Origin of the sequence: Euryhalocaulis sp., from assembly GCF_013911995.1 — a bacterium.
Taxonomy (GTDB): Bacteria; Pseudomonadota; Alphaproteobacteria; order Caulobacterales; family Maricaulaceae; genus Euryhalocaulis; species Euryhalocaulis caribicus.
The window spans coordinates 57,672-115,342 of sequence record NZ_JACESD010000002.1 but is presented as its reverse complement, the minus strand read 5'-3'; the positions used below and the strand labels follow the sequence as shown (position 1 = coordinate 115,342).

The 57,671-nt window shown below is 62.7% G+C and carries 53 protein-coding genes and 1 pseudogene (2 of these 54 cut by a window edge); 8 read left to right on the top strand and 46 right to left on the bottom strand.

Annotated features, from left to right (window positions below):
• From H2040_RS01145 to tpiA, 11 genes are all read right to left on the bottom strand, one after another.
• Positions 1-910, bottom strand: the 5' portion of a protein-coding gene (locus H2040_RS01145; protein WP_287153587.1) for a pyruvate dehydrogenase complex E1 component subunit beta. Its footprint begins 563 nt before the window's first position; only the first 910 of its 1,473 coding nucleotides appear in the window; its start codon is at positions 908-910; its stop codon lies beyond the left edge, outside the window.
• Between the two features lie 29 nt (positions 911-939).
• Entirely contained in the window at positions 940-1,326 is a 387-nt protein-coding gene (locus H2040_RS01140; protein WP_287153585.1) for a hypothetical protein, read from the bottom strand.
• A complete protein-coding gene (pdhA, locus tag H2040_RS01135) occupies positions 1,326-2,369 on the bottom strand; it encodes a pyruvate dehydrogenase (acetyl-transferring) E1 component subunit alpha (RefSeq protein ID WP_287153583.1) in 1,044 nt (347 codons plus the stop codon). The genes H2040_RS01140 and pdhA overlap by 1 nt, the downstream gene beginning before the upstream one ends.
• Before the next feature lie 109 nt (positions 2,370-2,478).
• A complete protein-coding gene (locus tag H2040_RS01130; RefSeq protein WP_287153581.1) occupies positions 2,479-2,796 on the bottom strand; it encodes an FtsB family cell division protein in 318 nt (105 codons plus the stop codon).
• A 119-nt stretch (positions 2,797-2,915) separates the two neighbouring features.
• A complete protein-coding gene (eno, locus tag H2040_RS01125) occupies positions 2,916-4,190 on the bottom strand; it encodes a phosphopyruvate hydratase (protein ID WP_022697792.1) in 1,275 nt (424 codons plus the stop codon).
• A 19-nt stretch (positions 4,191-4,209) separates the two neighbouring features.
• Positions 4,210-4,389, bottom strand: a complete 180-nt coding sequence (gene rpmF / locus H2040_RS01120) for a 50S ribosomal protein L32 (protein ID WP_027068375.1) — start codon at positions 4,387-4,389, stop codon at positions 4,210-4,212.
• A 166-nt stretch (positions 4,390-4,555) separates the two neighbouring features.
• A complete protein-coding gene (locus H2040_RS01115; RefSeq protein ID WP_287153576.1) occupies positions 4,556-5,191 on the bottom strand; it encodes a head GIN domain-containing protein in 636 nt (211 codons plus the stop codon).
• Between the two features lie 100 nt (positions 5,192-5,291).
• Complete coding sequence (gene pyrG / locus H2040_RS01110) at positions 5,292-6,923, bottom strand: CTP synthase (protein ID WP_287153574.1); 1,632 nt, start codon at positions 6,921-6,923, stop codon at positions 5,292-5,294.
• A 66-nt stretch (positions 6,924-6,989) separates the two neighbouring features.
• A complete protein-coding gene (gene secG, locus H2040_RS01105; RefSeq protein WP_022697788.1) occupies positions 6,990-7,343 on the bottom strand; it encodes a preprotein translocase subunit SecG in 354 nt (117 codons plus the stop codon).
• A 37-nt stretch (positions 7,344-7,380) separates the two neighbouring features.
• The gene (locus H2040_RS01100; RefSeq protein WP_287153571.1) at positions 7,381-8,331 is read right to left on the bottom strand and encodes a response regulator transcription factor; all 951 of its coding nucleotides are present in this window, start codon (positions 8,329-8,331) and stop codon (positions 7,381-7,383) included.
• A gap of 64 nt (positions 8,332-8,395) precedes the next feature.
• Positions 8,396-9,148, bottom strand: coding sequence for a triose-phosphate isomerase (gene tpiA / locus H2040_RS01095; RefSeq protein WP_287153569.1), 753 nt, complete (start codon positions 9,146-9,148; stop codon positions 8,396-8,398).
• Between the two features lie 127 nt (positions 9,149-9,275).
• Between tpiA and H2040_RS01090 the strand changes: the two genes are divergently transcribed.
• The 6 genes from H2040_RS01090 (at position 9,276) to lexA (ending at position 15,785) form a co-directional block, all read left to right on the top strand.
• Positions 9,276-11,156: a peptidylprolyl isomerase gene (locus H2040_RS01090; protein WP_287153567.1), complete on the top strand. Its 1,881-nt coding sequence runs from the start codon at positions 9,276-9,278 to the stop codon at positions 11,154-11,156.
• The gene (gene trpE / locus H2040_RS01085) at positions 11,153-12,640 is read left to right on the top strand and encodes an anthranilate synthase component I (RefSeq protein ID WP_287153565.1); all 1,488 of its coding nucleotides are present in this window, start codon (positions 11,153-11,155) and stop codon (positions 12,638-12,640) included. Before H2040_RS01090 ends, trpE begins: the two co-directional genes overlap by 4 nt.
• Before the next feature lie 4 nt (positions 12,641-12,644).
• Positions 12,645-13,229, top strand: coding sequence for an anthranilate synthase component II (locus tag H2040_RS01080; protein ID WP_287153563.1), 585 nt, complete (start codon positions 12,645-12,647; stop codon positions 13,227-13,229).
• Complete coding sequence (gene trpD / locus H2040_RS01075; protein ID WP_287153561.1) at positions 13,226-14,239, top strand: anthranilate phosphoribosyltransferase; 1,014 nt, start codon at positions 13,226-13,228, stop codon at positions 14,237-14,239. Before H2040_RS01080 ends, trpD begins: the two co-directional genes overlap by 4 nt.
• Positions 14,236-15,021: an indole-3-glycerol phosphate synthase TrpC gene (trpC, locus tag H2040_RS01070; protein ID WP_287153559.1), complete on the top strand. Its 786-nt coding sequence runs from the start codon at positions 14,236-14,238 to the stop codon at positions 15,019-15,021. Before trpD ends, trpC begins: the two co-directional genes overlap by 4 nt.
• A 77-nt stretch (positions 15,022-15,098) precedes the next feature.
• Complete coding sequence (gene lexA / locus H2040_RS01065; RefSeq protein ID WP_287153557.1) at positions 15,099-15,785, top strand: transcriptional repressor LexA; 687 nt, start codon at positions 15,099-15,101, stop codon at positions 15,783-15,785.
• On the opposite strand, the gene H2040_RS01060 is transcribed toward lexA, so the two are convergent.
• Complete coding sequence (locus H2040_RS01060; protein WP_287153555.1) at positions 15,782-17,713, bottom strand: ComEC/Rec2 family competence protein; 1,932 nt, start codon at positions 17,711-17,713, stop codon at positions 15,782-15,784. The two genes, lexA and H2040_RS01060, sit on opposite strands and share 4 nt — an antisense overlap.
• 205 nt (positions 17,714-17,918) lie before the next feature.
• Between H2040_RS01060 and gltX the strand changes: the two genes are divergently transcribed.
• Together gltX and gltA are read left to right on the top strand one after the other, a co-directional pair.
• Complete coding sequence (gene gltX / locus H2040_RS01055) at positions 17,919-19,310, top strand: glutamate--tRNA ligase (RefSeq protein ID WP_287153553.1); 1,392 nt, start codon at positions 17,919-17,921, stop codon at positions 19,308-19,310.
• A 50-nt stretch (positions 19,311-19,360) separates the two neighbouring features.
• Positions 19,361-20,665 carry a citrate synthase gene (gltA, locus tag H2040_RS01050; RefSeq protein WP_022697777.1) on the top strand — a complete coding sequence of 435 codons (1,305 nt, stop codon included), beginning with the start codon at positions 19,361-19,363 and terminating at the stop codon, positions 20,663-20,665.
• On the opposite strand, the gene lpxB is transcribed toward gltA, so the two are convergent.
• The 34 genes and pseudogenes from lpxB to nuoE all read right to left on the bottom strand — a co-directional run.
• On the bottom strand, positions 20,662-21,822 hold the full coding sequence (gene lpxB / locus H2040_RS01045) for a lipid-A-disaccharide synthase (RefSeq protein WP_287153550.1): 1,161 nt from the start codon (positions 21,820-21,822) through the stop codon (positions 20,662-20,664). The two genes, gltA and lpxB, sit on opposite strands and share 4 nt — an antisense overlap.
• Complete coding sequence (locus H2040_RS01040) at positions 21,812-22,639, bottom strand: LpxI family protein (RefSeq protein ID WP_287153548.1); 828 nt, start codon at positions 22,637-22,639, stop codon at positions 21,812-21,814. Before H2040_RS01040 ends, lpxB begins: the two co-directional genes overlap by 11 nt.
• Before the next feature lie 4 nt (positions 22,640-22,643).
• Positions 22,644-23,441, bottom strand: coding sequence for an acyl-ACP--UDP-N-acetylglucosamine O-acyltransferase (lpxA, locus tag H2040_RS01035; RefSeq protein ID WP_287153546.1), 798 nt, complete (start codon positions 23,439-23,441; stop codon positions 22,644-22,646).
• Positions 23,438-23,857 (bottom strand): 3-hydroxyacyl-ACP dehydratase FabZ, encoded by a 420-nt coding sequence (fabZ, locus tag H2040_RS01030; protein WP_353844765.1) that lies wholly within the window; start codon positions 23,855-23,857, stop codon positions 23,438-23,440. Before fabZ ends, lpxA begins: the two co-directional genes overlap by 4 nt.
• 23 nt (positions 23,858-23,880) lie before the next feature.
• Positions 23,881-24,909: a UDP-3-O-(3-hydroxymyristoyl)glucosamine N-acyltransferase gene (gene lpxD / locus H2040_RS01025; RefSeq protein ID WP_287153542.1), complete on the bottom strand. Its 1,029-nt coding sequence runs from the start codon at positions 24,907-24,909 to the stop codon at positions 23,881-23,883.
• A gap of 24 nt (positions 24,910-24,933) precedes the next feature.
• The gene (locus tag H2040_RS01020) at positions 24,934-25,518 is read right to left on the bottom strand and encodes an OmpH/Skp family outer membrane protein (RefSeq protein WP_022697771.1); all 585 of its coding nucleotides are present in this window, start codon (positions 25,516-25,518) and stop codon (positions 24,934-24,936) included.
• A gap of 12 nt (positions 25,519-25,530) precedes the next feature.
• Entirely contained in the window at positions 25,531-27,957 is a 2,427-nt protein-coding gene (gene bamA, locus H2040_RS01015; protein ID WP_287153539.1) for an outer membrane protein assembly factor BamA, read from the bottom strand.
• Between the two features lie 32 nt (positions 27,958-27,989).
• Positions 27,990-29,180 carry a M50 family metallopeptidase gene (locus H2040_RS01010; protein ID WP_287153536.1) on the bottom strand — a complete coding sequence of 397 codons (1,191 nt, stop codon included), beginning with the start codon at positions 29,178-29,180 and terminating at the stop codon, positions 27,990-27,992.
• Positions 29,181-29,195: 15 nt separating this feature from the next.
• On the bottom strand, positions 29,196-30,365 hold the full coding sequence (gene dxr / locus H2040_RS01005) for a 1-deoxy-D-xylulose-5-phosphate reductoisomerase (protein WP_287153534.1): 1,170 nt from the start codon (positions 30,363-30,365) through the stop codon (positions 29,196-29,198).
• A complete protein-coding gene (locus H2040_RS01000) occupies positions 30,362-31,165 on the bottom strand; it encodes a phosphatidate cytidylyltransferase (RefSeq protein WP_051122728.1) in 804 nt (267 codons plus the stop codon). Before H2040_RS01000 ends, dxr begins: the two co-directional genes overlap by 4 nt.
• A 37-nt stretch (positions 31,166-31,202) precedes the next feature.
• Positions 31,203-31,940 (bottom strand): undecaprenyl pyrophosphate synthase, encoded by a 738-nt coding sequence (gene uppS, locus H2040_RS00995; protein ID WP_022697766.1) that lies wholly within the window; start codon positions 31,938-31,940, stop codon positions 31,203-31,205.
• Between the two features lie 24 nt (positions 31,941-31,964).
• Entirely contained in the window at positions 31,965-32,525 is a 561-nt protein-coding gene (gene frr, locus H2040_RS00990) for a ribosome recycling factor (RefSeq protein WP_022697765.1), read from the bottom strand.
• Entirely contained in the window at positions 32,522-33,313 is a 792-nt protein-coding gene (gene pyrH, locus H2040_RS00985) for a UMP kinase (protein ID WP_287153528.1), read from the bottom strand. The genes frr and pyrH overlap by 4 nt, the downstream gene beginning before the upstream one ends.
• A gap of 45 nt (positions 33,314-33,358) precedes the next feature.
• Positions 33,359-34,294 carry a translation elongation factor Ts gene (gene tsf / locus H2040_RS00980; RefSeq protein WP_287153526.1) on the bottom strand — a complete coding sequence of 312 codons (936 nt, stop codon included), beginning with the start codon at positions 34,292-34,294 and terminating at the stop codon, positions 33,359-33,361.
• Between the two features lie 43 nt (positions 34,295-34,337).
• Entirely contained in the window at positions 34,338-35,246 is a 909-nt protein-coding gene (rpsB, locus tag H2040_RS00975; protein ID WP_022697762.1) for a 30S ribosomal protein S2, read from the bottom strand.
• A 177-nt stretch (positions 35,247-35,423) separates the two neighbouring features.
• Positions 35,424-38,861, bottom strand: a complete 3,438-nt coding sequence (gene dnaE, locus H2040_RS00970) for a DNA polymerase III subunit alpha (RefSeq protein WP_287153524.1) — start codon at positions 38,859-38,861, stop codon at positions 35,424-35,426.
• Positions 38,862-39,069: 208 nt separating this feature from the next.
• The gene (locus H2040_RS00965; protein ID WP_287153522.1) at positions 39,070-39,759 is read right to left on the bottom strand and encodes an ABC transporter ATP-binding protein; all 690 of its coding nucleotides are present in this window, start codon (positions 39,757-39,759) and stop codon (positions 39,070-39,072) included.
• Positions 39,752-41,044, bottom strand: a complete 1,293-nt coding sequence (locus H2040_RS00960; RefSeq protein ID WP_287153520.1) for a lipoprotein-releasing ABC transporter permease subunit — start codon at positions 41,042-41,044, stop codon at positions 39,752-39,754. Before H2040_RS00960 ends, H2040_RS00965 begins: the two co-directional genes overlap by 8 nt.
• A complete protein-coding gene (gene proS, locus H2040_RS00955; protein ID WP_287153518.1) occupies positions 41,041-42,372 on the bottom strand; it encodes a proline--tRNA ligase in 1,332 nt (443 codons plus the stop codon). Before proS ends, H2040_RS00960 begins: the two co-directional genes overlap by 4 nt.
• 82 nt (positions 42,373-42,454) lie before the next feature.
• Positions 42,455-42,727: a DUF1467 family protein gene (locus tag H2040_RS00950; protein ID WP_022697756.1), complete on the bottom strand. Its 273-nt coding sequence runs from the start codon at positions 42,725-42,727 to the stop codon at positions 42,455-42,457.
• Positions 42,727-43,146, bottom strand: a complete 420-nt coding sequence (gene mce, locus H2040_RS00945) for a methylmalonyl-CoA epimerase (RefSeq protein ID WP_287153515.1) — start codon at positions 43,144-43,146, stop codon at positions 42,727-42,729. Before mce ends, H2040_RS00950 begins: the two co-directional genes overlap by 1 nt.
• An 18-nt stretch (positions 43,147-43,164) precedes the next feature.
• The gene (locus H2040_RS00940; protein WP_287153513.1) at positions 43,165-44,838 is read right to left on the bottom strand and encodes a ribonuclease J; all 1,674 of its coding nucleotides are present in this window, start codon (positions 44,836-44,838) and stop codon (positions 43,165-43,167) included.
• Positions 44,838-45,614: a type III pantothenate kinase gene (locus H2040_RS00935; protein WP_022697753.1), complete on the bottom strand. Its 777-nt coding sequence runs from the start codon at positions 45,612-45,614 to the stop codon at positions 44,838-44,840. Before H2040_RS00935 ends, H2040_RS00940 begins: the two co-directional genes overlap by 1 nt.
• A gap of 11 nt (positions 45,615-45,625) precedes the next feature.
• Positions 45,626-46,375, bottom strand: coding sequence for a biotin--[acetyl-CoA-carboxylase] ligase (locus H2040_RS00930; RefSeq protein WP_287153510.1), 750 nt, complete (start codon positions 46,373-46,375; stop codon positions 45,626-45,628).
• Positions 46,372-47,817 carry an NADH-quinone oxidoreductase subunit NuoN gene (gene nuoN, locus H2040_RS00925; protein ID WP_022697751.1) on the bottom strand — a complete coding sequence of 482 codons (1,446 nt, stop codon included), beginning with the start codon at positions 47,815-47,817 and terminating at the stop codon, positions 46,372-46,374. The genes H2040_RS00930 and nuoN overlap by 4 nt, the downstream gene beginning before the upstream one ends.
• Positions 47,814-49,346 carry an NADH-quinone oxidoreductase subunit M gene (locus H2040_RS00920; protein ID WP_022697750.1) on the bottom strand — a complete coding sequence of 511 codons (1,533 nt, stop codon included), beginning with the start codon at positions 49,344-49,346 and terminating at the stop codon, positions 47,814-47,816. The genes nuoN and H2040_RS00920 overlap by 4 nt, the downstream gene beginning before the upstream one ends.
• Positions 49,347-49,356: 10 nt before the next feature.
• The gene (nuoL, locus tag H2040_RS00915; protein ID WP_287153507.1) at positions 49,357-51,498 is read right to left on the bottom strand and encodes an NADH-quinone oxidoreductase subunit L; all 2,142 of its coding nucleotides are present in this window, start codon (positions 51,496-51,498) and stop codon (positions 49,357-49,359) included.
• Positions 51,499-51,505: 7 nt separating this feature from the next.
• Positions 51,506-51,811 (bottom strand): NADH-quinone oxidoreductase subunit NuoK, encoded by a 306-nt coding sequence (gene nuoK, locus H2040_RS00910; protein WP_022697748.1) that lies wholly within the window; start codon positions 51,809-51,811, stop codon positions 51,506-51,508.
• Positions 51,812-52,423, bottom strand: coding sequence for an NADH-quinone oxidoreductase subunit J (locus H2040_RS00905; RefSeq protein ID WP_287153504.1), 612 nt, complete (start codon positions 52,421-52,423; stop codon positions 51,812-51,814).
• A 66-nt stretch (positions 52,424-52,489) separates the two neighbouring features.
• Positions 52,490-52,978 (bottom strand): NADH-quinone oxidoreductase subunit NuoI, encoded by a 489-nt coding sequence (gene nuoI / locus H2040_RS00900; RefSeq protein WP_022697746.1) that lies wholly within the window; start codon positions 52,976-52,978, stop codon positions 52,490-52,492.
• A 30-nt stretch (positions 52,979-53,008) separates the two neighbouring features.
• On the bottom strand, positions 53,009-54,070 hold the full coding sequence (gene nuoH, locus H2040_RS00895; RefSeq protein WP_287153500.1) for an NADH-quinone oxidoreductase subunit NuoH: 1,062 nt from the start codon (positions 54,068-54,070) through the stop codon (positions 53,009-53,011).
• The gene (nuoG, locus tag H2040_RS00890; RefSeq protein WP_287153499.1) at positions 54,070-56,181 is read right to left on the bottom strand and encodes an NADH-quinone oxidoreductase subunit NuoG; all 2,112 of its coding nucleotides are present in this window, start codon (positions 56,179-56,181) and stop codon (positions 54,070-54,072) included. Before nuoG ends, nuoH begins: the two co-directional genes overlap by 1 nt.
• 8 nt (positions 56,182-56,189) lie before the next feature.
• Positions 56,190-57,497: an NADH-quinone oxidoreductase subunit NuoF gene (nuoF, locus tag H2040_RS00885; protein WP_287153493.1), complete on the bottom strand. Its 1,308-nt coding sequence runs from the start codon at positions 57,495-57,497 to the stop codon at positions 56,190-56,192.
• A 145-nt stretch (positions 57,498-57,642) separates the two neighbouring features.
• Positions 57,643-57,671, bottom strand: a pseudogene (gene nuoE, locus H2040_RS00880) (NADH-quinone oxidoreductase subunit NuoE) (its annotated part continues 652 nt past the right edge of the window); the annotation flags it as partial.

Below are 57,671 nucleotides of genomic sequence, written 5' to 3'. Positions count from 1 at the left end.
CGGGCACCATGCCGTACCAGGCGGAATAATCCTGGCTGTGCTGGGCGCCGACGCGGGAGGCGGCGCTGTTGGGGCCGCGGAACACGATGGGGCACCCCATCTGGCCGCCCGACATATAGAGCGTCTTGGCCGCCGAATTGATGATGTGGTCGATGGCCTGCATGGCGAAGTTCCAGGTCATGAACTCCACGACCGGACGCAGGCCGCCAAAGGCCGCGCCGACGCCCAGCCCGGCAAAGCCGTGTTCGGTGATCGGCGTATCCACCACCCGCTTGGCGCCAAATTCCTGCAGCAGCTCGCGCGTAACCTTGTAGGCGCCCTGATATTCGGCGACTTCCTCGCCCATCACGAACACGGTTTCGTCGCGGCGCATCTCCTCGGCCATGGCGTCGCGAAGCGCGTCCCGTACGGCGACCGGTTTCCATTCTGTGCCATCGGGCGGCGTGGGGTCGGATGCATCGGGCTGACCGCGGAACGCGGGCACGCCCAGCGCGCGGGATTCGTCTTTTTCGCCTTCGGGCTTGGGCGGGGTCTTGGATTTGGCCGGCTGAGCCTCTGCCGACTCTTCAGCGTCATCCCGACCATCATCGGCGTCGTCCGAGTCGCTGTCAGACGACGCATCAGACGCGCCGCCAGCCTGGTAACCTTCCAGCGCGCTCTCTTCCTCGCCCTCTTCCAGAAGAACGGCGATCGGCGCATTCACCTGAACGCTTTCGGAGCCTTCGTCGACCAGCAGCTTGCCGACCGTGCCCTCATCGACGGCTTCAACCTCCATCGTGGCCTTGTCGGTCTCGATCTCGGCGATGATGTCGCCGGAAGACACGGAGTCGCCTTCCTTGACCAGCCATTTGGAGAGAGTCCCCTCCTCCATGGTAGGCGAAAGCGCCGGCATCGTAACGGTAATGGGCATAGTCTTACGGTCTCAACTCTTTGAGGTCTCTAGCGAACGCCGCTTTCTTCAAGAAAACGCTCGCGCCGCTCATCCAGTTCGAATTTGGCGGCGTCTATTTCTTCCTGCATGGCGGTGACTTCCGCAGTGGTGGCCGCGTGGATGGCGCCGGCCAGACGGTCATAATCGGCCTGCGCCTCCGTCTGGATGCAGCCCAGATGCGCCATTACGGCCTCCAGATAAGAGGCGTGGCGGTCTACCGCTTCGTTATATTCGTCCACGGTCCGGATACGGCCCTGTTTCGGCGCTTTTGGCGCTTCACAGCCTGTCAGCACATATTCAGGGTTCTCACCCACCGGGCGCTGATCCAGATCGCCCGCAGCCGCGGGGGCGGCCAGCGCCGCCGTCAGGCCGAGTATCAGCACGGCGCGGCGCATCACGCCTCCACCAGCACGTCCGTCCACAACTCGGACGGGTCGGGTTCGGGGCTGTCCTTGGCGAACTCGGCGGCTTCGTTGATCTGCGCCTTGATCTCCTTGTCGATCTCTTTCAGCCCGTCCTCATCGGCCCATCCCGCGTCCAGCAGCCAAGCTTTGACCTTGTCGATGGGGTCGGATTTTTCGCGGATGTCCTGGACTTCCTCCCGCGTGCGGTACTTCGCCGGGTCGGACATGGAGTGGCCGCGATAGCGGTATGTCTGGATTTCCAGAATATAGGGGCCTTTGCCGGAACGGGCGTGTTCGACCGCCTTCTTGCCGGCGTCGCGCACTTTCAGCACGTCCATGCCGTCAACCTGCTCGCCCGGAATGTCGAAGGCGGCGCCGCGCTCATACAGGCCTTCCGAGTGCGCGGCGGCGCGCTGTACGGAAGTGCCCATGGCGTAGCGGTTATTCTCGATGATGAAGACGGTCGGCAGCTTCCAGAGCGAGGCCATGTTGAAGGCCTCATAGACCTGACCCTGGTTCGCCGCGCCCTCGCCGAAATAGGTCAGGCAGACGCCGTTGTCCTCGGCATATTGATGCGCGAACGCCAGGCCCGCTCCCAGCGGCGCCGGCGCGCCGACAATGCCGTGCCCGCCGAAGAAATTCTTTTCCCGGCTGAACATGTGCATCGAGCCGCCCTTGCCCTTGGAATAGCCGTCGATGCGCCCGGTCAGCTCGGCCATCACGCCTTTCGGGTCCATGCCGGTGGCCAGCATATGGCCGTGGCAGCGATAGGCGGTTACCACGCGGTCATCGGGTTTCAGATTGGCCTGCATGCCGACCACGACCGCTTCCTGCCCGATATAGAGGTGACAGAAGCCGCCGATCAGCCCCATGCCATAAAGCTGGCCGGCCTTTTCCTCGAACCGGCGGATCAGCAGCATCTCTTTGTAAAGATGCAGCAATTCATCCTGCTTCGCGTCGATCTTCGGCTTTGAAGACCGGCTGGAAGCCGATTTGCTGCGGGACGGGGATTTTGTGGTCTTGCGTTCAGCCATGGTCTCTCGCCTGACAGGTGAAGGCGGCGCGTATGACGCGCCCGGCGAGAGGATGTAGTCAGTAAATGACGCTGACGTAAAGCGGGCTGACAGAAGCTGTGCAGTGAATTCAATTCACATGCGAAGCATCTGCCTCCAGCCGGACGACATAGTCATCCGGGTTTGCGAAATTCAGGATTTCGCGGGCGCGCTCGTCAACCAGATCCAGATCCAGCGAGCTTTCACGCAGCCGCGCGGCGCGGTCTTCAAGCTCGCGGCGTTCGGCGCGCGCGACTTTCAGTTCGCTTTCAAGTTCGGAAATATGGGTCTTGTAGCCGGCCCAGGCCAGAACGCCCTGATCGCCGGACAGGCCATGATAGCCAAAATAGACTACCAGTCCGGCGAGGAAAAAAGTCGGTATGGCGCGCCTTATGGCTTTCACGGTCACTCACCCCTGATCCGCGATTATGATCCGCGAACTCGATGGCATGAAAATGACAGCGGAGCCTTAGCGAAAGGCAAAGAAACAGGGTTAGCGGCTGGTAAACGCAGCCGGAGAAATCCGCCCTAATTGGCGAGGAAGTTCCGGCCCGCGTAAACGGCCATGTCGTCCAGCGCCTCTTCGATGCGCAGAAGCTGGTTGTATTTCGCCAGGCGATCAGAGCGCGCCAGCGATCCCGTCTTGATCTGTCCGCAATTCGTGGCGACCGCCAGATCGGCGATCGTCGAATCCTCGGTCTCGCCGGAACGGTGCGACATCACGGCGGCATAGCCGGAGCGATGCGCCATATCGACCGCTTCCAGCGTTTCGCTGAGCGTGCCGATCTGGTTGACCTTCACAAGGATTGCGTTGCCGACGCCGCGGCTGATGCCGTCGGCCAGCCGCTCCGGGTTGGTCACGAACAGATCGTCGCCGACCAGCTGCACGCGGTCGCCGATCTGATCGGTCAGCGCCTTCCAGCCATCCCAGTCATCCTCGTCCATCCCGTCTTCGATGGAGACGATGGGATAGTCCTCGGACAGCTTGGCCAGATAGGCGGCGTGTTCATCGGCGCTGAGGGTGCGCCCCTCGCCCGCCAGATTATATTTGCCGTCTTTGAAATATTCGGAAGACGCGCAATCCAGGGCGAAGACCATTTCCTCGCCGATTTCATAGCCGGCGTCCTTGATGGCCGCCGTGATATGATCCAGCGCCTCGCCGGCCGATTTAATATCGGGGGCGAAGCCGCCCTCATCGCCGACATTGGTGGACAGGCCCGCCTGCTTCAGACGGGATTTCAGGGCATGAAACACTTCCGCGCCGCCGCGCAGGGCGTCGCTAAACCGGTCGAAGCCAACCGGCATGATCATGAATTCCTGAATGTCGATGGGATTGTCGGCGTGCGCGCCGCCATTGAGCACGTTCATCATCGGCGTCGGCAGAACCCGCGCCTGAACGCCGCCGACATAACGATACAGCGGCAGTCCCATGGAGTCGGAGGCCGCCTTCGCGGTCGCCAGGGAGACGGCCAGAATCGCGTTTGCGCCCAGACGGGACTTGTTTTCTGTCCCGTCCAGCCCGATCAGAACCTGGTCGATGCGGCTCTGATCGGTCGCATCGAAGCCCGAAAGCGCGTCAAAGATTTCGCCATTGACGTTTTCGACCGCGTTCTCGACGCCCTTGCCGGCGTAACGGTCGCCGCCATCGCGCAGCTCATGCGCCTCATGCGCGCCCGTGGAGGCGCCGGAGGGCACGGCGGCGCGGCCAACCGCGCCATCTTCGAGCACAACTTCACACTCAACGGTCGGAAATCCCCGGCTATCGAGGATCTCGCGACCGATGATGTCGACAATGGCCGTCATCGGCGAACCGCCTTTGATGCTATTCTTTGGGTTCGGTCACTTGCCGGCCGCGATAGATGCCGGTTTTGAGATCGATATGGTGCGGGCGCTTCAGTTCGCCCGTGTCCTGATCCTCGACATAAGCCGGGCTGGACAGCTGGTCGTGGCTACGGCGCATGCCGCGCTTGGACTTGGTGACTTTTCTCTTAGGAACGGCCATCGGCCCGTCTCCGTATAATTGTTCGCGAAACAAAAACGGCGCGCTTTTGAACGCGCCGTGTTCAGTGACCCGCGCAAATAGCTTCATTCGCGCTTTTTCTCAAGGCTGTGACGCGGAATTTCGCAGCCAGCCCCTGCAATGCTTCTAAAGCGCGCGACCTCGCGCCCTAGCGGTGGCGCGTGACGTCGCCGCCCATGCTGGATTCCGCGTCAAAGCTGGCGGGGTCGCCATAGACATCCAGAACGCCGCCCATGCTGGCATCGCCGGAGAACCGTTCGGATGCATAAAGCTCGGCGACTCCGCCGGTTGACGCGTCAGCGGACACCTCGCGGCACTCCAGTCCCCGCGCTTCCAGCTCGCCGCCCGTGGATACGTCCAGCGACAGTGAATCGCATGTCCCCTGGAAACTGACCAGCGCCCCGGTGGACACGTCGATCTCCAGCGGCGCGGTGAAATCTCCGCTGACCGCGGCGTCGATCCCGCGGGAAAATTCGGCCTCTTCCAGAGAAGGCATGGTTACTGTGATGCGGGCGTCCAGACTGCGGGTGCGGCCGAGGAAGCGGGCGCGCTGATCGATGTCCAGCTCGCCATTCTTGACCTCTATGGACAGCTCATCGGCATCCTTGTCCGATGCATCGATCCGGACCGACGCCTCCGGGCCTACAGTGACTTCCAGTTCAAATTGCCCCCCGACATCCAGCGAATCGAAAGAGCCCAGCGGCAGTAAATCGCCGTCCTGTGCGTTTGCCGTTCCGGAAAGCAGAACCCCGGCCGCAGCGGCCAGAAGCAATTTCGTTTTCATCATGCCCATCCCTTGAAGCCTCGGGCGCATTATACGCCCGTTTCAGGAAATAGGGATGAATTGAACGAACCGATTGGATGCATCGGTCACAGGAAAAAGATCAGACCAGCCGACTTTGCTCGACCGCGGCCCCGATAAAGCTGGAAAACAGCGGGTGCGGTTCAAACGGCCGGGACTTCAGTTCCGGGTGGAACTGGACCCCGATAAACCAAGGATGATCCTCGAATTCGACGATCTCCGGCAGCAGGCCGTCCGGCGACATGCCGGAGAATTTCAGGCCCTGCGATTCCAGCTGTTCGCAATAGTGATTGTTCACTTCATAGCGATGGCGGTGGCGCTCGCTGATCTCGGCCGAGCCATAGATTTCATGCACGCGGCTGCCCGGCTTCAGGGCCGCCTGATATGCGCCAAGACGCATGGTGCCGCCAAGATCGCCGTCGCGGGCGCGTTTCTCAAGTTCGTTGCCGCGCATCCATTCGGTCATCAGGCCGACCAGCGGTTCGGGCTGTCCGCCAAACTCCGTCGATCCGGCGTCCTTGATGCCGGCCAGGTTCCGCGCCGCCTCGATCACGGCCATCTGCATGCCGAAACAGATGCCGAAGAAGGGAATCTTGCGCTCGCGGGCAAACTGCACAGCGCGAATCTTGCCTTCCGCGCCCCGCTCCCCGAAGCCGCCGGGCACGAGAATGGCGTGAACATCCTCCAGCGCGTTGACGGATTCTTCCTCGTCCTCGAACTGCTGGCTTTCGATCCACTTGATGCGGACCTTTACGTTGTTGGCGATGCCGCCATGGGCCAGCGCCTCGGTCAGGGACTTATAGGCGTCCAGAAGCTCGGTATATTTGCCGACCACGCCGATGGTGACATCGCCGTCCGGATTGGAGATGCGGTCCGAGATGTCCTGCCAGCGCGTCAGGTCCGGCTTGGGCGCGTCATCAATGCGGAAATGCTCCAGCACCTCGCTGTCCAGCCGTTCGCGGTGGTAATCCAGCGGCACGTCATAGATCGACGCTGAATCCAGCGCCTGAATGACGCTGCCTTCGCGCACATTACAGAACAGAGCGATCTTCCGCTTTTCGTCCGCCGGGATATGGCTTTCGCAACGGCACAGCAGGATGTCCGGCTGAATACCGATGGAGCGCAACTCCTTCACCGAATGCTGGGTCGGCTTGGTCTTCATCTCACCGGCCACCTTGATGAAGGGCAGCAGCGTGACATGCATGAACAGGGCGCGGTCGCGGCCCAGCTCCTGGCCCAGCTGACGGATCGCCTCGAAGAAGGGCAGACCCTCGATATCGCCGACCGTGCCGCCAATCTCGCAAAGCACGAAATCCGCATCACCGGCGTCGTTCAGGACGAAATTCTTGATCTCGTCCGTGACGTGCGGAATGACCTGAACCGTCGCGCCCAGATAATCGCCGCGGCGCTCCTTCTCCAGGATGTTGGAATAGATCCGGCCCGTGGTGATGTTGTCGGACTGCGCCGCCGATACGCCGGTGAAGCGTTCATAATGGCCCAGATCCAGATCGGTCTCCGCGCCGTCATCGGTCACGAAGACCTCCCCGTGCTGATACGGAGACATCGTGCCGGGATCGACGTTCAGATAGGGATCGAGCTTGCGGAGGCGGACAGAATAGCCCCTCGCCTGCAGCAGCGCGCCCAGCGCCGCCGAAGCAAGACCTTTGCCCAGCGAGGAAACCACGCCGCCCGTAATAAAAATATAGCGCGCCATGGAACGCCAACTTAGCTGAGATTCGGCGCCGCTAGAACCGGCGGCGCGCAGGATGGCGAAATTCGCCTACTCTTGTTCGGGAATCACCGGCTCGGGCGTCTCGTTTTCCGTCGCCTCTCCCTCGGAGAGGAAATCGGCGGGAGACGTTTCCTGAGTCGTTGTCGGCGAGCTGACCCGGTCCACCACGCTGGAAGGCGCGCCGCGGTTGCCGATAACGGTCAGCAGGATGCTGGTGATGAAAAAGCCGGCCGCCAGAATCGACGTGCTTCGCGTCAGCAGGCTGGCTGCGCCGCGGCCGCTCATAAGGCCGCCCGGACCACCGCCCATGCCAAGCGCCCCGCCTTCGGAGCGCTGCAGCAGAATCAGACCGATAAGTCCTGCGGACAGGAAGAAATGTATCAACAGTAGAAGGGTATGCATGGGAACCTTGAGACGCTTGAGGGGCCGCTACACGGGTTCAAGCGGCGCTATGTAGGCCTTTCTGCTTCTCAAGGCCACCATCTTTCGCAACAGAATCCTGTTTCTCACGCAGCTTGCCCACAAGCCGGTCGATTTCCTCCGAGGCGGAAGAGTCGCCATGGCCTGAGGATACGCAAACGCCGTGCGCGAGTTCGCGCGCGACTCGCCAGCGCTTTCCGGGTGCGCCCGCCTCCCCGTCTGTCAGGGATTTGGTCAGCGCCTTGGCGATGCTTGCCGTCTCCGGACCGACTCGCTCCGCCAGACGCTCAAGCTCGCGGGCCTGCTTGATCACCGAGATCTCGGCGGAGGGCGAAGATGGGTTGGAAATTTCAAGGTCCGCGGCAATGCGTACGGACAAGCGCTGTACGCGTTCTTTCGCGACGTCTTCCTGTACCGTCTTGATATGCTGATAGGTCGCTTCCAGCGCCTCCCAGTCGCCCTTGGCGGCGGCCTTCAGCGTGTTGGGCGCGCTCAGATATCGCGGATCGGCGGCGCCTGCGCGCGGCCCGCTGCGGCGGTCAGGGCCGATATAATCGCTGGTCACGACGAACCGCTTACGGCGTTCGATTGCAGCGGAGACGCGCTCATCAAGAAAACGGGTCGAAAAGGGGCGCGCGATGAGGTCGTCCGCGCCGCTTTCCAGCGCCTGGCGTATATTCTGCGGATCGCGCGTCCAACAGGTCAGGAAGATGACGGAAAACGGATTGCGCCCGATACGGCTGTGGCGAATGTCGCGAACAAGGTTGAAAACCTTCGGATCGTCCTCCGGCTCCATTACCAGAAGGTCGACATCGGCCGCCTCAATGCGTTCGCGCACCTCTCCCAGCGCCGAAAACGTATCGATTTCACGAAATCCGAGTTCGTAGAGCGCATAGCGCGTCGTCCGGAGATTCTGCCGGATCGGGTCAAAAAGTACGACGCGCGCGAGGTTTTCGGGATCTTGAGCCATGCAATCCTAATCGGGCCGGTTCCTGTCTCTGGCCCGATTAAAACCGAGAAGTCTTTACAGGCGCTTATTCCGATTGCGCACTCGCTATGATCGGGCCGAAATCTGCTGCTTTCAGGCTCGCGCCGCCGACAAGGGCGCCGTCGACATTGTCGATGCCGAGAATCTCCGACGCATTCCCGGGCTTCACCGAACCGCCATAGAGAATCCGGACCCCCTCCGCCTCTTCGCCCATGATGTGCCGCAGGCGCGTGCGGATGAATTCGTGCATCTCGGCGATGTCTTGCGGCTCCGCGGTACGGCCCGTGCCGATGGCCCAGACAGGCTCATAGGCGATGACCAGCTCGTCGCCAGCCAGATTCTTGGGCGTGGAGCCATCCAGCTGCATTTCGATAACGTCCAGATGCACGCCCTTCGCGCGCTCGGCTTCCTTCTCCCCCACGCAGATGATCGGCGTGAGGCCCGCGCGGCGCGCAGCCTTGGCTTTCGCCTTCACGGTCAGGTCGTCCTCGCCATGATCTGCGCGGCGTTCCGAATGGCCCACGATGACATAATCCGCCCCGGCCCCGGCCAGCATTTCCGCGCTGATGTCACCTGTATGGGCGCCGGATTCCTCGGCATGGCAATCCTGACCGCCGGTTTTCACGCGGCTGCCCGAAAGGGCGCGCGCCAGATCGGTCAGCAGGGTCGCCGGCGGACACAGCAGCACTTCGGCCCCGTCCTGGCTGTCGGCGGCTTGCGCAATGGCTTTTGCCTCTTCCAGCGCAGGCTGAAGACCATTCATTTTCCAGTTCCCTGCGATCAGGGGCGTTCGCGTCATGGTTGTTCCTCGTCTGTTTCGGAGAACGCCTAGCAGCGCCATATGCGTCCGGCAATATGCGCGGCTTGCCCCGTGGAGCCGCGCTCTCTAGATTTCGCCGCTTCAACTGCAATCGAATGGATGATTGATGCTTGCTGGTCTGCGCAACGCCGCGAAATCGAAATGGGCCGCGCCCATTATTGTCGTTCTTGCCCTCAGCTTCGCCATCTGGGGCGTTAATGACATGTTCCGCGGCGGTCCCCGCGATGCTGTCGCGGTCGTCGGCCCCGAAAAGGTGACGGCGCAAGAATTTTCTGACGAGTTCAATCGCCGGGTCCAGACCATCGCCCGTCAGAATGAAGGCCGCTTCACCGCGCAGGACGCCCGCGACGCGGGGCTGGACCGCCAGATTCTCAGCGAGATGATCACAATGGCGTCACTGGACGCCCAGGCGGGCAATTTCGGCCTCGGCGCGTCCGATCGCGCGCTGTATGAAGAAATACAGAGCATTGAAGCCTTCCGGGATCCGGTTCGAAACGAATTCAATCGCGACCAATACCGTTCCCAGCTGGCGCAACTGCAGATGTCCGAACGCCAGTTCGAGGACGCGGTGCGCGGCGACATTATCCGCCAACAGCTGATCCGCGCCGTTACCGCCGGGGAAAGCGCGCCGGCCAGTTTTGCGGAACGGCGTCAGGCCTTTGCCGGGGAATCCCGGCGCGCCGATGTTCTGGTCCTTGCGCCCTCCCTTGCGGAAGAAATCGGCGATCCGACCGATGCGCAGCTTCAGGACATCATCGACTCCAATCAATCTGCATTCACGCAACCGGAACGCCGCGCGGTGACCGTTGCGTGGCTTTCGCCGTCCGACTTTGAACAGACCGTGGACGTGACGGAGGAGCAGATCGAGGAACTCTACGAATTCCGAAAGGATTCCTTCGCCGAAGCCGCCACCCGCAGCTATGTCCAAATCCAGCTGCCGGGCGAGGAAGAGGCCAGCGCCGTGGCGGCGCGCATCAATGACGGAGAAACCGCCGAGGCGGTCGCGGACTCCGTCGAGGCGGATCTGGTTCAGGCCGAAGCGGCAAGCGCGGACGATATTGTCGACAGCGAAATTGCGGACGCCCTGTTCGCCATGTCCGCCGAGGACCCTGCGCGCGTTGTGGAGGGGCGTTTTGGGTGGTCTGTGGTCGATGTCACCGCCGCCGTGGACGCCGAAACCCCGGCCATCGAGGACGTTCGCGACGAATTGCGGAGCGAACTGGCCGCCGATACGGCCATCGAAAACATGTATGACGCAATTAGCGCCTTCGAGGATGCGCGCGGCGCCGGAGCGCCCATCGAGGACGCCGCCACGGAAGCGGAGATCGTAGCCATGTCCTACCTCCCCGTGACACGGCAAGGCCGGGGCGCGGAAGGCGAAACCTTCGCCAAGCTTATGGCGGCCCCGCAAGTGCTGGAACTGGCTTTCCAGATGCAGGAGGGAGAAACCAGCGCGCTGGAGGACCTGGGCGATCAGGGGTTTGCCGTGGTGCGCGTGGACCGGGTCAATGCAGAGGAGCTTGTCTCGCTGGCTGAGGCGCGCCCCGCCGCCGAGCAGGTCTGGCGGTCGCAACAGCTGCAGGAAAATATGGAAGCCGTGGCCAGTGAAGCCGCTGAGAGAGCCGAAAACGGCGAGGCTTTTTCCGACATTGCCGCCGATATCGGCGCGGGCGCCAGCGTGGAATCGGTAACGGTCACGCGCGGCCAGACGGCCGGCGCGGCGGGTCCGCGGCTCGTCGGCGCGCTGTTTGAGGCAGCCCCCGGCGAGGTGGTTACCGCCCCGTCCGCACAGGGCGGTCAGGCCGTTGCGGCGCTGCGTGAAATCAGTGTGGATCCGGGCGCGGAAAGCCCGTCTCGCGAAGAAATGGCCAATGAAGTGGCGCAGGACCTTCTGACGCAATTCCAGCTGGCGCTGCAGCAGCAATATGAAGTGAAAACCTATCCGGACCAGATCGCCTTCGCGCTTGGCGACGACGTTCCGCAATGACGCTCCGGCTGGCGACTGATCCGGCGGCGTTCCGCGAACGCCACGCCGCCGGAAAGCGGCAGCTTGTCCACGCCCATATTGTCGACGATCTGGAAACGCCGGTTTCCACCTATCTAAAGCTGGCGGGGCGCGAGGGCATGTCCTTCCTGCTGGAGTCGGTGGAAGGCGGCGACTGGCGCGGACGCTATTCCGCAATCGGATTTGCGCCGGACCTTGTCTGGACGGTCCGCGACCGGACAGCCTTCATCAGCCGCAATGGCGGTCCGGAGGCGCGTCAGGAGGATGGCCCGCTCGATTCGCTCCGCCGTCTCGTTGCGGAGACCCGGGTTGAGCTGCCCGAGGGAATGCCGCCCATGGCGACCGGCCTGTTCGGCTATCTGGGTTACGCGCTGGCGCGCGAGGCGGAAAACCTCCCCCGGACAAATAACCGCGCCCTGGATGTGCCGGACGCCATTCTGATCCGGCCATCGGTCGTGGCGATATTCGATAATGTGGCGCATGAGATTACCCTGGCCACCACGGCGGGGCCGGAGGGCAAGTCCGACAAGGCTCTGGATGAGGCCCGGGCGCGTCTGGAAGACGCGGCGGAAGCCTTGAAAAACACGCCGCCGGACCGCGCAAAGCAGGCTTTCATCCCGATGGAGGTGACGCCTGAAAGCAGCACTTCCGAGGCGCGTTATCGTGAAATCGTTGGCGAAGCCCAGCGCTATATCAAGGCGGGGGACGCGTTCCAGATTGTCCCTTCACAGCGTTTTGAGGCCCCCTTCCCGCATGACAGTTTCGCCCTGTACCGGGCGCTGCGCCGTCTCAACCCCTCGCCGTTCCTGTTTCATCTGCGCTTTGGCGATTTTTCGGTGGTCGGCTCCAGCCCGGAAATCCTTGTCCGGGTGCGCAACGACAAGGTCACGATCCGGCCCATCGCCGGAACCCGTCCGCGCGGAGCCACGCCGGAGGAGGATCAGCGCCATGCAGAGGAATTGCTGCGCGATGAAAAGGAGCGCGCCGAGCATCTGATGCTGCTGGATCTCGGCCGCAACGATGTCGGACGCGTTTCGGAGGCCGGCGAAGTGGAAGTGATCGAGAAATTCGCGATCGAGCGCTACAGCCACGTCATGCATATCGTTTCAACCGTTCAGGGCTATCTGGCCAAGGACAAGGATTCCATCGACGCCCTGCTTTCAGGCTTTCCGGCCGGCACGGTGACAGGGGCGCCAAAGATCCGCGCCATGGAAATCATTGATGAACTGGAAGATGAAGAACGCGGCGTATATGCCGGCGCTGTCGGGTATTTTGCCGCTGACGGCGGACTGGATACCTGCATCGCCCTGCGGACGGGCGTGGTAAAAGACGGCAAGCTTCACGTGCGCGCCGGCGGCGGCGTGGTGATCGACAGCGACCCGGAGACAGAGCGCATGGAGACCGTGCATAAATCCGCCGCCCTGTTCCGCGCCGCCGCGGAAGCGCAACGCTTTTCGGACGAGTGACGCCATGCTGCTGATGATCGATAACTATGACAGCTTCACCTACAACCTCGTCCATTATGCGCTGGAGCTGGGCGCGGACGTAGAGGTCCGCCGCAATGATGCGCTGACCGCCGCCGAGGCGCTGGCCATGAAGCCTCAGGCGATTCTTCTGTCTCCGGGACCATGCAGCCCTGACCAGGCCGGCATCTGTCTGGACCTGATCCGCTCCGCCCCGGAAACCCTGCCGATACTGGGCGTCTGTCTGGGTCATCAGGCCATCGGGCAGGCCTTTGGCGGCAAGGTGGTGCAGGCCAAAACCATCATGCATGGCAAGACCAGCACGATCCGGCATGACGGCACCGGCGTTTTCGACGGCCTGCCCCGCCCGTTCACGGCCACGCGTTATCACAGCCTGGCGGTGGAGCGGGACAACCTTCCGGAAGCGCTGATTGTCAACGCCGATACCGAGGACGGGGAAATCATGGGGTTTCGCCATTCGACCCGTCCCGTCCATGGCGTGCAATTCCATCCGGAATCCATCGCCACGCAGCACGGGCATGACCTGTTACGGAATTTCCTGAACCTCAGCCAGGCAAAGGCGGCGGCATGAGCGCGGTTCAAAGATGCATTGGCCTCTATGCCGACCGGCGACGCGCGCCCGCGGAGGATGTCGAGGCCGCGCTGGGCGAAATCATGGATGGCGCGGCCGACCACGCCCAGATCGCCGCTTTCCTCATGGGCTTGCGAATTCTGGATGCGACTGTCGACGAAATCGAGGCCGGGGTGCGTGTGTTGCGGTCCCGCGCAACGCGCATCGAGACCCCGCACGACATCATTGATACCTGCGGAACGGGCGGCGATGCGGCGGGCAGCTTCAATATCTCGACCGCTGCGGCGCTGATTGCCGCCGGCGCCGGAGCGCGGGTGGCCAAGCATGGCAACCGCGCGGTGTCCTCCAAAAGCGGTTCATCACAGGTTTTGGCTGAGCTGGGTGTCAATATAGAGGCCGATCACGCCGTCGTCGGCCGCTGTATAGACGAGGCGAATGTCGGGTTTCTCTACGCGCCGACCCATCATTCCGCGCTTAAACACGCCGCCCCGGTACGCCGTTCACTGAGCCTGCGCACGCTTTTCAACCTGCTGGGCCCGCTTAGCAATCCCGCGGGCGCGAAGCGGCAGCTTCTGGGCGTTTATGACGCCAAATGGCTGGAGCCGATCGCCGATGCGCTTCGCCGCACCGGCTCCACCCGTGTCTGGGTGGTGCATGGCGCGGACGGAATGGATGAACTGACCACGACCTCCACAACGCGCGTGGCGGAGCTGAAAGACGGCCAGATCCGGCATTTCGAAGTGACCCCGGAAGCCGCCGGACTGAAACGCTCCCTGCCTGACGCCCTGCAGGGCGGCGACCCGGTGCACAATGCGCGGGCGATTGAATCGCTGCTGGCCGGGGAACGCTCCGCCTATCGCGATATTGCGGCGCTGAATGCGGGCGCGGCGCTGGTTATCGCGGAAATCGCGAACAATCTGACCGACGGCGTGGAGATGGCGTTCGCCTCCATTGACGAGGGCAAGGCGCGCGGCGCGCTGGATTCCCTGATTGCGATATCCAACTCATGAACGCGCTGGAGCGGATCAAGGCCTATAAGCTGGAAGAAATCGCGGCGCGCAAAGCGGCGATTTCGGCAAGCGAACTCGAATCGCGCGCCAAAACCGCCTCTCAGCCGCGGGGCTTTGAACGCGCGCTACGCGAGAAAGCACAAAGCGGAACGCCCGCCCTGATCTGTGAAATCAAGAAAGCCAGCCCGTCCGCAGGGTTGATTCGCGCCGATTTCGACCCGCCGGCATTGGCGCGCGCCTATGAATCAGGCGGCGCGGCCTGCCTTTCCGTTCTGACCGATGGGCCGAGCTTTCAGGGCGATGACGCCTATCTTATGGCCGTCAGAGCGGAATCGCCGCTTCCTGCGTTACGCAAGGACTTCCTGTTCGACCCGTGGCAGGTCGCGGAATCCCGCGCGCTGGGGGCTGATTGCATCCTGGTCATTCTCGCCGCGGTGGATGATGCCCTCGCCGCCGACCTCATCGCCGAAGCCAGGCGATGGAAAATGGACGCGCTGGTCGAGATTCATGATCAGGCCGAATTTGACCGCGCCCTGACGCTTTCCAGCCCCCTGCTCGGCATCAATAATCGCGACCTGAAAACCTTCACGACCGATCTGGCAACGACCGAATCACTGGCCTCGCAGGCCCCCCCCGATTCCTTCCTCGTGGGCGAAAGCGGCATTCGACATAGCGGTGATATACAGCGTCTCTGGACCGCCGGCGCGCGCGGGTTCCTGATCGGGGAACACCTGATGCGGCAAGAGAATGTGGAAAGCGCGACACGCGCCCTCCTCGCCTAGTCGGCTCAAGCACTTGACCCCCAAAAAGAACACAAGTAGAACATAGTCGACGTTTCTGATTTGTTCTTGGGGTTCGCATGCTGACCAAAAAACAGAAAGAGCTGCTACTCTTCATCAAAGAGCGCCTCGATCGGGATGGCGTGCCGCCCTCTTATGACGAGATGCGGGAGGCGCTGGATCTTGCTTCCAAATCGGGCATCCACCGGCTGATCACGGCGCTGGAAGAGCGCGGCTTCATCCGCCGTCTGCCGCACCGGGCCCGCGCGCTGGAAATCCTGCGCATGCCGGACGGATCTGTGGAGGCCGGGGCGGCCCGCGAAAAAGGCTTCAAACCCAACGTGATTGAAGGCGGCGGCGCCTATATCGACCGCGGGACTTCATCGATTGACGTACCGATTCTCGGCAAGATCGCCGCCGGCACGCCGATTGAGGCGATCCAGCACGAGACGGACCGTATCGCTGTTTCCCCGGACATGATGGGCGATGGCGAGCATTACGTGCTGGAAATCGAGGGCGATTCCATGGTCGAGGCCGGAATCCTGAACGGCGATTTTGCCGTGATCCGGCGCTGTGACACCGCTCAGACGGGTGAAATCGTGGTTGCGCTGGTCGACGATCAGGAAGCCACGCTCAAACGTCTGCGGAAAAAGGGCGACTCCATCGCTCTGGAAGCGGCCAACCCCGCCTATGAAACGCGGATTTTTGGGCCTGACCGGGTGCGGGTTCAGGGGCGGCTGGTCAGTCTTTTGCGCCGCTACAACTAGGGTTTCGGCGGCTTCCAGCGTGATTCCCGCGCTGTTTTGATCTGAAAACCGTCACCCTTGCGGTAATATGCAACGCCGCCGGCGCGGGTCAGCCGGACCGCGTCGTAAAGTTCGCCCCGGCAAAGCCATGCACTGCGCGCGGCGGCGGGCTCTTCAAAAATCACCAGATCGGCTTGCCGGCATTCCTCTTTCAGCGATCGTCTGCGCTCGATGAGGCTGATTTTCATACCGGAGATTTGCCCGACACAGGCGTCCGCATCGCAATTCATGCGGGTTTTGAGGTCGTGGACCGGTTTTTCCGGATCCTGTCCCAAGCGCCGCGAAAACTGGTCCACGCCATAGCGGGATCTACGCAGGCTTGAGGCATAGAGCTCATCTCCTTCCCGCACGGCGACAACGCCCTGATCTGAAATCCAGAGAAAAGGCTTGGGCGCGGTGCTCCACGCCAGACCTGCGGCGGCCATGACCAACAGGCCAAGGACGCGCGCCAGCCGGCGTCCGCCCACAAGCAGAATGAAACCCGCGGAGTACAAGCCCAACGCCCAACCGGGCCCCGCCGCTGTAAAGGCCAGCGCGTGCGGCGCTTCCGCCGTTTTCCCGCCCACGGCCAGGACCACGTCCATTCCCGAAGCGGCCAGCCGGTAGAACACGCCATCCAGCCCGATCGGCGTCAGAGCCAGACCGATGACGGCCGCAGGCATAACCCAGAGCGTGAAGAACGGCATGGCGGCGAGATTGGCAAACAGCCCGTAGGCCGCCCAGCGATTGAAATGGAAGGCCGCAAATGCGGCGGTCGCAGCGCCCGCGACCAGGCTTGTCGCTGACAGTGACGAGAAAAACTGGATGGGCGCGGGAAGCCTGCGACCGGAGCCGCGCTCCCGAGCAAAATCGAACGCCGCGACCAGCGCCGCAGCGGCCGAAAATGACATCTGGAAGCCGGCCTCAAGCAAAGCTTCCGGCGTGAAGAACAGGACGATCACGGCGGCGACCGCGACATTGCGCAATGTCAAGGCCCGGCGGTCAAAAATGAGCGCAAGAAAGGCCACCAGCAACATGATGAAGGCGCGTTGCGCGGAAACTGGCGCGCCGGAAATGACCAGATAAACCGCCGAGGCCGCAATGGCGGCCATGGCGGCGGGTTTCCGGATATCGTAGCGCCGCGCCAGCGGCTGGATAAGCGCAAGCGACAGGCTGATCACGAAGAAGACGCCCCCGCCCACAAGCGCCATGTGAAGGCCGGAAATCGCCAGCAAGTGCCCCAGCCCCGAGGCGCGAAGCGCCTCGGCGTCCTGATTGTCGATCCCGCTGCGCTCCCCCGTCAGAAGCGCGGCGATTATGGCGCCGGACCCGCTCGGGGCGGCGTCGCGAATGCGGTCGGCCAGACGCCCCCGAATTCGTGAAATGCGGCGTTTGACAGATTGCCAGCCCCGGGTTTCCACATCGGCGGCGTTCATGCCGCCATAGGTGAAGCCTGTCCCGCCAATGCCATCGAACCAGGCGCGCCGCGAGAAATCATAACCGCCCGGCGTCGCCGGCCCCGGCGGCGCGGTCAGTGACATGCGCCCGGAAACGCCGGCGCCGAGGCACGGCGCGGGACGCGGCGTGCGCACCCGGATGCGCTCCGGCGGGGCGTCCACGCCGCTTATCGCCGTCACTTCGATCACCACGCCCGGCCGCCGGCCGGGATCGACGCGGCTAACCCAGCCGGCCACATCATAGCCCCGTTCATATTCTGGCAGTACGGGCGCCGCCGCGCGGTCCACCCGCCACGCAGCGGCGCCCCAGCCCAGCAAACCCCATGCAAGGAGCGCCAACGCCCAGCTGGCGGCCAGGTGTTCAACCCGCCGCCGCGCCGCCAGACGCAGGCCGAGCGCGCCGGCAATAAGAAGCATGATAACCGCCACAGGCAAGGCCGCGGGGCGCGTCATAAAAATGATAACGCCAAGCCCCATAAAGACCGGCGGACCAATACAGGGATCGACGCCGAAACCGGCGCTGGCAAAGCGGTCACGAAGCGGTCCGAGGCGGTCACGCTGCACTGCGGCAAAGCTTCGTCCGCGGCCTATCCATCCCCCCGACAGCATGGTATCAACCGCGCCAAAGCCGCTCAGGCATCAACAGCTCAAAGAGATTATGCCGTCTGAAACCGTCGTTACCCGGTTCGCGCCCTCGCCCACCGGATTCCTCCATATCGGGGGCGCGCGCACCGCGCTTTTCAACTGGTTGTTCGCGCGTGCGAACAACGGAAAATTCCTGATCCGTATCGAGGACACCGACCGCGCGCGCTCCACCCAGGCGGCGGTGGACGCGATTCACGAAGGCCTCGACTGGCTGGGCCTGTCCCCGGACGAGGCCCCCGTCTATCAGTCGAAACAGCAGGATCGTCATACGGAAGCCGCCTATGAATTGCTGGAGCGCGGCGGCGCCTATCGTTGCTATCTGACGCCCGAGGAAGCCGACGCCGAACGCGCCAGAGCACACGAAGCCGGCCATGCCTTCCGATCGCCTTGGCGCGACCGCAACGACACTGGCGAAGGAAGCTTCGTCGTCCGGTTCCGCGCCCCTGATGACGGCGAAACGGTCATTCATGACGAAGTGCAAGACGAAGTCCGGTTCGCGAACAAGACGTTCGACGATCTGGTGCTGCTGCGCGCCGATGGCACGCCCACCTATATGCTGGCCGTCGTCGTCGACGATCATGATATGGGTATCACACATGTCATCCGTGGCGATGATCATCTGGTGAACGCGGCAAGGCAATCGCAAATCTATGATGCGCTGGGCTGGGACAAGCCGGTTTTCGCCCATGTGCCGCTGATTCACGGCGATGACGGCGCCAAACTGTCCAAGCGCCACGGCGCGCTGGGCGTTGAAGCGTATCGCGATATGGGCATGTTGCCGGAAGGCCTGCGCAATTACCTGCTGCGTCTTGGATGGTCGCACGGCGATCAGGAGATTTTCACCGATGACGAGGTGATCAAGGTCTTCGCGCTGGATGCGATCAACAAGGCCGCGCCGCGTCTGGACCTGGAGAAAATGGCGAGCGTCAACGCGCATCATTTGCGCGACGCCGATGACGCGCGTCTTGCCGATCTGGTTATTGCGCGCCTGGAAACCGTAGGTGCCGCTAAAAATCCCGCGCAGAAACGCGATCAGCTGATCGCCGCCATGCCCGCATTGAAGCCGCGCGCCAAAACCATCAATGAACTGGCGGACCAGACCGCCTTTCTGTTTGCATCGCGTCCGCTTGAGATCACGGGAAAGATCGCCAAATCTCTGAATGACGATGCAAAAAAACGGCTGAACCGTCTGAAAGACGCGCTGGGCGCGCTGGATGACTGGTCGGCGCCGGCGCTCGGCGACGCGTTGAAAGCATTCGCAGAAGAAGAAGGCGTTGGTTTCGGCAAGGTCGGAGCGCCGCTGCGGGCGGTACTGACCGCCGGCGCGCCCGCGCCGGACCTGTCAGATACGCTGGCCGCGCTTGGCCGCGATGAATCCCTGGGCCGGATTTCGGACCAGATATAAGAATTTGAGAGGCTCGCTTCGGGCCGCAGACATCAGAACGAGGACGAATAATGGAAAGCAATATCAAAGAAGGCGGCGAAGCGAAGATCGGCCTGAAGGGCGAAAACGTCACTCTGCCCGTCTATAAAGGCACGCTGGGTCCGGACGTCGTCGATGTACGCGGCCTGTACAAGAATTCCGGCGCGTTCACGTTCGATCCCGGATTCGCCTCTACCGCCAGCTGTGAATCCAAGATCACCTTCATCGATGGCGATGAAGGCACCCTGCTCTATCGCGGTTATCCGATCGATCAGCTGGCCGAACAGTCCAACTTCCTGGAAGTCTGCTACCTGCTGCTGAATGGCGAGCTGCCCAAGGGCGACGAGCTGGACACATTCACAGACAGCATCACGCACCACACGATGCTGCACACCCAGTTCGACCAGTTCTTCAATGGTTTCCGCCGCGACGCGCACCCCATGGCGATCATGGTCGGTGCTGTCGGCGCGCTGTCCGCCTTCTATCACGACTCCACGGATATTACGGACCCGCATCAGCGCATGGTGGCGAGCCACCGCATGATCGCGAAAATGCCGACCATCGCGGCGCGCGCCTATAAGTACCACATCGGCCAGCCCTTCATCACGCCGAGCAACGATCTCAGCTATGCCGAAAATTTCCTGCGCATGTGCTTTGCCGTGCCGGCAGAAGATTACGAAGTAAGCCCGACTCTGGTCCGCGCCATGGACCGGATTTTCACGCTGCACGCCGATCACGAGCAGAACGCCTCCACTTCCACGGTGCGTCTGGCCGGCTCCTCCGGCGCCAATCCGTTTGCCTGTATCGCGGCGGGCGTGGCGTGCCTGTGGGGTCCCGCGCATGGCGGCGCCAACGAGGCGGCGCTGAAGATGCTGGCGGAAATCGGCAGCGTCGACCGGATTCCGGAATATATCGACAAGGCCAAGGACAAGAACGATCCGTTCCGCCTGATGGGCTTTGGTCATCGCGTCTACAAGAACTACGACCCGCGCGCCAAGGTGATGCAAAAAACCGCGCACGAAGTTCTGGGCGAGCTGGGCATCAAGGACGACCCGCTTCTCGATATCGCCATGGAGCTGGAGAAGATCGCTCTGGAAGACGAATATTTCGTCGAGAAGAAGCTCTACCCGAACATCGACTTCTATTCGGGCATCACGCTGAAAGCGATGGGCTTCCCGACTTCCATGTTCACGGTGCTGTTTGCGCTGGCCCGCACGGTCGGCTGGATCGCGCAGTGGCAGGAAATGCTGGAAGATCCGAACCAGCGCATCGGCCGTCCGCGCCAGCTGTACACCGGCGCTACGGAGCGCGACTACACGGCGCTCTCCAGCCGCTAGGCGATCAGTTCCAGAATGATGCGGGCCGCGGTCTCTGACGGCGGCGCGCCATCGCCTTTCATTTCAAGCGCCGTCTGCCGCAGCAGGCGGCGCTTTTCATTGCGCAACGCATCATTGCCCAGAAGGTCCCGGGCCGCTGCGCACAGCGCCTCGCCCGTGCATTCATCCTGAACGAACTCAGGCATCAATTCTTCGTTCGCCGCGATATTCACCAGTGAAATATAGGGCGCCTGCATCAGACGTTTTGCGATGAAGTGGGTCAGTGGCGAGAGGCGATAGCCAACCACAGCGGGCACGCCCGCCAGCGCCAGTTCCGAAGTTACCGTGCCGGAACAGGCAATGGCCGCGTCCGCGGCGGCGAACGCGTCATAGCGATCATTTTCGCCCACCACTATGGCCCCGCTCAAAGCGGGGCTTCCGGCGAGCCTGGGCTTGAGGAGCGGTCTGATTGAGTCAGCGACCGGGACGATCAGACGCAAGCCCGGCTGTTGCGCGACAAGGCTGGCTGCCGCGGCTTCGAAAGGTTCAAAAAGACGTTCGATCTCCGCGCTCCGGGACCCGAACAGGATCATCAGAACAGGATCATCGGGCGCAAGGCCATGCGTCACGCGGAACGATGTTCCATCGCCGGAGTCTGAACCCCGCCACAGCGCCGGATTGCCGACGAAGCTGGTCTTCAGCCCCTCATCTTCAAACAAGGGCGCGTCGAATGGGTGAATGGTCAGAAGATGGTCGACCGCATCCGCCAGCGTGCGCGCGCGGCCGGGACGCGTCGCCCAGACCTGTGGCCCGACATATTTCACGAGCTTTATGTGCGGAGCGCGTTTCCGGACGCGCTGCGCCACCCTCAACGTAAACCCCCAGGAATCGATCAGCACGACCGCGTCAGGCGCGGCGCGAACGATATCTTCCGCGGTCTCATCCGCCCGCCGGACAACGCGCGGATAGGCTTTTATGCCCTCGATAAAGCCCAGGACAGACAGATCAGAAATATCGAACAGCGACTCCACGCCCTGCCCCGCCATGCGCGCGCCACCCACGCCGCTCAACGCAATCTCATCGGCTTGCGCATGCAGAGCCGCGGCCAGTTCCGCGCCCAGCGCGTCCCCGGACGCCTCTGCGGCGACCAGATAGATATGCGGGCTTCTAGCGCGCACGGTCTGGAGCAACGCCCATGACGAATATGCCTGCGGCGTCCGCGGCGGCGGCGACGGCGGCCTTGTTGATGATCAACGCGCCGCCCGCTTCCACCGCGATGCCGGCCAGTCCGGCCGCCGCCGCGCCCTGAACGGTCTGGACGCCGATCGCCGGGAGGTCGACCCGGCGATCTTGAACCGGCTTGGGCGCCTTGGCGAGAACGCCGCGGGGCTGGTCCGCGGATCCGCGCAAGCGCGAAGGCAGACCGGCAACCCGGCGCAGCATGGCGTCCGTGCCTTCCTGCGCCTCAACCGCCAGGACAAGACCGTCGCAAGCCACAGCCGCCTGCCCGATATCAAGCGCGCCAATGGCGCGGGCGGCGGCAATCGCTGTCTCAATGTCGGTTTTATCCGCCTCGCGAGGCTCTGTTCCTGTCAGCAGGACAGGCTCCGCCAGCAGGGTTTCCAGGGCGGACTCGACCGGGACGATTTCGAACCCTTCACGCTCGAATTCGGCGAGGACGGCGCGCAACAGCGCATCATCGCCGCGCGTGGCGGCGGCGATGATGCGCGGCAAGGCACGGGCGCCGCGCCAGTCCGGCTTGAGCGTGGAAAAATCAGGCCGGTCGACATAGCCGGCAAACATAACCCGCGCGACGCCGGCTGATTTCAGGGCCTCGATAACGCCGCCCAACTGACCCAGCGAGAATTCCCCGCCCGGACGGCCCTCCAGCGCCGGATCGGCGAGGCCCTTCAAACGGACGACGTAAATCTCCTCATCGGTCCCGTCAGCTATCGCGACGGGCAGCTCTCCCGCGCCGGCGATCAGGCCGAGCATGACGCTAATCCCGATCTGGCAGGCAGAGCGGGCGTTCCGCCTCGCCGCTGATGAAATCGACGATTTCCATGACTTCAGGCCTGTCGGCAAACAGCGATTTGGCGTCTGCGATGCGCTCCTTGAATGTGCCCTCCCGCGCGAACAGCAGGCGGTAGGCCGCGCGCAGGTCGTGAATGGTCTGGCGCGAAAATCCGCGGCGCTTCAGGCCGACAAGGTTGAGACCCGCCAGACGCGCCGTATTGCCCTGGACCATGCCGAAAGGAATGACGTCATTTGTCAGGATGGCGCCGCCCGCGACGAAAGAGTGCCGGCCGATGCGGCAATGCTGATGCACGGCGGCCAGTCCGCCCAGCATCACATAATCGCCGATCTGCACATAACCGCCCAATGTGCCGTTATTGGCGAAGGTGACACGGTCGCCGATGATGCAGTCATGGGCGATGTGCGAACCGATCATGTAGTAGCCGTCATCGCCGACGCGCGTTTCCCCGCGCCCGACGCCGGTGCCGGGATGCATCGTGACATGTTCGCGGATGATGTTGCGCTGGCCGATGATCAGGCGCGTGTCCTCGCCCTTGTACTTGAAATCCTGCGGCGGAAACCCCAGCGCGCTGAACGGATGAACGACCGTGTCTTCCCCGATTGTCGTGCGGCCTGACACGGTGACATGGGAGATCAGCTGGACGCGCGGCTTGAGCGTGACCCGCGGGCCAACCGTGCAGTAGGACCCGATAACCACGCCGTCATGCAACTCGGCCGCGGGGTCCACGATAGCTGTGGGATCAATACGGGGAGCGTTCATCGCGCGCCCTCCACGAACTTTGCGGCGAAACTGGCTTCCGCCGCCTTGTTTTCTCCGACCCAGGCCTCGCCCTGGAATTTGTAGAGGCCATGCCGCGTATTCAGCAATTTGACCGGCAGCTTCAGCGTGTCGCCGGGCGCGACCGGACGGCGGAACCGGGCGCGCTCCACAGTGGCGAACAATATGACACCGGAGGCCGGGTCTACATCCAGAGACTTTGCAGCCAACGCCGCGCCAGTCTGCGCCATGGCTTCAAGGATCAGAACGCCGGGCATGACGGGTTTGCCGGGAAAATGGCCCGGAAAATAAGGCTCGTCAGGCGTGACATTCTTGACCCCGGTCAGGCTTTCGCCCTCCTGAAAATCTTCGGCGTGATCGATCAGGAGAAATGGATCGCGATGGGGTATCCACTTCATCAGTTCATTACGATCGAGATCGGTCACTTATTGCCCTTCTTTCGATTGCCGGACAGGCGCTCCAGCGTCGCCACCTCGCGGAAAAAACTGCGCGCCGGCTTGGCGGGCGACCCAAGCCAGGTCTCGCCCGCCGGAACATCGCGCATCAGCGCGGCGTCTGCGCCAAGGCGGGCATTGTCGCCCACCGAAATATGGTCGCCGACACCGACCCGGCCGCCAAACATCACCCCGTCGCCGATGACGCAGCTGCCGGAAACGCCGGCAAAAGCCGCCATCAGGCAGCGCTCGCCGATCCGGACATTATGCGCGATATGGCAGTGATTATCGATTTTGGTGGCGCGGCCTATGACGGTGTCGTCCAGGCGCCCGCGATCTATCGTGCACACCGATCCGACGCGCACATCTTGGCCGATGATGACGCGGCCGATATGCGGCGCTTCCACCAGCCCTTCGGCGCTTTCTACAATGCCAAAACCCGTGCCGCCGATCACCGCATTCGCGCCGATGCTCACATTCGCGCCGACAATCGAAAAGCTGAGCTGGGCACCGCCGCCGATATGAGTCCCCTCGCCGATCTCCACGCCCGGCCCGATGACGGCATAGGGTCCGATTTCGACATTCGGCCCGATGGACGCGCCCGGCCCGACTACCACGCCATGGGCCAGCCTTGCGGTCTCATGGATATCCGCGCCGGCGGATACGGGAGAATCGGGAAAGAAGATATCGCGCGGCCGGAAAAGCGCGCCCAGCGCCTTGGAAAAGGCCGCTTCAGGATGGGTAACGATCAGGGCGCTGGCGCCGGATTTCAGGCAGGCGTCCAGCAGGTCTTCCTGGATGAACACTGCGCCCGCGCCGGTTTCAGGCAATGTACGCGACGGTTCTGCGCCATAGCAAAAGGCGATGGTTTGTTCGCCGGCGCGCTCAAGAGAGTCCGCGTCAGACAAAACGGCTGGAGCGCGGGATCCACGCTCCAGCCGGGACTGTGTCAAATCCGCGAGTGTCTCAATCGATAACGGTTCGAGGCGTTCATAAAAGCGATCGTCGACCGGCACCGGCTCACCCGCGAAATGTTTTTGTTACTGCTGCTGCGCTTGCGCGGCCTGCTGTTCTGGCAGGCGCACGCGCGTGACGTCCACCGTCGTCAGCTGCGCGTCGAGACGGCTGATGACATCAGCAGTCACGTCCGTGCTGTTCGCCGAATAGACGACATTGCCCTGATTCAGAACAACCAGAGCGCCGCGTTCTTCCGCAACGCTGGAGATGATCGGCTGAAGCGCTTCGCCGACCGGACGCAGAGCCTGCGCTTCGGTCGCCTGAAGCTCGCGGATCGCCTTCTGTTGCGCACGCTGGAATTCCTGACCTTGCGTCTGCAGGTCCTGAATACGCTGCATGAGGTCCGGCCGCTGCTGCAGGGACTCAGACGTCAGCGCCTGGGTTTCCGCATTCAGGCGCTGGCCTTCCTGCTCGATCGGGGCGCGCTGCGCGGCCAGTTCCTGATCGATTTGAGCGCCAATCGCCTCGATGCGCGTGGCAATATGTTTGCCAACGGCGGATTCCGTCAGCACGCGTTCACGATTGAGCGTGAGCACTTGCTGCGCGGAAGCCACGCTGACGAACGTGATGAAGATGGCCGCGGTAAGCGCGGCGATTCTGACGAACATGTCTGTTCCTTCCTAGAATTGGGTACTTGTGCTGAACCGGAAGCTTTCAGTCCGGTCATACTCTTCCTGGGCGAGAACCTCTGAGAAATCGAAGCGGACCGGGCCGAAGGGCGAGCGCCAGAATACGCTGACGCCGACGGAGGCCCTGAAGCCCAGCTCGTCTTCAATGAACGTGTCTTCGCCAAGTCCGGTCAAATTCTTGTCGGCTTCATCGAGAACGCCCAGAACGCCGAATTCGGAGAATAATCCGCCTTCAACGCCGTACTGCTCCGGCAGGCCCAGCGGGAACCGCAATTCCGCGGAGCCGATAGCGTACGCCTTGCCGCCGAGCGCCTGACCCGAGCGGAGCTCGGTCGTGCCATCCTCGTTCATGACTTCCTGAACAACGCGCGGACCGATGCCCGCCACCTTGAAGCCGCGGAAACTGTTCCCGCCTTTGAAGAAACGGTCATTAATCCGAACGGTATCTCCGCCCCATCCCGTGATGTAGCCGGCTTCGCCGCTAAGGCTGGCGACAACCTGCCGCCAGATGCCGCGATAAACCGTGCCCTGCATCTCGGTTCTCAGATACTGAACATCGCCGCCAATTCCGGCGAAATCTTGACTGAGGGACACATCAAAGCCGCGCGTCGGACGAATGGGATCGTTCCGCTTGTCCCAGCGCAGCGTGTAACCGAACAGGGAGGTGAGGCTTTCGCCTTGCGAGGTCAGAACCGAACTTGTCGCGCCGAAGAAGGCGTCCACATCGTCCTGACGGATAATGTAGCGCAGGCCCAGCGAAGCGTCGCGCGACACCGGGAACCCGACCCGAAGCGCGGCGCCCGTGGACTGGCTTTCAAAGTTCGCTTCGTCCGAGAAGTCCGTCCGGATCGAGAACAGGTCAAAGCCCGCCGCCAGGTTCCGGCCCAGGAAGCGCGGCTCTGTAAACCGGATATCGATGGTCTGACGCCGCGAACTGGCCGAGATGCGGAAGCGCAGGAATTGTCCCCGGCCGCGCAGATTACGTTCGCTGACCTGCAGGTCGAACAGGAACGCGTCGACAGAAGAGAAGCCGGCGCCGAAGGACAGTTCGCCCGTCGGCTGTTCTGTCACGCCGACCTGAACGATCGTCCGGTCATCCATCGTTCCGGCGGTTTCCTCGATCTCGACTTCTTCAAAGAAGCCGAGCGCGCGAATCCGGTTGCGGGAACGGTCCAGAAGGATGCGGTTGAAGGCGTCGCCTTCCACCAGCTGCATTTCACGCCGGATCACGCGGTCGAGCGTGCGCTCATTGCCGACGATCTCGATGCGTTCGATGTAAACGCGCGGGCCTTCGGAGACCTCGAACGTGACATCGACGGTCTGTTCCTCGGTGTTCCGGTTCAGCGTCGGACGAATATCGACAAAGGCATACCCGGAGGTGCCGGCGGCGAAGGTCAGGGAGTCCACCGCGGATTCGATTGCGCTGCCGTCAAACTGGTCGCCGCTATCAATCCCGACAAAGGCGCGCAGACCTTCGGCGGACAGCTGGTCCAGTTCGGTTTCAACGGTGATCTCGCCGAAATCGTAGCGAACGCCCTCTTCCACCGTAAAGGTGATGTAGAAACCCTTCTGGTCGGGCGTCAGCTCGGCCAGCGCCGACACGACCCGGAAATCCGCATACCCCCGGTCCGCATAATACTGGCGGAGGAGTTCGCGATCATATTCCAGACGGTCGGGATCGTAATTGTCGTTGGACGAGAAGAAGCGCCAGAAACGCGATTCTTCGGTCACCAGAACCCGGCGGAGGCGCCGGTCAGAGAATTCTTCGTTGCCGATGAAGTTGATGCGGCGCACATGCGTCACAGGGCCTTCGGACACTTCAAAAATCAGATCCACACGGTTCTGCGGCTGCTGCACGATCTTCGGCGTGACCGTGGCGGCGAACCGGCCGGAGCGGCGGTAAAGCTCGATAATCCGCTGCACGTCAGCCTGAACACGAGCGCGCGTGAAGACGGCCCGCGGCTCAACCTCGACCTCGTCAGTCAGTTTTTCGGTATCGAGCGCGTTATTGCCCTCGAAAATCACGCGGTTGATGATCGGGTTTTCGACCACCTCGACGATCAGGTTGCCGCCTTCGAACGTCATGCTGACATCGGCGAAAAGGCCGGTCGCAAACAGCGTTTTCAGCGACAGGTCAACGCGCGCCGGATCGTAATAATCGCCCGGTTGAAGGGCGAGATAAGAGATAACGGTATTGGGTTCGACCCGTTGATTGCCGCGTACGACGATTCCGTTGATCCGCTGTTGCACGGGCGCGGACTGGTCAACCAGCGCTTCCGTGTCCGGATCCACTTCCATGACGGCGCCGGTCTGGCCGCCCTGGTCAGGTTCCGCTGCAGGTTCTTGCGCCCCGGCCGCGCCAGCCATTAGGCAAAGCGCGAAAGCCAGGGAAATCATGCGTGTCGCACGAGAAAGCATCAGGATGGGCGCTCCCCACAGTTTGACGGCTATCAAGAGAAGAAGCCGCGCAGATAGATCAAATCATTCCACGTGGCAAACAACATCAAACTCGCCACGAGCAGCAAGCCGACCTTGAATCCGAAAGCCTGCGCCCTCTCGCTCAATGGTCTGCCCGCCACGGCTTCGTAGGCGTAGTACAGTAGATGCCCGCCGTCGAGAACCGGGATGGGCACAAGATTAATCAATCCCAGTCCAACGGAGACAACGCCGGCCAGGCTGATCAGCCGCAGAACCAGTATTTGAAGCTTCTGAAGCGGATCCGCCTCTATCGCCAGCGTGTCCACCGCCGTTTTCCCGGAATAGGTCGCGATCCTGATGGGACCGCCCAGCATGTCCGCCGGCTCCTTGCCCCTGATGATGCGTCCCAGATAATCGCCGGTCGTGGCCACAACAGTCCAGGTTTGCCCCGCCCCCATGGCGATTGCGGTCACGGGGCCATGGCGCTCGCGATTCAATTCCATGTTCTGGCCAATGCCCAGAACACCGGTCGACATTTTCCCGCCGATCGGGTCCTCACGCTGGGTCCGGCGCGGGGTCGCGTTCAGCGTAATCGTTTCGCCATCCCGCAACACCTCGAAACGGAGCGGATCGCCGGCACGCAGGGCCACGACCTGCGCGACATCGGTGAACGATTCTACCGCCCGCCCATCGATTGCGAGAATTTCGTCATTCGGCAGGAAGCCAGCTTCTTCCGCGGCGGAATCTTCCAGGACGGTCCCGACAATGGCGGGCGTCGTGGCGACGCCGGCGGTCATGATAATTCCAGCGAATATCGCGATTGCGAGCAGGAAATTGGCGACCGGCCCGGCCGCCACGATCGCCGCGCGGCGCCATAGTGGCAGGAAATGAAACACGCCTTTCACGGCGTCCGGCCCGCGCTCCCGCGAGACCTTGGCTTTCAGCGTTGCAAGCGCTTCGGCATCCGGCGCGCTGGCCGCATCCGCATCGCCCAGAAACTTCACGTAACCGCCCAGCGGCAGCGCCGCGACCCGCCAGACCGTGTCGTGCTTGTCCGTCCAGGCGAAAAGTGTTGGCCCGAAGCCGATGGAGAAGGATTCGATGGTCACCCCGCACCAGCGGCCCACCCAGTAGTGTCCAAGCTCATGGATGACCACAACGATGGAAATGACCACCACAAAGGCCAGCAGGAAGATCGGCGCGGAGAGAATGAAATCGATCATGTGTCCTCGAACTGGTCAGGCCGCGCGGGCGGCGATGATGCCTGAGGCGGCGCTTCGGGCGCGCGCATCAATTTCCAACACGGATTCAAGCGTCATGCCGCTGGCGTTCAAATCCTGCCCCGCTGACAGATTATCCAGAACTCGCTGAACGACAGATGAAATATCCGGGAAGCCTATGCGCCGGTCAAGGAAGCTGGCGACGGCCACCTCGTTCGCCGCATTGAGCGCTGCGGGCGCATGTCCGCCCTGCCGCAGCGCCGCCCGCGCCAGTTCCAGCGCCGGGAAACGCGACGGATCCGGAGACTCGAATGTCAGCGACCCGATTTCCGCGAGATCCAGCGGCGGCGTTACGTCCGCTATCCGCGCCGGCCAGCTCAGCGCATAGGCGATTGGCCCCTTCATGTCGGGCGCGCCCATATGGCTCAAAACGGCGCCGTCGGTGAACTCCACCAGCGCATGCACGATGGATTGCGGGTGGACCAGAACGTCCAGCTGGTCATCGCCGATGCCGAAAAGGACGCTGGCTTCTATCAGTTCCAGCCCCTTGTTCATCAGGGTCGCGGAATCGATGGTGATTTTCGCGCCCATCTCCCAGGTAGGATGGCGCAAGGCGTCTTCCGGAGCGGCGGCGAGGATTTTCTCTCTGGGCCATGTGCGGAACGGGCCGCCCGAAGCCGTCAGGGTCACCTTGCGGACGGTATCGCGCTTTCGTCCCTCCAGAAGCTGAAATACGGCGCTGTGTTCTGAATCGACCGGGAGCATTTCACCCCCCGACTGTTTCACGGCCCCCGTGAACAGCGCGCCAGCCGACACCAGGCACTCCTTGTTGGCAATGGCCAGACGCGCGCCGCGCCGGGCGGCCGCGAGCGAGGGCTTCAGGCCGGCGGCGCCGACAATCGCGGCGACCACCGCATCGCCCCGGCCCGCCGCCTCGATAAGCGCAGCCTCCCCGGCCCCGGTTTCAATAGGAAGACCGGACAGAGCCTCGCGCAGAGGCGTTAGAAGGCTTTCATCAGCGATCGCGACGAAATCCGGGCGGAACGCTTTCGCCTGGGCCGCCAGACGTTCCACATTGCAGCCAGCCGCCAGAGCAGCAACGGAATAATCGCCGCCGGCGGCCCTGATCACGTCCAGCGTGCTGACGCCGACCGAGCCTGTGGAGCCGAGAATGGAAACGCTGGTCATGGCAGACCCTGCTGGAACGGTTGGAAAAGATCCGGACGGATCAGCAAAACGCTGGCGAAAACCAGCACGGCGGCAATCAGCGCGTCCACCCTGTCCAACACTCCGCCATGACCGGGAATCAGCGTGCCGGTATCTTTCACGCCAAAGCGCCGCTTGAGCACGGATTCCAGCAGGTCTCCCCCCACGGCCGCCAGGGCCATCGGGATGGCGACCAGCGCGAAGATCCACGCATCTTCCCGCACGCCCATTATGGACGCCCCCAGCGCCCCTGCGGCCGCGCCTGCGGCCAGCCCCCCGATCAGACCGCTCCATGTCTTGTTCGGACTGGCTCGCGGCCAGAGCTTTGGCCCTCCGATCCAGGTTCCGGTCAGATAGGCGCAGGTGTCGGCCGACCACACGACCACGAACAGATAGAGGAGGACATAGAATCCACCTGCCGCGCTGTTGCCCAGCCAGATAATCGCGACACAGGGCAGTCCGACATACGGCACCCCGACCGCGGCGCGCCATATGCCGCCCCGCAGCACCCGCTCGAACGCCATTAGAAACGCGCCGACCAGGATCACCCCGAACACCCAGCGCCATGCGTCGGCGCCCGCCAGGGCGGAAGCGCCGCTGACAATCGCGGCAAACATGGAATAGGCGCGCGGCGGCGCGCCGGGGTCAGACATCTTGACCCACTCATAGCTCATCGCCACGGCAAAAAATGTCACGAAACCGGCCAGCGCCCATCCGCCCTGCCACGCGATCAGCAGCGCGACCGGCGCCAGCACCACTGCGGAGGCAATCCGCAACGGCAACGCCGGATCCCTCCCGCGTCTGGGCGGAAGGGGACTCTCAAGCCGCAGCGTGTGAAAGGCCGCCGAAGCGACGCTCCCTGTTGCAATAGTCTTCCATCGCGGCGCGCAGATGCTCTTCTGCAAAATCCGGCCACAGCACATCCGCAAAGCAAAACTCGGCGTAGGCCGCCTGCCAGACGAGGAAATTGCTCAGCCGCTGCTCGCCGCTGGTGCGGATGACAAGATCCGGATCGGGCAGATCCGCGCTATCGAGAAAACGCGCGAAACCGCTCTCGTCCATGGTCTCGACATTCAGCTCGCCCCGGGCGGCGGCGTCAGCCATACGCCGCGCGGCGCGAACAATTTCATCGCGCCCGCCATAATTGAAGGCGATGGACAGCACCGGCCCCGTATTGTCCCGGGTTTCGTTTTCCGCCCGCTCGACGATCTCTTTCAGGTCGGCGGAGAGATTTTCCCGGGCGCCGAGAATTCGAATCCGCACATTGCGCGCTTTCAGCGATTCCAGATCACTGTTCACAAAGCGGCGCAGCAGATCGAACAGGGCGTCGACCTCCGCGCGCGGACGGTTCCAGTTTTCGGTCGAAAAGCCGAACAGAGTCAGATATTTGAGATCGAGTTTTTCAGCGGCTTTGACGGCGCGGCGCACAGCCTCAACGCCCGCCTTGTGACCCGCTGAACGAGGCAAGCCGCGGCTCTGCGCCCACCGCCCATTGCCATCCATGATGATGGCGATGTGGTTCGGCGCCGGCCGTTTCGTTGCTTCGCTCTGACTCAAGGCCCCTCCCCCATGCGGTCCTGTTCAGACCTGCATGATTTCGTCCTGCTTGGCCTTCAGCGCCTCGTCGACTTTCTTGATGTAGGCGTCGGTCGCTTTCTGAACATCGTCAGCATAGGCCTTGTGTTCATCCTCGCTGATCATTCCGTCCTTTTCGAGGCGTTTCAGCGAATCCATGCCGTCACGGCGGACATTGCGCACCGCGACCCGGGCCTGTTCGGCATAGCCGCCGGCGACCTTGGACAGCTCCTGACGGCGTTCCTCGTTCAGCGGCGGAATCGGAATACGCACGTTCTGGCCGTCCACGACCGGGTTCACGCCCAGATTGGAGTTGCGGATCGCCTTCTCCACCGCCCCGACCATGCTCTTGTCCCAGACATTGATCGAAAGCATGCGCGGTTCGGGGACGTTCACGCTGCCGATCTGGCTGAGGGGCGTCTGCGCGCCGTAGGCCTCGACCGTGACATTGTCGAGCAGGCTGGCCGAGGCCCGGCCGGTGCGCAGGCCGCCGAATTCATGTTTCAGCGCGCCAAGCGCGCCTTCCATACGGCGATTAATGTCATTTACGTCGAATTCACCGCTCATTTCGAGCCGCCCTCCCCAGGCATGTTCTTGATAATTGTACAGGCGCCCTGCCCGCTCAGGACGCGTGACAGGCAACCGCGGTCCCGGATCGAAAACACCACGATTGGAATGTCGTTTTCGCGCATCAGGCTGACGGCTGAAGCATCCATGACGCGAAGATCGCGTGACAGAACCTCAAGATAATCCAGTTCGTCAAACCTTACAGCATCCGGACTGGTTTTGGGGTCCGCATCATAGACCCCGTCGACCTGCGTGCCCTTCAGCAAGGCGTCGCAGCCCATTTCCGCCGCGCGCAAAGCCGCGGCGGTATCAGTCGTGAAAAACGGGTTGCCGGTGCCGCCCGCGAAGATCACCACGCGGCCCTTTTCCATATGGCGCATGGCGCGGCGGCGGATATAGGGCTCTGCGATGGTGTCCATCGGGATCGCCGACAGGACGCGGGTTTCCAGATCACGGTTTTCCAGCGCGTTCTGCATGCCCAGCGCGTTCATGACGGTCGCCAGCATGCCCATATAATCGGCGGAGGCGCGCTCCATCCCCTTGGCGGCGGCGGACAGGCCGCGGAAAATATTCCCGCCGCCGATCACTAGGCACATTTCCACGCCGCGATTGACCGCATCCGCCACTTCAAGCGCAATGCGATCGGCCGTTTCCAGGTCAATGCCGTAGGCCTTGTCGCCCATCAGGGCTTCGCCGGAAATTTTCAGGAGAACGCGTTTGAAACGCGGTTCCCCGCGAGGCGCGTCGGCCTCGCGGGAAATATCGGTATGGTCAGACGAGTCAGTCACAGCGCGCGATACTAGACGAGCCAGCCCGCCCGCCGAAACCGGAAATCAGCCCTTGCCCGCCATCGCGGCCACTTCACCCGCGAAATCGTCTTCGTTTTTCTCGACGCCTTCGCCAAGACCAAGGCGAATGAAGTCGACAAGCTCGATAGACGCGCCAAGCTCCTTGCCGGTGTTTTCGATCAGCTGGCTGACCGTAACGTCCGGATCCATCACGAAAGGCTGGTTCAGCAGAACCGACTCTTCGTAGAATTTCCGCATGCGGCCCTCGACCATCTTGTCGATGATGCTTTCCGGCTTGCCGGAGTCACGGGCCTGATCGGCCAGCAGGGTGCGCTCGCGCTCGATCACTTCCGGGTCCAGCGAGTCGACATCCTTGGCAAGCGGAGCCGCAGCAGCCACGTGCATGGCGATCTTGCGGCCAAGCTCGTTCAGCTTGTCGGCGTCGCCTTCGGATTTCAGGCCGACCAGAACGCCAATCTTGCCGAGATTTTCTGCGGCCGCATTGTGCACGTACCCGGTGACAACGCCCGGAGCGACATCGATCCGCGCCATGCGGCGCAGGGTCATGTTCTCACCGATCTTCGCGATCATGTTGGTCAGGCGGGTTTCAACGTCCTCGCCGGAGTCCAGCGTCGCGCCCTTGAGGGCATCGACGTCATTGGCGTCCGTCGCGGCCGCCGCGATCGCGCGCACGCCGGCCTGGAACTCTTCGTTCCGGGCCACGAAATCGGTCTCGGAGTTTACCTCGACCATGGCGCCGGTCATGCCGCCATCCTTGGCGTCAAACGCCAAGCCGATGAGACCGTCCGTCGCGGCGCGGTCCGCCTTCTTGGCCGCCTTGGACAGGCCTTTCTTGCGCAGCCAGTCGACCGCGGCTTCCATATCGCCGCCGGTTTCGTTCAGCGCAGTCTTGCAGTCCATCATGCCCGCGCCGGTGGATTCGCGCAGTTCCTTGACCTGGCTCGCGGTAATATTCGCCATCACTAGAAGCTCCGTATGGATTTTGTCGTCAAAAGGCCTGAGATCAGGCCTTCTCGGTTTCCTTGCCGTCGCCGGCGGCGTCGGTCTTTGCATCATCGCCGGACTCTTCAGCCGCAGGCTCAGCTGCTTCTGCCGGAGCTTCGGCGGCGGCTTCCTGTTCTTCCGGCTTGGCTTCTTCCGTCGCCATTTCGTCGCCGGCGTTCTGCAGGGCGCGCTCAACCGGCGCTTCCGCCTCGCCCAGGTCCACGCCGGAAGCTTCCTGGCCTTCGGCCATGCCGTCCAGAATGGCGTCGGACATCAGGTCGCAATACAGCGTGATGGCGCGCGCGGCGTCATCATTGCCCGGGATCGGGAAATCGACGCGGTCCGGGTCGCAATTGGTATCGACGATGGCGATCACCGGAATGCCCAGTTTTTTCGCCTCGTTGATCGCGATCTGCTCCTTGTTCGTGTCGATCACGAACATGAGGTCGGGAATGCCGCCCATTTCCTTGATGCCGCCCAGCGAACGCTCCAGCTTGTCGCGCTCACGGTTCAGGACCAGAAGCTCTTTCTTGGTCAGGCCGCTCTGGTCGTCGTTGGAAAGAATGTCTTCCAGTTCGCGCAGACGGGCGATGGAGTGAGAAATGGTCGCCCAGTTCGTCATCGTGCCGCCAAGCCAGCGGTGATTGACAAAATACTGCGCGCAGCGGGCCGCAGCCCTGGCGACCGGCTCGGACGCCTGGCGCTTGGTGCCCACGAACAGGACCCGGCCGCCCTTGGCGGCGACGTCACGCGCAGTCACCAGCGCCTGATGCAGCAGCGGGACCGTCTGGGACAGGTCGATAATGTGGATATTCGAGCGATCGCCAAAGATGTAGCGATCCATTTTCGGGTTCCAGCGATGCGTCTGGTGACCAAAATGCGCGCCGGCCTCAAGCAGCTGGCGCATGGAAAATTCCGGCAGAGCCATAATCGTTCTTCCTTTTCTCCGGTTAGGCCTCCGCGGGCTGCACCGCCTCAATACGAGGACGGCACCGGAAAGGGCCAGCGAACGATGTCTCCGTTCGTCAGGCCGAACCCGCGTGCGGTTTTGCGAGGCGGTCTATAAGCGCGCCGCGTTCAAGGCGCAAGCGCGCCGGACCGTTGATTACAGCTCTTCAACACGATCCACGCCGGCCGCCGCCGCCAGGGCGCGCCGGGCGCCGGGATCAGGAAGTATCCGTTCGGACAGTTCGAACTCGCCCTCCTGCCCTTCCGGCAAGGGCATGACGATGCGTATGACGCCCTCGCCTTCCTTTACGCGCTGCAGCTGACGGATGCTCTCGCTGATCGCCGTGGAAGCCTTGGGATCGGACAGAAAGACCCGGAATCCTTCCACGCCTTGCGACATCTGCCGGTCAAGCGGCTCAACGGAATCCGCGAAAAACCTGATATCGCCGTCGCGTGAGTCCACGCGCACGCGGACGCTGACCGCCGCGCCTGTCTCCATGTCGTCGCGGGACCGGCGCAGGGTTTCCGGCGGAACCAGAACTTCAAATTCTCCGGTGGGGTCCGACAAGGCCAGAAAGGCGAACCGCTCGCCGGATTTGCTGGAAACCCGCTCCTGCCGCGCCCGGACCATGCCGGCCAGGCGCAGCGCGGACGCGCCCTCGCGCGCCCGCTCGGGGGCCTCTGCGAAGAGCGTCACGGCGCGGGACCGCAGGGAGTCCACCATATCGTCCAGCGGATGGCCGGACAGGTAGAAACCGATCGCGGACAGCTCCTCATCAAGGCGTTCAACCGCGGTCCAGGACGCGCCGGCGGGCAAGGGCGGGCGCACGGAATCCTGCATTTCGCCGCCGAACAGGCTGGATTGGGAACTGGCCCGGTCCTGTTCGCTGGACGCGGCCAGCGCCAGCAGGGTTTCCGCAGCGTGATAGGCCTTCGAGCGATCAGGCTCGAGAGAATCGAATGCGCCGGACCGCGCCAGGTTTTCAAAGGCGCGCTTGTTCACCAGCTTGGGGTCGACCCGCTCTGCAAAGTCGTAGAGGTCCTTGAAGGGGCCATCCGCCTTGCGCGCGGCGACAACATGCTCCATCGCGGCCCGCCCGACATTGCGGATCGCGCCGAGCGCATAATGGATCGCGCCGTCTTCGACCGCGAAATCGGCTTCGGAGCGATTAATGTCCGGCGGCAAAATCTGGACATCGATCCGCCGCGCCTCTTGGAACATCATCGCCAGCTTGTCTGTATTGGCGATATCCAGACTCATCAGGGCGGCGAGGAACTCGACCGGGTAATTGGCTTTCAGATAAGCGGTGCGATAGGCGATGACGGCGTAGGCGGCGGCGTGACTCTTGTTGAAGCCGTAGCCGGCAAATTCGGCCACCAGATCAAAGATATGGCTGGCCTTGGCGTCCGTCAGGCCATGCGTGGCCGTTCCCTCGAGGAAACGCGCCTTCTGCTTGTCCATCTCCTCCTTGATCTTCTTGCCCATGGCGCGCCGGAGAAGATCGGCCTCGCCCAGCGAGTAGCCGGAGAGGATCTGGGCAATCTGCATCACCTGTTCCTGGTAGATGATGATGCCGTAGGTCTCTTTCAGCACCGGCTCCAGATCCGGGTGGAGATAATCAATCTCCTCATCGCCGTATTTCCGGGCGACATAGGAATCGATATTTTTCATCGGCCCCGGACGATAAAGCGAAATCAGCGCGATGATGTCTTCGATCGTATCGGGTTTCACCTTGCGCAGCGTGTCGCGCATGCCGGTCGATTCCATCTGGAACACGCCGATGGAATTGCCCGCGCTCAAAAGCTCGAACGTCGCCGCGTCGTCGTCCGGGGCCTTCTCCAGATCGACCACGATGTCCTGCTCTTCCAGATAGTTGAGCGCGCGGGCAATGACGGTCAGGGTCTTGAGGCCCAGAAAGTCGAATTTCACCAGACCCGCCGGCTCGACCCATTTCATATTGAACTGGGTCGCCGGAATGTCGGAGCGCGGGTCGCGGTAAAGCGGCACCATCTCGGTCAACGGCCGGTCGCCGATCACGACGCCGGCGGCATGGGTCGAGGCGTTCCGGAACAGGCCCTCAAGTTTCAGGGCCATGCTGATGAGGGTGTCGACGTCCGACTCCTCTTTCCGCCAAGCCTGAATACGGTCCTCGGTCTGGACCGCTTCAGCCAGCGTCACCGGGTTGGCCGGATTGCTGGGCACCAGCTTGGCGAGGCGGTCAACCTGCCCATAGGGTAGCTGCATCACCCGGCCGACATCGCGCAGAACGGCCCGGGCCTGAAGCGTGCCGAACGTGATGATCTGGGCGACGCGGTCATCGCCATATTTCTTTTGAACATAATCAATGACGTGACCCCGCCGCTCCTGACAGAAGTCGATGTCAAAGTCCGGCATCGAGACGCGTTCCGGGTTCAGAAATCGCTCGAAGATTAGCCCGTAACGAATTGGGTCAAGATCAGTAATCGTTAATGACCAGGCGACAAGAGACCCGGCCCCCGAGCCCCGGCCCGGCCCGACCGGCACGTCATGCGCCTTGGCCCATTTGATGAAATCCGAAACGATCAGGAAATAGCCGGGAAAGCCCATGCCCTCGATCACGCCGAGCTCATATTCCAGACGCTTTTCGTAATCCTCGACCGGCGCCGCGGCCTCCAGCTTCGCCAGCCGCGCCTTCAGGCCGTCGCGCGCCTGAACGGCGAGCTCTTCGCTCTCCGTGCGGCCTTCGCCGGTATTGAAACTTGGAAGGATGGGCGCGCTGGTGCGCGGACGGAAAGCGCAGCGGCGCGCGATCTCGATCGTGCTGTCCAGCGCCTCGGGAAGATCGGCGAAACGCTCCCGCATTTCCTGACTGGTCTTGAAATCATGATCACGCGTCACCTTCCGGCGATCGCGTGAATCCAGATAGGCGCCGTCCGCGATGCAGAGCAGCGCGTCATGCGCTTCATGCATGGCCGGGTCGGGGAAATAGGCTTCATTGGTGGCGACAACAGGCAGCTTATGGGCGTAGGCCTCGTTCAGAAGGAACGCCTCGGCCTGTTTTTCACGATCAACGTCGTGTCGCTGCAACTCGATATAAAACCGGTCCGGGAACGCGGCGGACAGGCGGTTGATCAGCTTGACCGCTTCATCCTGCGCGCCGCTGCAATACAGCCGGTTGACCGGGCCGTCCGGACCGCCGCTGAGCGCGATCAACCCCTCTGAATGCGCCTCCAGATCGGAAAAGGCGACATGAGCCTGTTCATCGCTCTGGACCTCAAGAAAGGCCTTGCTCGAGAGTTTCAGCAGGTTTTTGTAGCCCGCCTCGTCCTGCGCAAGCAGCGCAATTGTCCCGACCGGTTCGCGCCGCGTCTCGCCCAGCGGGCGCTCATCATGGGCCACCGCGAGCGAACAACCGACAATGGGCTGAACCCCGGCCTTCGACAGCTTCTCCGAAAACTCCAGCGCGCCGAACAGATTGTTCGTGTCGGTCAGCGCCACGGCCGGCATCTGCCGTTCCCGGCACAGCTCGGCCAGCTGGTCTATCCGGATCGCGCCCTCAAGCAGGGAATAGGCGGACCGGACGCGCAGATGAATAAAGGGCGGAGTTGAAGACATGGATCGCCACGCGACTCGCGAAAGGGCTATGGATCAGCCTAGCCCCGGCTAGCCGCCCAGAACCAGACTCCAGGCTGTAACCATCCACAGCAGACCGGCGGTGACGGAAAGAGCGGCGGCGTCTTTGAGAAGATTCTTGTGCATGTCATCCTCCAATTGAGTTCGTGTTTTGTTCTTATTCCGAGAATGAGAACATTTCAAGAACTTTTTATCGGGAGGGTTCGATCAGGCCGTGTTCCAGCGTCAGAACGCGGTCCGTCGCGGCGGCCAGGTCATGATTGTGCGTGGCGATCAGGGCCGCGAGATTTCGCTCGCGCGCCAGCCGCGTCAGCGCCGTGAACACGCCGTCGGAGGTTTCAGGGTCAAGATTGCCGGTTGGCTCATCCGCCAGAAGGATATCGGGATCATTCACCAGCGCCCGGGCTATGGCCACGCGCTGGCGCTCACCCCCGGAAAGCTGCGCCGGCTGGTGAGTGAGGCGCTCGCCAAGCCCAAGCTCGACCAGCAGGGCCTCCGCCTCTTCCCGCGCGGCGCGGCGCCCCTTCCCCGTGATCATCTGGGGTATGGCGACATTATCCAGCGCCGAGAATTCCGGCAGCAGGTGATGGAACTGATAGACGAAGCCCACGGAATCCCGGCGAAGGCGCGTGCGCTGCCGGTCGGAAAGCGCCAGCGCGTCCTCGCCCTTGATCCAGACGCTGCCCGCATTGGGCCGCTCAAGAAGACCAATGGCGTGAAGCAGGGATGACTTGCCGCAGCCTGACGGACCGACCAGCCCGACAATTTCCCCGGCCGCGATGTCGATATTCGCGCCCTTCAGGACATGCAGAACCTGATCGCCCGTCTGATAATTGCGCTCTATCCCGCGCACCGAAAGCGTGGAAGACCGGTCACTCATAGCGCAGCGCCTCCACGGGATCGACGCGTGCGGCGAACCAGGCCGGGATCAGGGTCACGACTACGGAAACCAGGAAACCCCAGAAGGCGACAAAGCCGACCTCGGCGTAATCAATCCGCGCCGGAAGGTGATCCAGGCCATAAACTTCAGCGTCAAAGAGATTGGTTTGAAAGATAAATTCAAGGAATCCCTGAATCGGGCCTATGAATTCGCAGAACAGGACGCCAAGGATCAGACCGGTCAGCGTGCCCAGCGCGCCAAGAGAGGCGCCGGACATCAGGAAAACCCGCATGATCGCGGCCCGCGGCGCGCCCACGGTGCGAAGGATGGCAATATCCCCCGCCTTGTTCCGGACCATCATGGTAAAGCCGGATATGATGTTGAGCGCGGCGATCAGCACGACCAGCATCAGGATCAACCGCATGGCCATGCGCTCCACCTGGAGGGCGTTGAACAGGCTTCTGTTCCGGTCCCGCCAGTCGAAAACGAAATATCCCGGCGACAAAGCCGCGCGCACCGCCTGAACGCCCGCGTCAATTTCATCGGGGTTATTGAGCCGCACCTCAACCTGATCAACCTGATCCCCCTTGCCGAGGAAAAGCTGCGCCTGGTCCAGCGGCATATAGACGAGCACGCCATCCAGCTCTGTCAGGCCGATCTCTATGTAATCGCCAATCAGATAGGATTTACGCCGCACGGAGGTCCCGAATGGCGTTTGCGCGCCCTGCGGGGAAATTATGGTGATGGCGTCGCCTATTGAAAGGCCAAGCTGTTCGGCGAGACGCTTGCCTGTATAGACCACCTCCCCGCCGTTCCGGCCCTCGCCGAACTCGGGGCTGCCGCCATTATTCAGCTTCTCGACCAGGAACGGTGTTTCCGCCATGTCCTGCGGCGTCACGCCCCGGATCACCACCGGCGCAACGGCGCCCTGAGTGGAGGCGAGCGCCTGTCCAGCGACCATGGGATAGACCGTTTCGACCGGGCCAAGCTCTGTCAGGCGGCCTTGCAGCTTCGCCGCCTCCTCCAGACTCATGTTCGGGGCCTGCACATAGACATGGCCGTCAACGCCCAGCAGCCGGCTGACCAGTTCGTAGCGAAAGCCGTTCATGATCGACATGACGGCGATCAGCGCCGCCACGGCCAGCGCCACCCCGACAAAGGCGATGATCGACATCAGGGCCACGCCGCCATCCTTGCGCGTAGCAAACAGCAGGCGCCCGGCAATCAGGCGCTCATAGAGCGAAAAGGGCGGCGCGCCGCGCGAGGTCTTGCCGTTGCGGCTCAAACCGCGCCCTCCAGAAGCCGGGATATGGCCGCTTCGGGCGACAGTTCTTCACGCTCGCCGGTGGCGCGGCGCTTCAGCTCCACCACGCCGTTCTGAAGGCCGCGCGGCCCGATCACCACCTGCCAGGGCAGGCCGATCAGATCCATGCGCGCGAACTTCGCGCCCGGCCGCTCTTCGGAATCGTCGACCAGCGGCTCGCGTCCGGCCAGTGTCATGGCCTCTTCAAACTGAGCCGTCACACGGTCGGCGTCCGGGTCGCCGGGCTTGAGATTGATAATGCCGGCCTGAAACGGCGCGACGCTTTCCGGCCAGATAATACCGGCTTCGTCATGGCTCGCTTCGATGATCGCGCCGACCAGACGCGAAACGCCAACCCCGTAGGAGCCCATGTGCAACAGGCGGTCCTGGCCGTCCGATCCGGACACCTTGGCGCGCATGGGTTCGGAATATTTCGTCCCGAAATAGAAGATGTGGCCAACTTCGATCCCGCGCGCCTCGCGCTGGCGGTCCTGCGGCAGGGCGGCGAAAGCATTGGCGTTGTGCATTTCGTCCGTCGCGGCGTAGAGCGACGTGCGTTCATCGACCATCGCCTGCAATCCTGCGACGTCATCGAAATCGATGTCAGCCCCGGGCGCGTTCATGTCCAGAATTCCGGCATCACAATAAACCTGCGACTCGCCCGTATCGGCTAGGATAATGAATTCATGGCTGAGGTCGCCGCCGATCGGCCCCGTATCGGCGCGCATCGGGATGGCTTTCAGCCCCATGCGCTCGAACGTGTTGAGATAGGCCGCGAACATGCGGTTATAGGAATGGCGCGCGCCGGCCTCGTCGATATCGAAGGAATAGGTGTCCTTCATCAGAAATTCGCGTCCGCGCATCACGCCAAAGCGCGGGCGAACCTCGTCCCGGAACTTCCACTGGATATGGTAAAGCAGCTTCGGAAGATCCTTGTAGGACCGCAGGGAGGCCCGGGCGATCTCGGTGATCATTTCCTCGTTGGTCGGGCCGTAGAGAAGGTCGCGTTCCTTGCGGTCCTGAATGCGCAGCATTTCCGCGCCATAGTCATCATACCGGCCGCTTTCGCGCCACAGATCGGCCGACTGGATGGTCGGCATCAACAGCTCCACAGCCCCGGCGCGATGCTGTTCCTCGCGCACGATCCGCTCGATATTCTTCAAAACGGCCAGGCCAAGCGGAAGCCAGGAATAGATGCCGGACGCCGACTGGCGGATCATGCCCGCGCGCAGCATCAGCCGGTGCGAAGCGATCTCCGCCTCGGCCGGGGTTTCCTTCAGAACAGGCAGAAAATAACGGGAAAGACGCATGTTTTTTGAATCGCGGAGGCCGGAAATGAACGGTTCGCGTTGATAGACCGCCCGGTTGGGCGGCGCAACGCGCGAACGCCGATCAGACTTCCGGGATGTCGAACGGAGCCGGAAGGCTTTCCAGCGTAACCGCGCCAGAGGTGATGACCAGGGCGACAACAACCCAGATAGCCGCGGCAATCCCCGTGGTGATCAGGGCCTTCTTGCCCAGTTGCGGGTTTTGAGGCGCGCCCGGCTCCGTGCCTTCGGGGCCTCCATCGCCTTCCCACTGGCCTTTCACGCCGAACGGCAGGACGGCGAAGATCACGACCCACCAGATAATGACGAAAGTGACGATGCCCGTGACAATGCCCATCAGTGACGGGGCTCCGCCATCAATTCGATCAGAACGCCATTGAAATCACGCGGATGCACGAAGATCACCGGAACGCCGTGGGCGCCGATGCGCGGCTCGCCCGTGCCCAGAACCTGCGCGCCTTTTTCCACCATGTCGTCGCGCGCCTTCACGATGTCGGGCACCTCGAAACAGACGTGATGCTGGCCGCCTTTGGGGTTCTTTTCGAGAAATTTCGTGATCGGGGAATTATCGCCCAGAGGCTCGATCAGTTCGATCTCGCTATTATCCAGCCTGATAAAGGCGGCGCAGACCCCCTGCTCCGGCAGTTCGATCTTGTCCGTGGCTTCGCTGGCGCCCAGCATGTCGCGATAGGTCTTCGCCGCCTCGTCGATAGACGGAACGGCGATGCCGATATGGTTCAGCCGGCCAATTTTCACGTTCGACCTCCTCAGCCTTCAAGCGTTTTCGTCCAGAACAATAACATCAACCAGCGGCCGCTTGCCCCAGATGTCCTGCGCCCTGCGGCGAACCGCGCGCATCACAAGGGTCTCCGCCGCCTCCGCGTCCACGCGTTTGGCGCGGGACAGCGTCTCATGCGCGACGTCTTCCATCTCTTCCTCGAACGCGTCCAGACTGAAGTCCGGCGCATCGGGAATGCCGCGCGTCAGGCAAGCCGGGCCTTCAAGAATACGCCCGCGGGCGTCGATGGAAACGGCGACCGTGACATGACCGACAAAGGACATTTTCCGGCGATCCTTTAGCGAGGGCGCTTCCGCATCCACGATCACGTCGCCGTCGACATAGAGCCGCCCGGCCGGAACCTCGTCGATCACGCCCGGCTTGCCGGGGCCAAGCAGGATCAGATCGCCATTATGCGGCGCGATGGCCTGCCCCACCTGCACGTCGCGGGCGAGCTTGGCGTGTTCCACCAGATGGCGGCGCTCGCCATGCACCGGAATGGCCAGCTTGGGGCGCGCCCACTGATACATTTGCCGAAGTTCGTCGCGCGCCGGATGACCGGACACATGGATTTCGCCGTCACGGTCGGTGATCAGTTCGACCCCGCGCTCCACGAACCGGTTTTTCAGCTCGATTATATCCTTCTCGTTCCCGGGGATGACGCGGGAGGAAAAGATAACCGTATCGCCCTCCCCCAGGCTGACATTGCGGTGATCGCCCGAAGCGATGCGCGAAAGCGCCGCGCGGCGCTCGCCCTGGCTGCCCGTGCACAGGAACAGAATCTTGTCGTTCGGGAAGAAGCCGGCCTCGTTCTCGTCAACGAAGGGCTTGAACTGGTTAAGCAGACCGACCGATTTCGCCGCCGCCGACATACGGTGCATCGACCGGCCGACAAGGCAGACGCGGCGGCCATTTTCCTCCGCCGCCACCATGGCGGTTTCCATACGCGCCACATTTGACGCGAAGGATGCGATGGCGACCTTGCCTTTCTGTTCGCCGACCACGCGGATCAATTCTTCCCGCACCTCGCCCTCGGAGCCCGTATGCCCTTCGACAAAGACGTTCGTGGAGTCACAAACCAGCGCCAGCACGCCCTCTTCCCCCAGCGCGTTCAGCGCCTCGACATCCGTGGACTCGCCAATCAGGGGATCGGGATCGATCTTCCAGTCGCCGGTATGCAGAACCATGCCGGCCGGGGTTCGGATCGCTAGGCCGTTCGGTTCCGGGATCGAGTGGGTCAACGTGATCAGCTGCAGATCGAAGGGACCAAGTTCGAAACGGTGATCCAGCCCGATCTCGATAACCTCGACCTCGTTCAGCAGACCGAATTCCTGCAGGCGGTCCCGGACCAGCCAGGCCGTGAAAGGCGTGGCGTAGATCGGGCAGCGCAAGCGCGGCCAGAGGCGCGCCACCGCGCCCATGTGGTCCTCATGCGCATGGGTCAGGACAATGCCCAGCAAATCGTCGGCGCGCTCTTCAATGAAGCCGGCGTTGGGCATGATGATGTCGATGCCGGGCGTCGAAGCGTCGCCAAAGGTCACGCCCAGATCGACAATGACCCATTTGCGGTTCTCTTCCGGCCCGTAGCCGTAGAGATTGAGGTTCATCCCGATCTCGCCGCAGCCGCCTAGCGGCAGGAAAACGAAAGGTTGGACGGCGGTGTCGGCCATTAAATCTTGCTCTTGTTGCGTTGCCAGATGTCCAGAAGCCCGCGGATGGTCACGTCCGGGTCGTAATGATCGATTTGTTCCGCCGCGCCCTCGAACAGGGACGCGACGCCGCCCGTGCCGATCACGGTCATCGGCTGGTCGTATTCGGCCTTCACGCGCTCGATCAGGCCGTCAATCAACTCGATATAGCCCCAGAAAATGCCCGATTGCATTGCGCCAACGGTGTCTTTTCCGATCGTTCTGGGCGGTTTCTGTATCGCGATACGGGGCAGTTTCGCCGCGGCCTCATGCAACGCGGTCAGGGAGAGATTGATCCCTGGCGCGATCACCCCGCCCTCGAAATTGCCGTCCGCCGAAATCACATCGAACGTCGTCGCGGTGCCGGAGTCGACGATCAACAAGGCGCCCTCATAGACAATCCGGCAGCCCAGCGCATTGACCAGCCGGTCCGCCCCCACATCCTCGGGCCGAGAGATGCTGACTCCAACCCCCAGATCGATATCGGATTCGCCGATGATTATCGGCTCAACGCCCAGATAGCGGCGGGCCAGGTTGCGCAAATGGAAAATGGATTGCGGCACGACGGAGCTGACGATGCAGCCATCCAGATCATCAAAGCTGAGCCCCTCCATCTTCATCAGCTGGTCCAGCCAGACAGCATGCTCGTCCGCGGTGCGCGACTGATGCGTGGCGGAGCGCCACTGCGCCCGCCAGTTCTCGCCGTCATGGACCGCGAAAAGCGTATTCGTATTGCCGCTATCGATCGCCAGAAGCATGGCTGCCGTCCCTATTTCCTGCCGGGAAAGAAGACATCGCCGGCCGCGACGCGCATCAATGCGCCATCAGGCTGGCGAAGGCAAAGCGCGCCGCCAGCGTCCAGATCCTCGAAAACCCCATAGAGGTCTTCGGCGCCGCCTTTCACTACGATCGGTTCTCCCAGCCCGCTGGCGCGGGACAGCCACGCCTTGCGGATGGCAGTGAAACCTTCGCGCCGCCAGACGCCAAGCCAGGACTCGAACGCCGCCGCCAGATCGCGCGCGACGTCATCGGGGTGTGGCCGGTTCAGGCCCGGCGCAAGGCGGTCCGCCAGCGCCAGCGCCGGGTAAGGCGTGTTATCCGGGGCGTCGGCGATATTCAGGCCAATCCCCACAACCAGCCAGCGGCCCACGGCGTCCGTGCCTGACTCCAGCAAAATCCCGCCCGCTTTCGCGCCATCCAGAAGAAGGTCATTGGGCCATTTGAGAGAGACCGCCCCCGGCAGCACATGCGCCGCAAAAGCGTCATACGCCGCAAGGGCGGTGACAAAGGAAAGCTGCGCCAACTCGCCCGGGTCGCTGGAAAAGCGGTAGGCGCCGCTGAGAAAGAGATTGCCGCCGCTGCTCTGCCACGGCCGCCCTCTGCGTCCCCGGCCCGCCGTCTGGGCCGTCGCCGAAATCCAGAAGGGCGTCTCCGCGCCTGCGCCGAGGCGGCGCTTGGCTTCCTCGTTGGTCGAGTCGATCTCGGCCAGCCGCTCAATGCGCGGCGCGGACTGCGTCACGAAAACAGCGCGCTCGCCGCTGCGCCCGCCTGAGAGATCAGCGGAAAGATGAAGACCACCAGGATCGGGAAGGCAAGAGCCGCCGACCCGAACGCGGTATAGGCGACAGTCCGGCCCGGGCGGACAAAGCCCTGAGCCGGTTCATCGAACCAGATCAGCTTGACGATGCGCAGATAGTAGAACGCCCCGACGACCGTGCCGAGCGCGGCAAAGACCGCCAGCAGGACCAATCCGGCGTCCAGCGCCGCCATGAAGACATAGAGCTTGGCAATAAAGCCCGCGAAGGGCGGCAGGCCGGCCACGGACAGCATCAACATGGACAGCGCCACGGCGATGCCGGGATTGGTTTGGGAAAGCCCCGCCAGATCGTCGATCTGCTCAACCATGCCGTCCTTGCGGCGCATGGCCAGAATGCAGGCAAATACGCCGATCACCGACAGCAGGTAGATCGTCATATAGATCAGCAGGCCGTTGACGCCGTTCTGGGTGCCCGCAGCCAGCCCCATCAGCGCATACCCCATGTTGGCGATGGAGCTATAGGCCATCAGGCGCTTGATGTTCGATTGCGCCAGCGCGCCGAACACGCCAACGCCGATGGAAATGCCGGCCAGCGCCACAATCACTTGCTGCCAGTCGCCAATAAACTCACCGAACGGGCCGACCAGAACGCGCGCGAACAGCGCCATGGCGGCGAATTTCGGGGCGGCGGCCAGGAAGGCCGTGACCGGCGTCGGCGCGCCTTCATAAACGTCAGGCGTCCACATATGGAACGGCGCGGCGCTGACTTTGAACGCAAGGCCGGAGATCGCGAAGACCAGCCCAATCGTGAACATCAGGGACTCTTCCTGCGCCAGCGCGGCGGCGATGCTGTCGAAATCGGTCGCGCCGGTGGCGCCGAAAATCAGCGAAAGGCCATATAGCAAGAGACCCGAGGAGAGCGCCCCGAGGACAAAATATTTCAGACCCGCTTCCGAAGACCGCAAGGAGTCGCGGTTGAAAGCCGCCATCACATAAAGAGCCAGCGATTGCAGCTCGATCCCCATATAGACGGCGATGATGTCGCCCGCCGACACCATCATGCCCATGCCCAGAACGGCCAGAAGGCCCAGAACCGGGAATTCGAACCGGGACAGTTTCTCTTTCTGCATGAAGCTGTCGGACAGCAGCAGGGTCAGGCCCGCGCCGATCGCGATGACAACCTTGGCGAAGACCGCGAAACGGTCCGCCACCAGCGCGCCGGAAAAGGCCGCGCCGGCGCCATTGGCGAGCCCGGCCAGCGCGAGCGCCGCGTATCCGGCCAGCGTCGCCAGAGCGAGCCATGTGATCAGGCGCGCGGACTTGTCGCCCATGATCACGCCGGCGACGAGCAGGCCCATCGTAGCGACAGCCAGGAAGACTTCGGGCGCCGCGATCGCGAAGTTTACAGCGAAGGATTCAGTCATGGCTCCAGCGGGATCTCCAAAGTCTCGGGCGCAGGCGCGAGCGCTTCTTCATAATGTGCGACCAGGTCCATGACCGAGGTCTCGGTGATGTCGGTAACCAGCGACGGGAAAACGCCCAGCGCCAGCGTGGCGATGATCAGCGGAATGAAGGTGATCAGCTCCCGGCGGTTCACGTCGGTAATGTTCTCGAGCTTCGAGTTCACGATCTCGCCGAACACCACGTTGCGGTACACGTTCAGCATGTAGACCGCCGAAAGGATCACGCCGAAGGCCGCGCCGAACGCGATCCACGGATTGACCAGATAGCCGCCCACCATGGTCAGGATCTCGCCCACGAACCCGCTGGTCCCGGGAAGACCCACATTGCCCAATGCGAACAGCAGGAAGATCGCGGCATAGACCGGCATACGGTGCACAAGGCCGCCATAGAAGGCGATTTCCCGCGTGTGCATCCGGTCATAGATCACGCCGACCGCCAGGAAGAGCGCGCCGGAAATGACGCCGTGGCTGATCATCTGGAAAATCGCGCCCTGCAGGCCCTGCGCGTTGGCGGCAAAAATGCCGAGCGTCACAAAGCCCATGTGGGCCACAGAGGAATAGGCCACCAGCTTCTTGATGTCGGTCTGCCGGAACGCCACCAGCGAGGTGTAGATGATGGCGATGACCGACAGCGCGAACACCAGAGGCGCGAAGTATTCTGACCCGAACGGGAACATCGGCAGCGAGAACCGCAGGAAGCCGTAGCCGCCCATCTTCAGCAGCACGCCGGCCAGGATAACCGACCCGGCCGTGGGCGCCTGGACGTGCGCGTCCGGCAGCCAGGTATGCACCGGCCACATCGGCATCTTCACCGCGAACGAGGCGAAGAAGGCCAGCCAGAGCCATTTCTGCACGCCCGGATCGAACCGGTAATCCATCAGGATCGCGATGTCCGTGGTTCCGGCCTGCAGATACATATAGATGATCGCGACCAGCATCAGCAGCGAGCCGAGGAGCGTGTACAGGAAGAATTTGTACGACGCGTAGACCCGGTTCGCCCCGCCCCAGATGCCGATCAGCAGGAACATCGGGATCAGGCCGGCCTCGAAGAAGAAATAGAAGAGGATGAGATCCTTGGCGGTAAACACGCCGATCATCATCGTCTCGAGCACCAGGAACGAGGCCAGGTATTCCGTGATGCGCGTATTGATCGACCGCCAGCCGGCGATGATGCAGATCGGCATCAGGAAGGTGGTCAGCAGAACGAACAGGACGGAAATGCCGTCCACGCCCATGCGATAGGAAATATCCAGCCCCAGCCAGTTGGCCTCTTCGGTCAATTGGAAACCGGCCAGGCTGGGATCAAACCAGGACAGCACCACCAGCGACGAGGCCAGCGCGCCCAGCGTGAACCACAAGGCGACCCAGCGGCTGTTGCGATCAACCACCTCGCCGTCTTCCGGACGGGCCATCGCCTTCAGCACGAGGATCAGCAGCGCGCCAATCGTCGGCAGGAAGGTCGTCAGGGAAAGAATCGGAAAATCAGACATCGCCTTCGCCCTATCCCTTCAGCACGATCAGGGCGCCGGCAATCGCCACGACGGCGATCAGCATGACAAGCGCATAATGATACAAATATCCGGTTTGCAGCCGCGACAGCCGTGACGCGCCGGAGCGCACCGCACGGGCCACCCCGTTGGGGCCCAGCCCGTCAACGATGCGCACATCGCCGACTTTCCAGAACAGGTCGCCCAGTCCGCGCGCGCCGCGCACGAAGGTCGCGTTATAGAGTTCGTCGAAGAACCACTTGTTATAGAGGAAGCTGTGCAGCGGCCCGCCGCTCTCCCCGATGCGCCGCGGGATGCCCGGACGCATCAGATAGAAGAACACCGCGCCCAGGAAGCCCAGCAGCGTCACGACGAACGGCGTCCAGAGAACCCAGACCGGCACGTGATGCCCGCCATGTTCTTCGCCGTGCTCCTCTGAAGCGGCATGGGCGGCGCCCTCGCCTCCCTCGGCATGCGCCTCGGCGGCTTCGGTGTCGGCCTCGTCGCCTGTCAGTTGCCCCGTAACGTTCTCCGCGGTTTCAGACGCTTCGTCCGAATGGCCGGCTTCAGCGTGAAGATCTTCGCCATGCTCCGCTTCCTCGCCGTGCGACGCAGCGGAAGCAAAGGTTACGCTCTCACGCCAGAACCCGTCTTTCGCATCGCCCACGAACGGCGAGTAGAACAATGCGCCGGCGAACACGGCGCCGACCGCCAGGATCAGCAGCGGCCCCATCATGACCAGCGGCGACTCGTGCGCCTTCTCGAAATGCTCCTGCGGCCCGCGATGCTTGCCGTGGAACGTCATGAAGATCAGGCGCCAGGAATAGAATGAGGTCAGCAAGGCGGCGACCACGCCGGCCCAGAAGGCCAGCGTCGCAACCTGCGATCCGGTGTCGGCGGCGACCGCGAAAGCGCCCTCGATAATGGCGTCCTTGGAGAAGAAGCCGGCAAAGCCCAGCTTCGTGCCCGGGATGCCGACGCCGGTCAGGGCCAGCGTGCCGATCAGCATGACGGCGTAAGTCCAGGGAATGACCTTCCACATGCCGCCCATCTTCCGCATGTCCTGCTCATCATGCAGGGCGTGGATGACCGAGCCCGAGCCCAGGAAGAGCAGCGCCTTGAAGAAGGCGTGCGTGAACAGGTGGAACATCGCCGCGCCATAAAGGCCAAGACCGGCGGCGAAGAACATGTACCCCAGCTGCGAGCAGGTGGAGTAAGCCACCACGCGCTTGATGTCGTTCTGCGCCATACCGATGGTCGCGGCAAAGAAGGCGGTAATCGCGCCGATGACCGCCACGATGGCGGAGGCGACCGGGGCCGCCTCGAAAATCGGCGAACAACGCACCACAAGGAACACGCCCGCCGTCACCATGGTGGCGGCGTGGATCAGCGCGGAGACCGGCGTCGGGCCCTCCATGGCGTCCGGCAGCCAGACGTGGAGGAAAAACTGGGCGGACTTGCCCATCGCGCCGATGAACAGGAGGAAGGCGATGATCTCGACTGCATAGAAGCGCATGCCGAGGAATTCGGTCGCCTGCCCCTGCATGGCCGCAACCTGCGCGAACACGCCATCGAACTGGATCGTCCCGAAGATCAGGAAGATCGCCATGATGCCGAGCGCAAAGCCGAAATCGCCCACGCGGTTGGTGACGAACGCCTTGATGGCCGCCGAATTCGCTGTCGGCTTCTTGTACCAGAATCCGATCAGCAGATAGGAGGCCAGCCCCACGCCTTCCCAGCCAAAGAAGAGCTGCATGAAGTCGTTCGCGGTCACCAGCATCAGCATCGCGAAGGTGAACAGCGAGAGATAGGAGAAGAACCGCGCCCGGTGCGGATCGTGGCTCATATAGCCGAACGAATAGATGTGGACGAGCGAGGACACGAACGTGACCACGACCAGCATCACAGCGGACAGCGTGTCTATCCGCATCGACCAGGAGGTCTGGAACGCGCCGATATCGAACCAGCGCGCGATCTCTATGGTCAGCTCATTGCCGGCAAACGCCACGTCATAGAAGGCGTAGAGCGACAGCCCCGCCGACAGGCAGACCAGCAGCGTGGTGATCCACATGGCCGCCCGGTCGCCGATATAGCGTTGCAAAAGCCCCGCGATGGCCGCGCCCAGCAGCGGGCCGAATACGATTATCGCGTACATCCCCCGCCTAACCCTTCATCAGATTGATGTCTTCAACCGCGATGTCGCCGCGGTTGCGGAAATAAACCACCAGAACGGCCAGCCCGACGGCCGCTTCAGCCGCCGCGACCGTCAGAACGAACATCGCGAAAATCTGCCCCGCGATTTCGCCCAGATAGACCGAGAAGGCGACCAGATTGATGTTCACCGCAAGCAGCAGAAGCTCGATCGACATCAGGATGATGATGACGTTCTTGCGGTTGGTGAAAATGCCGAACACGCCAATCGTAAAAAGAATGGCGGCGAGCGTGAGATAATGTGCGAGTCCGATCATCTAACCAATCCCCTCGCCCTGTTCGATATCGACCAGCTCCACCGCTTCATCCCGCTTGCGGCCGACCTGCTTGCCGACATCCTGACGCTTCACCCCTTCGCGATGACGCAGCGTCAGCACGATGGCGCCGATCATGGCGACCAGCAGAACCATGCCGGCGGCCTGGAAGAAATAGACATATTCGGTGTAGAGCACCGCCCCGATCGCCTCGATATTGGAGGCGGATACAGGAATGGCCGGCGGCTGTGCGGCAGCCTCGCCGCGCGAAGCGGCCCAGCTGGCGCCGACAAACGCCATCTCGGCCAGCATGATCAGCGCGATCAGCGCGCCCACCGGCATATATTGCAGAAAGCCCTGTTTCAGCTCGACGAAATCGACGTCCAGCATCATCACGACGAACAGGAACAGCACAGCGACCGCGCCCACATAAACTACGACCAGCAGCATCGCCAGAAACTCCGCGCCAATCAGCACGAACAGGCCCGCCGTGGTGAAAAAGGTGAGGATCAGCCACATGACCGAGCGCACGGGATTGCGCGCGGCCACGACCATGAAGGCCGCGGAAACCGCGACCCCGGCCAGTATCCAGAAGGCGATCGCCTGTAAGATCATGCCCTGCCCCGTCTCTTCCCGTTAAAATCACGCCATGGCGGAGCCGCCCGGCGCGAAGCGCCCGCCCTAGCGGTAAGGCGCGTCCAGTTCCAGATTGCGTGCGATTTCCCGCTCCCAGCGATCACCGTTCGCCAGCAGCCGGTCCTTGTCATAATAAAGCTCTTCGCGCGTCTCGGTCGCGAATTCGAAGTTCGGTCCCTCGACAATCGCATCCACCGGGCAGGCCTCCTGGCAGTAACCGCAATAGATGCATTTCACCATGTCGATGTCGTAGCGCGTCGTGCGGCGCGAACCGTCCGCGCGCGGCTCCGCCTCGATCGTGATGGCCTGCGCCGGGCAGATCGCCTCGCACAGCTTGCAGGCGATGCAGCGCTCTTCGCCATTCGGGTATCGGCGCAGCGCGTGTTCGCCGCGGAAGCGCGGGCTCAGCGGGCCTTTCTCGAACGGATAGGCCAGCGTGGCCTTGGGCCTGAAGAAATACTTCATGGCCAGGATGAAGGCGCCGACAAAGTCCAGCAGGAGCGCGCCGCGGAGAGCTTGTGTAATACGAGCCATTGTTTCGTTCGTTTCTCTTCGTTTTGCGCTTTAGGCCGGGCCGCCGGTGAGCGCGACGTATCCGCCGACGAGCACGACCGCAACCAGCGAAGTGGGGAGGAAGACTTTCCAGCCCAGCCGCATCAACTGGTCGTAGCGGTAACGCGGGACCATCGCCTTCACCATGGCGAACATAAAGAAGACGAGGACAATCTTCAGCGCGAACCAGAACACCGGCGGGATCCATTCAAACGGCGGGAATGGCAAGGGCGAATGCCAGCCGCCAAGGAACAGGATCACCGTCATCGCGCTCATCAGCACGATGTTCAGATACTCGCCGATCATGAACAGCAGGTACGGCGTCGAGGAATATTCAACCTGGTATCCGGCCACCAGTTCCGACTCGGCCTCCGGCAGGTCGAACGGCGGCCGGTTCGTCTCCGCCAGCGCCGAGATGAAGAAAATCACCAGCATCGGGAACAGGACCGGCAGCAGCACGATGTTCGGCCAGGTCAGCATGAAGGCGTGCCAGTGCCAAATGCCGCCCGCCTGCGCTTCCACGATATCGCTGAGATTCAACGAACCGACCAGCAGCAGGACGGTGATGATGATGAAGCCGATGGAGACCTCGTAAGAGACCATCTGAGCCGCCGAGCGCAACGCGCCCAGAAACGGATATTTCGAGTTCGACGCCCAACCGCCGATGATGATGCCGTAAACGCCCAGCGACGAAATCGCGAACAGGTAGAGGATGCCGACATTGATGTCCGACACCGCCAGACCCGGCCCGGCCGGAATGACAGCCCAGGAAATGAACGCCAGAACGAAAGTCAGTAACGGCGCCAGGATGAAAAGCGGACGATCAGCGCCGGCCGGAATGACGATTTCCTTGAAAACGAACTTGAAGAAATCCGCGAACGACTGAAGCAGGCCGAACGGCCCCACCACGTTGGGGCCTTTGCGCATCTGCACCGCAGCCCAGATCTTCCGGTCAGCCAGAAGCAGATAGGCCAGGCTCAGCAGCAACGCGATCATGATGATCAGCACGTGCAGCACGGAGGCTGTAAAGTGGCCCCAGTGCGGCCCCATCATGTTTTCGAAGAAACCGTACATTACTCGGCGGCCTCCATGCGCGGCGCTTCATCTTTCACGGCGGAGCACTCCGCCATGACGCGGCTGGCGCGCGCGATCGGATTGGTCATGTAGAAATCGGTCACAGCGCTGCGGAACGGCTCGGCGGACAGGTCGCCCTTCTCGCCCAGCGCATCGAAGTCCAGCTTGTCGAGGTCGGCCGCGCCCGGGGCATAGTCGATGCCGCCAAAGCTCGGATGATCCTCAATCAGCTTGGCGCGGAGCTGGCCCAGCGTGTCATAGGGCAGCGTTCGCGACAGGCGGTCGGAGAGCGCGCGATAGATCGCCCAGTCTTCCTTCGCATCGCCCTTCGGATAGACGGCGCGCGCGCCGGTCTGGACGCGGCCTTCCGCATTGACCCAGGTGCCGGACTTTTCGGTATAGGCGGCGGACGGCAGGATTACGTCCGCCTTGTGCGCGCCCTCGTCGCCGTGGCTGCCGACATAAATCACGAACGCATCGCCGAAATCATTGTCGCGAAGCTCGTCGGCGCCATGCAGCAGCACCGTTTCAATCTCTCCGGACCGTGCAGCTTCCAGCATGCCGGCAACATTGCGTCCGCCCTCGCCTGGCACCAGGCCAAGGTCCAAGCCACCCACGCGGGAGGCGGCGGTGTGAAGCACGTTGAAGCCGTTCCAGGCGTCATCGCCGGACTGGTTGAGCTCCGCGTCCTTTGCGAACTGCGCCACGCGATTGAGGATTGCCGCAGAGTCCGGACGGTTCAGCGCGCCGGCGCCCAGCACGATCATCCCGCGCTCGCCTTCCTTGAAGGCTTTGGCGAGGTCGCCGGACAGCGCCTTGTCGAGGTCGGCGGCCGTTTCGCCCAGATGATCGTAGTCATAGGTCAGGTCGACTGCCTCGCCGATCACTGACACTTTCAGGTCGTTGTGCAGCCAGGCCTTGCGGATACGCGCGTTCAGAACCGACGCCTCATAGCGCGGATTGGCGCCGATCAGCAGCAGGTGGTCGGCGTCTTCAACGCCCATGAAGGTGGAGTTGAACAGCCAGGACTGACGCGGCCCCTCGCCCAGGATCATTCCATCCTGACGGCAATCGATGCTCTTCACGCCAAGGCCGTCCATCAGGTCCTTCAGCGCCTTCATGCCCTCGGCGTCGGCCAGATCGCCTACGATCGCGCCAATGCCTTCCGGGTTGCCCGCCAGTTTCTGCGCGGCGACGTCCAGCGCCTCTGTCCAGTCGACAGGCGTCAGACGGCCATCCTTGCGGACATAGGGCTTGTCCAGTCGCTGGCGGCGCAGGCCGTCCCAGACGAAGCGCGTCTTGTCGGAGATCCATTCCTCGTTCACTTCCTCGTAAATACGGGGAAGGATCCGCATGACTTCCGTGCCGCGGGCGTCCACGCGGATGGCGCAACCCATGGCGTCCATCACGTCGACCGATTCCGTCTTGCGCAGCTCCCACGGGCGCGCCTCGAAAGCATAGGGCTTGGAGGTCAGCGCCCCGACCGGGCAAAGGTCGATCACATTGCCGGACAGCTCCGACGTCGCGGCCTTTTCCAGATAGGTCGTGATTTCCGCGTCTTCGCCGCGGTTCAGCATGCCGAATTCTTCAACGCCGGCGACTTCCGCCGCAAAGCGGACGCAGCGCGTGCACTGGATGCACCGGGTCATGATCGTCTTGATCAGCGGACCCATATATTTCTCTTCGACCGCGCGCTTGTTTTCCTCATAGCGCGTGAAGGAGCGGCCATAGGCCAGCGCCTGGTCCTGAAGATCGCATTCGCCGCCCTGGTCGCAGATCGGGCAGTCCAGCGGATGGTTGATCAGCAGGAACTCCATCACGCCTTCACGGGCCTTGTCGACCAGCGGCGTGGCGGTGTTCACCTTCGGCGGTTCGCCATTGGGGCCGGGACGCAGGTCGCGCACCTGCTGGGCGCAGGAGGCGACCGGCTTGGGCGCGCCGACAACCTCGACCAGGCACATCCGGCAATTGCCCGCGATGGACAGCCGCTCGTGATAGCAGAAACGCGGAATCTCGCGGCCCGCCGTCTCGCACGCCTGAAGCAGCGTCAGGTCCGCCGGAACCTCGACTTCCTCGCCGTCGACGACAAGTTTTCGCAGGTCTTCGCTCATGACTCGCCCTACTCCGCTGCCACGGCCGCGCCCTGAACGTGCGGCTTGGTGCTGCGGTACTGGTTGATTCTCTCTTCGATTTCGCCCCGGAAATGCCGGATCAGGCCCTGGATCGGCCATGCCGCGGCATCGCCCAGCGCGCAGATCGTATGGCCTTCCACCTGATAGGTGACGTCCAGCAGCGTCTCGATTTCCGAATGCTCCGCCTCGCCGCGCGCCATGCGCTCCAGCACGCGCCACATCCAGCCCGTGCCCTCGCGGCACGGCGTGCACTGGCCACAGCTCTCGTGCTTGTAGAAATAGGCAATGCGGGCGATCGCCTTAACGATATCGGTGGACTGATCCATCACGATCACCGCGGCAGTGCCCAGACCCGACTTCACTTCCTTCAGCGCGTCGAAATCCATCAGGACATCGTCACAGATATCCTTCGGGATCAGCGGGACAGATGATCCGCCCGGGATGACCGCTTTCAGATTGTCCCAGCCGCCGCGCACGCCGCCGCAATGGGTCTCGATCAGCTCCTTGAGCGGAATCGACATTGCCTCTTCGACATTGCACGGTTTGTTTACATGGCCGGAGACGCAGAACAGCTTGGTTCCGGTATTCCCTTCGCGCCCGATGCCGGCGAACCATTCCGCGCCGCGGCGCAGAATATCCGGCGCGACCGCGATGGATTCGACATTGTTCACGGTGCTGGGGCAGCCATATAGGCCGGCATTGGCCGGGAAAGGCGGCTTCAGGCGCGGCTGGCCCTTCTTGCCTTCCAGGCTTTCCAGCAGCGCGGTTTCCTCGCCACAGATATACGCGCCTGCGCCGTGGCTGACATAGATGTCGAAATCCCAGCCGGATCCAGCGGCGTCCTTGCCGACCAGCCCCGCGTCATAGGCCTCGCGGATCGCCTTTTCGAGCGCGATCCGCTCATCGACATATTCGCCGCGGATATAGATATAGCAGGCGTGCGCGCGCATCGCGTAGGAGGCGATCAGGCAGCCCTCGATCAGCAGGTGCGGATCGTGGCGCATGATTTCCCGGTCCTTGCACGTGCCCGGCTCGGATTCGTCAGCGTTGACGATCAGATAGTGAGGCCGTTCGCCGACTTCCTTGGGCATGAAGGACCATTTCAGGCCGGTCGGGAAACCGGCGCCGCCGCGGCCGCGCAGGCCCGACGCTTTCATCTGGTCGATGATCCAGTCCTGACCGAAGCTCAGCAGGTCGGCCGTGGAATTCCACGCGCCCCGCTTCTTCGCGGCCTCAAGCCCCGGATCGTGAATGCCGTATAGATTGGTGAAGATGCGATCCTTGTCTTCAAGCATCGCCGCCTCCCTTCTTGCCGTCGGCGTCTTTCGCTTTCACGGCTTTCTTGTCTTCCTTGGTCTCGGGATCGGGCGTCTGCTGGCTGTCCGTGCGCGCCTTTTCCTGGGAATCGCGCGTTGTCTCCTTCGGCTGCCCTTTCTTTTCGGGCGAAGGCTCCGGCGATGATTGCGGGG

Excerpts from the sequence above, each read along its gene's own strand:
- rpmF (WP_027068375.1), bottom strand. The coding sequence starts at position 4,389 with ATGGCCGTTCCTAAGAGAAAAGTCACCAAGTCCAAGCGCGGCATGCGC.
- dnaE (WP_287153524.1), bottom strand. The coding sequence starts at position 38,861 with ATGTCTTCAACTCCGCCCTTTATTCATCTGCGCGTCCGGTCCGCCTAT.
- trpE (WP_287153565.1), top strand. The coding sequence starts at position 11,153 with ATGACGCTCCGGCTGGCGACTGATCCGGCGGCGTTCCGCGAACGCCAC.
- trpD (WP_287153561.1), top strand. The coding sequence starts at position 13,226 with ATGAGCGCGGTTCAAAGATGCATTGGCCTCTATGCCGACCGGCGACGC.
- frr (WP_022697765.1), bottom strand. The coding sequence starts at position 32,525 with ATGAGCGGTGAATTCGACGTAAATGACATTAATCGCCGTATGGAAGGC.
- H2040_RS00920 (WP_022697750.1), bottom strand. The coding sequence starts at position 49,346 with ATGTCTGATTTTCCGATTCTTTCCCTGACGACCTTCCTGCCGACGATT.
- nuoH (WP_287153500.1), bottom strand. The coding sequence starts at position 54,070 with ATGTACGGTTTCTTCGAAAACATGATGGGGCCGCACTGGGGCCACTTT.
- tpiA (WP_287153569.1), bottom strand. The coding sequence starts at position 9,148 with ATGACGCGAACGCCCCTGATCGCAGGGAACTGGAAAATGAATGGTCTT.
- tsf (WP_287153526.1), bottom strand. The coding sequence starts at position 34,294 with ATGGCGAATATTACCGCGAGCCAGGTCAAGGAACTGCGCGAATCCACC.
- bamA (WP_287153539.1), bottom strand. The coding sequence starts at position 27,957 with ATGCTTTCTCGTGCGACACGCATGATTTCCCTGGCTTTCGCGCTTTGC.
- H2040_RS01040 (WP_287153548.1), bottom strand. The coding sequence starts at position 22,639 with ATGCTCGGCCTGATCGCCGGCGCGGGAGAGCTGCCCGTCGCGATAGCT.
- H2040_RS00905 (WP_287153504.1), bottom strand. The coding sequence starts at position 52,423 with ATGATCTTACAGGCGATCGCCTTCTGGATACTGGCCGGGGTCGCGGTT.
- lexA (WP_287153557.1), top strand. The coding sequence starts at position 15,099 with ATGCTGACCAAAAAACAGAAAGAGCTGCTACTCTTCATCAAAGAGCGC.
- proS (WP_287153518.1), bottom strand. The coding sequence starts at position 42,372 with ATGCGTCTTTCCCGTTATTTTCTGCCTGTTCTGAAGGAAACCCCGGCC.
- nuoG (WP_287153499.1), bottom strand. The coding sequence starts at position 56,181 with ATGAGCGAAGACCTGCGAAAACTTGTCGTCGACGGCGAGGAAGTCGAG.
- fabZ (WP_353844765.1), bottom strand. The coding sequence starts at position 23,857 with ATGAAGTGGATACCCCATCGCGATCCATTTCTCCTGATCGATCACGCC.
- H2040_RS01115 (WP_287153576.1), bottom strand. The coding sequence starts at position 5,191 with ATGAAAACGAAATTGCTTCTGGCCGCTGCGGCCGGGGTTCTGCTTTCC.
- H2040_RS00940 (WP_287153513.1), bottom strand. The coding sequence starts at position 44,838 with ATGGCCGACACCGCCGTCCAACCTTTCGTTTTCCTGCCGCTAGGCGGC.
- lpxA (WP_287153546.1), bottom strand. The coding sequence starts at position 23,441 with ATGAACGCTCCCCGTATTGATCCCACAGCTATCGTGGACCCCGCGGCC.
- H2040_RS00935 (WP_022697753.1), bottom strand. The coding sequence starts at position 45,614 with ATGCTTCTGGCGATCGATAGCGGCAATACGAATACGCTTTTCGCGGTC.
- nuoL (WP_287153507.1), bottom strand. The coding sequence starts at position 51,498 with ATGTACGCGATAATCGTATTCGGCCCGCTGCTGGGCGCGGCCATCGCG.
- H2040_RS01100 (WP_287153571.1), bottom strand. The coding sequence starts at position 8,331 with ATGGCTCAAGATCCCGAAAACCTCGCGCGCGTCGTACTTTTTGACCCG.
- H2040_RS01010 (WP_287153536.1), bottom strand. The coding sequence starts at position 29,180 with ATGATCGATTTCATTCTCTCCGCGCCGATCTTCCTGCTGGCCTTTGTG.
- H2040_RS01080 (WP_287153563.1), top strand. The coding sequence starts at position 12,645 with ATGCTGCTGATGATCGATAACTATGACAGCTTCACCTACAACCTCGTC.
- nuoF (WP_287153493.1), bottom strand. The coding sequence starts at position 57,497 with ATGCTTGAAGACAAGGATCGCATCTTCACCAATCTATACGGCATTCAC.
- nuoI (WP_022697746.1), bottom strand. The coding sequence starts at position 52,978 with ATGGCTCGTATTACACAAGCTCTCCGCGGCGCGCTCCTGCTGGACTTT.
- gltX (WP_287153553.1), top strand. The coding sequence starts at position 17,919 with ATGCCGTCTGAAACCGTCGTTACCCGGTTCGCGCCCTCGCCCACCGGA.
- dxr (WP_287153534.1), bottom strand. The coding sequence starts at position 30,365 with ATGACCAGCGTTTCCATTCTCGGCTCCACAGGCTCGGTCGGCGTCAGC.
- H2040_RS01140 (WP_287153585.1), bottom strand. The coding sequence starts at position 1,326 with ATGCGCCGCGCCGTGCTGATACTCGGCCTGACGGCGGCGCTGGCCGCC.
- rpsB (WP_022697762.1), bottom strand. The coding sequence starts at position 35,246 with ATGGCTCTGCCGGAATTTTCCATGCGCCAGCTGCTTGAGGCCGGCGCG.
- eno (WP_022697792.1), bottom strand. The coding sequence starts at position 4,190 with ATGACGGCCATTGTCGACATCATCGGTCGCGAGATCCTCGATAGCCGG.
- H2040_RS00950 (WP_022697756.1), bottom strand. The coding sequence starts at position 42,727 with ATGGGCATTGTCACGGGCATCGTCACTTTCGTCATTATCTGGTGGGTC.
- pdhA (WP_287153583.1), bottom strand. The coding sequence starts at position 2,369 with ATGGCTGAACGCAAGACCACAAAATCCCCGTCCCGCAGCAAATCGGCT.
- secG (WP_022697788.1), bottom strand. The coding sequence starts at position 7,343 with ATGCATACCCTTCTACTGTTGATACATTTCTTCCTGTCCGCAGGACTT.
- H2040_RS00965 (WP_287153522.1), bottom strand. The coding sequence starts at position 39,759 with ATGAGTGACCGGTCTTCCACGCTTTCGGTGCGCGGGATAGAGCGCAAT.
- H2040_RS01060 (WP_287153555.1), bottom strand. The coding sequence starts at position 17,713 with ATGACGCGCCCCGCGGCCTTGCCTGTGGCGGTTATCATGCTTCTTATT.
- trpC (WP_287153559.1), top strand. The coding sequence starts at position 14,236 with ATGAACGCGCTGGAGCGGATCAAGGCCTATAAGCTGGAAGAAATCGCG.
- H2040_RS01090 (WP_287153567.1), top strand. The coding sequence starts at position 9,276 with ATGCTTGCTGGTCTGCGCAACGCCGCGAAATCGAAATGGGCCGCGCCC.
- nuoK (WP_022697748.1), bottom strand. The coding sequence starts at position 51,811 with ATGATCGGACTCGCACATTATCTCACGCTCGCCGCCATTCTTTTTACG.
- H2040_RS01020 (WP_022697771.1), bottom strand. The coding sequence starts at position 25,518 with ATGTTCGTCAGAATCGCCGCGCTTACCGCGGCCATCTTCATCACGTTC.
- gltA (WP_022697777.1), top strand. The coding sequence starts at position 19,361 with ATGGAAAGCAATATCAAAGAAGGCGGCGAAGCGAAGATCGGCCTGAAG.
- pyrG (WP_287153574.1), bottom strand. The coding sequence starts at position 6,923 with ATGGCGCGCTATATTTTTATTACGGGCGGCGTGGTTTCCTCGCTGGGC.
- nuoN (WP_022697751.1), bottom strand. The coding sequence starts at position 47,817 with ATGACTGAATCCTTCGCTGTAAACTTCGCGATCGCGGCGCCCGAAGTC.